Origin of the sequence: Aquimarina intermedia, from assembly GCF_008124785.1 — a bacterium.
Classification (GTDB): Bacteria; Bacteroidota; Bacteroidia; order Flavobacteriales; family Flavobacteriaceae; genus Aquimarina; species Aquimarina intermedia.
On the sequence record NZ_VNHU01000011.1, the window covers coordinates 1 to 57,671 of the forward strand.

Sequence of the window (57,671 nt, forward strand, 5' to 3'; positions counted from 1 at the left end):
ATCTTTGACTCTAAATGGAATGAGCCCGATACAATATCGAGCTCATTTCCAAAATTAAATTTTGTTTAACCGTCCAACTTTTGGGGTTCAGTCCAATAGGCCGGTTTTTCTAGTTCCAATATGTATAGTATCAAGTTAGATCACATCAGCATATAAATCAAAATCCTCAGCTTCCACAACTTTAACGCTTGCAAAATCCCCTGTTTTTAAATAAAATTTTGAGGCATCTATGAGCACTTCATTATCAACATCCGGAGAATCAAATTCTGTACGACCAATAAAATAATTTCCTTCTTTACGATCAATAATCACCTTAAATTCTTTTCCTATCTTCTGCTGATTTAACTCCCATGAAATTTGAGATTGTATCTCCATAATTTCGTTAGCTCGATCCATTTTTACATCTTCGGGGACATCGTCTTCGAGATTATAGGCATGTGTGTTCTCTTCGTGGGAATAGGTAAAACATCCCATACGCTCAAATCGCATTTCTTTAACCCAATCTCTTAAGGTCTCAAAGTCTTCCTGAGTTTCTCCTGGATATCCTACAATAAGCGTTGTTCGTATAGCCATCTCCGGTACAGCTTTTCTAAACTCTTGAAGCAACTTAGTTGTCTTAGCTTTTGTCGTACCGCGACGCATCGATTTTAGAATTGGATCAGCAATATGCTGTAAAGGAATATCTATATAATTGCAAATTTTAGGCTCATTACGCATCACCTCTAATACCTCCATTGGGAAACCTGTAGGAAAAGCATAATGAAGTCGTATCCATTCTATACCTTCTACGGCTACTAACCCTCTCAAAAGATCTGCTAGCTTTCTCTCTTTGTAAAGATCCAAACCATAATATGTAAGGTCTTGAGCAATCAGAATCAATTCTTTTACACCGTTTGCTGCTAATTTTTCTGCTTCTGTAACAAGTGATTCAATCGGAGTTGATTTATGCTTACCTCGCATGATCGGTATTGCACAAAAAGAACAGGGTCTGTCACATCCTTCAGCTATTTTAAGATAAGCATAATTTTTTGGTGTTGTCGTGAGGCGTTCTCCTATTAATTCATGCTTATAATCGGCTCCCAGAGCTTTTAGCAGTCCGGGGAGTTCGGTAGTACCAAAGTATTGATCTACATTAGGAATTTCCACTTCGAGATCAGGTTTATATCGCTCTGAAAGGCATCCTGTTACAAATACTTTATCAACCGCTCCTTCTTCCTTCTTCTGTACATACTCCAAAATCGTATTAACAGATTCTTCCTTAGCGTTTGCTATAAAACCACAAGTATTAATGACGACGATATTTCCCTCTTCCTCATGAACAACATCCTTATCATTTGCTTTTAGTTGTCCCATTAACACTTCGCTGTCGTATACATTCTTACTACATCCTAGTGTTACAACATTGATTTTATTCTTCTTTAACGTCTTCGTCCTCATAACTATCTAATAAAAGTGTGCAAAGATACAAGGAATAACTTAAGATTACCGAGAATTACGCTTACTATTCTAAAATATGATACGCACTACAGCATTAGGAGTAAAACCCAGTGCATATTTTGACGTCGGCATCGGCCGTTGATCCGAATTTAGCTCATAATACCTGTCAATTTCATTTTGGGTATTCGAAAGGTTGATCAGGGCAATTCCTGTATGTAGCTTAGTTCTTTTACCTAGCATCACATCATAGGTCGCAGATAAATCGAGTCTCAAATAGTTTTTTAGACGTTCTGCATTAGGGCTAGAAAAATCGATGCTATTATTTTCATCGACGCTATCTGAATTAATGGTAGTTGTTGGAAGTCCGGAGTTATATTTGATGCCGCCAGAAACCTTAAGCGCTTTAACACTATAAGAAGTTCCCAAGGTTACTGTATGACGTATATCGATATTGTTTGAAAAATCACCTATTTCAAAACTATCAAAATCATAGGTATTTTTGGCTAACGAATAACTCATCCAGCTACTTAACTTTCTAAACCTTTTATTTATTAAAAAATCCAAGCCATTGACTGTGTAGGCGCCCGTGGCTAAAAGGCCTTTGTATTGATTTTTGAAATTCTGACTTCTGGCTGTAATATCCGTAACTTTCTTACTATAGCCCTCTCCACTTACTAACCAACCCTTATTATCATACTGCAGACCTAAAGAAACCTGCCTACTCCTTATGATCGGTACATCTGTTTCGTTTGACAATATCCATCTTCTTTTTTCAATTCCTAAGAAATCATCCTGAAGATTGATGATCTGAGAGGTACTTTGATGTTTGAACTCTCCTAGAACTTCTAAGGTAAATTGTTTATTAAATTTATGATTGACACTTAATCTCGGTTCCACTCGGTGAAACGATAATCTCGGTATATAGGTATAGCGAGCACCTAAATTAGCTGAAGTTTTTCCGTTGCCGGAAGTATATCCAACCTGAGAATACACAGCATGATTGCGTAGCACTCTTCTTTTTTTGTCTCTATATAATGGATCATCGATGTCATTAAGGTTTGTTATTCCTGTTTCAATGAAATCGTATCCACTAGTTAATTGTAGCTTTTTAGAGATTGTTTTAACTGCTGAAATCTTAATTCCGGTCTCTGACACTACATTTTTTTGTAAAAAACGAAACCTTTGCAACAAATTAGAATTAATCGATCGTAAGTTATAATCTGTTTCATACACTTGAACCTCGGTAGTTAGATTATCGTTCCAGTTTCTTTGATACCAAACGCCTCCTGCAATACTATTTTGATCTATGCTACTTTTTCTAGAGATTGTTGTCGCATTTTCTGTGAATATTAGTTCATTGGCTATTAATAAGAAATTAGCTCGTAACCGATCCTTATCACTTATAATATAATTCCACCTCAAATTAGTGTCATAAAAATCAAAAGAAACGTCTGATGCGCGTGATTGTTGATCACTCTCTAGTTCAGTATCTTGCGCAATTCTTTGATAGTACTCTGTATAGGTGGGTGTTGTTTCTATAAATTGGCTTAAAGATTTTCGGCCGGAAATCTGAAGAGATGAACGTTGCCCCAACGGGATATCAGTAAAAACATCGGCATTAATTAGATTTAATCCTGCACTTAACCTCAACTCCTTGGTTATTTTCTCTTGACTCCTCATTAGGATAGAGCCAGAGATACCGTCGCCATGACGTGCATGCGTTCCGTTCTTGATTAATTGTGCATGATCTGTAATATTGGGATTAAAAATAGAAATCAATCCAAAAAAATGTCCGGATTGATACATTTTAATACCATCCCAAGTTATTAAATTTTGATCATGTGTTCCTCCTCTAATATTAATATTGGAAACTGTCTCATCTACACTTTGTATTCCCGGTAAGGCTTGAATAGTTTGTAATACATCAGACTCTATTTGACCGGGTACAAGCCCGAAATCAGAAAAATCCATTTCAAAACTACCATCCACTGACTTCTCGATTCCTTTGGTTAAATAATCTTGCAGGAAAATTGCTTCTAAGATTTCTTCCTTCTGATTGAGATAAAAAGTACTACATGTATTATTTTCATTGATATCAGGAGCAACGGTTAAGGTATCATATCCTAAAAAGTCTATTTTCAGAGTCTTTTGATTTTCCGGCTTTAGATATAGCTCGAAGTAACCATCTTGATTTGTTATCGTCGCTTGATTATGTATTTGGATTGTAGCGCCTTGCAAGAAACCATCGTCAGCGTAATCCTTGATAAAACCGCATAATTTTATGAGATCGTTACGCTGCTGTATTGCTATAAACGGAGGAGTTGTTTTTGAAAAACGCACTAGTGTTTGTGCCTCTAAAAATTCCAGATGCTGATCAATTGTAGAAAGTTCATTTGTTGGTACCACAAAAACTTGATCAAGAACATCATCAGCATATGTGAATTTTACCTGATAGATCTGTTCTAACTGCTCTAGAACAAGCTTAATATGTATTTTTTCTTGAGCATAAACTGAGAAACCATTTAAAAAATAAAGCACAAAAAAAAGAGCTACAGCATATAGCTTAGCGTTACTTCTTTGCGATAATGATTCTCTTTTTATCGTCAATGCTATAAGTTAGATCTAATGGCAAAGTTATAGATTTTAACCCATCTTCAAGGTCTTTATGTACAAAACCTCCGGTAAAAACTCTTTTTTTGTCAATGTTTTGTAGTATCAGCTCTACTTTATATTGCCTTTGGAACTCTTTTATAACCTCTTCAAAAGGGACACTCTTGAAACTACTAATTTTGTTTACCCAATGGGGGGAGGAATCCGGAGTAGTTTCAAAAGTAACAGTCCCGTTAATTATCCTAAGAGAATTACCAGCCGAAAGATTCTCTGTATAACCATTCTTATATTTCACCTTAACTAAGCCTTCAAAGCAGTGCACCTCAAAGAAATTCTCTCTATTCTTAACGTTGAATTTTGTACCTAAAACACTTACTGTCCCGGCATTTGTCAGCACTTCAAAATCTTTCCCTTTGGCTACTTCAAAATATGCTTCTCCTTTGAGCTCTACCTCACGATTCGTGCTCCATCCTTTTTGATCAAAAGAAACTGTCGATTTAGAATTAAGTACTACCTGTGAATGATCTGGTAGTTCAATACTCATATTTTCGCCTATATCGGTATAGATTGTGGTATCGTTTGAGAAGAAGAAAAATGAACCAACCCCTAACAAAATAACAACCATTGCAGCTATTCTAAGCCAAGAGGATTGCCAAATTGTTGTGTTTGAAGAAATGTTGTTTTGCTTTGATAACCGCTCCTGCATTTTGGCCATATCAAGTTCAGGTACTTTTTGATCATCTTTAAAAAACTTTGCGGTATCAACTATGATATTATGCGTAAGAAAATCATCAGAAGCTTCAAACTTTTTCCGTTCAGAAGACGCTAAATCGTCTGACAGCCATTTTTTTAGTAAGTCTTCTTTCTTCATAATATAATGCTTCTATCTATATAACAACTAACGCTTGGATTTCCCTTTTAAATATTTTAACTCCTCTACATTTTCTTTTAATTTTTTATATGCCATGTAAACTCTGTTCTCTACTGCCTTTTTTGTAATCCCCAATATATCAGCAATTTCTGCCTGACTTTTACCCTCTACTTTATTCATTAAAAAAGCTACACGATGATCATGAGGTAATTGCTCCAAAGCGTTCTGATATTTCTCCAAAAACTCTTGTTGCTCCATAAGGAATTCCGGAGACTCATCGGTATACCCTCTAGCTGATACAGTCTTATGGCGCAAAACAACTTTTTGATGCTTAATTTCATTTAGCATCATATTGTTAGCAACCTTATACAAAAAACCTTTCGCTTTATCTGGAGTAATCTTTTTACAATTCGCCAACAACTTAATGAATGCATCTTGCATTTTATCATTTGGGTTAAGGGCCTCTCCAAATTTATAATACAAGTAGGATTTTAGATCCTTGGAGTACTTGTTATAAATTTCTGAAAAGACAGCCTCATCACAAACATTATCAAAAAGTTTATTTGGCATGTAATAAAAATTTTCAGTAAAAGTAGAAAAAAACACGAAATCCAAAGGACTTTTGGTAAGTTAGTTGTTTTAGTAATAAACGACACCAATAAATTCATGACCGGTATGAAAATTAAAAATATAAATTTTACACTTACCTATATACTTTTAAGTGTTTTACTTATTTCTTCTTGCAGAACCGAGCTCGATGAATTTGTGGATACTCAAGAAGATAGCACTCTTAAACTTAATTCTAATGTTGCCAATCTAATTCTAAGAACCTCTATGAACGATGGTTCAGTCGATAATATTCTAGATAAATGTGACTGTTTCAGTATACAATTACCTACTACTGTTCTCTTAAAAAATGCACAAATTCTAATATCTACAAAAGATGATTATGAATTGGTTGAAGCATATTATACAGACGATACTGATGATGACATTCGAGATGAAATCTCTTTTCAATTTCCAATTCAGATTATTCTCAATGACTTTACTGTAGTTGACATAACAAGTGATAAAGAATTAAAGGATTACAAAAAAAGTTGCACAGACACTGACGAAGTGATAAACTGTACAGATTTTGAGTATCCTTTTGATTTAAAGATATACAACAAAGCTACAGAAAATTTAAGCACTCTTAAAATAGCAAATGACCAACAGCTTTTTAAATTTGTTGAAGGTCTGAATGACAATGAACTAGTAAGTATTAGTTTTCCTATCACACTGGCTCTGGCTGATGGAGAAGTATTTGTAATCAACACCTTAGAAAGTCTTGAAGATGCCTTAAATAATATAGCTATGACTTGCGAAAGCGCTATGGCTATAGGTGTTGAAGAGATAAAAGAATATATGATAAATGAAATCTTTGAAATTTCAAAATACAAAGATGATGAGTCAAATCAAACTTCTGATTTTGAAGATTATTCATTCAATTTCAACGAAAATGGTGCAGTTTTAATTACTGAAGATGATGACGACGAAGATGACGACGATGATAATGATGATGATGATGATAAATCGTCTACAAAAAGAACTTTTAATGGAGAATGGTTCGTTTTTGAAACAACCAAAGGAGAACTTGCAATTCGTTTAAATTTTGGTTCTGACAAACCACTTTCTAATTTAAACCAAACCTGGATATTGAAAAAATTAGATGAAAAGGAGATTGTGCTTAGAAAATACACATCTAATCAAAATAGTAAAAATGAACTTAACTTTAGAATAAAAAAATAACCCAACCCTTAATCCCAAATGACTTATGAAAAATGTATTTACTAATATCTTGAGCGTATTATTTATAGTATCATTATTAACTTTTATTGTATCATTATTGATTACATTTTAACCATTGTAAGAAACTGAATATATGTAGTCAATAGTGTGATCAATTTTAAATCATATTCTTTACATGAAAAAACATAAAATATTGATAAGCGGAGCTTTCGCCATCATTTATTGTTTTTTTATTATTTATTTAATTCTTAGGACTTGACAAAATTTAAAGTACACAATGGGGAAAATTGTGAATTTGGTAGAATAGATTTTAGTATGTGCTGAGTATCAAAATCTTTTCGTTTATAGCGTAATAGCTATATTTTTTAATTACATGTTTTATTTTGTAAAGGACCTTCTCTTATAGAAGGTTCTTTTGTTTTTTTATTTCCGGATTTACTTCGCAGTACTTAGTTTTAATTTGCATGTCATGTAATTTTCATAAAAGCTGAAATGTTATCAACCTAAAAGACATACAAAAGGCAGGGTATTACGCGCAATACCCTGCCTTTTAAATAAAGTATTATGTTTTGTTATTTGAAGAATGAATCTACAAACTCATACTTGTTAAAAACCTGTAAATCTTCAATCCCCTCACCAACGCCGATATATTTGACCGGCACTTTGAACTGATCACTTATACCTATCACCACTCCGCCTTTTGCCGTACCGTCTAATTTGGTAACTGCGAGAGAAGTAACTTCTGTAGCTGCTGTAAATTGCTTAGCTTGTTCAAATGCATTCTGTCCTGTAGAACCATCAAGCACTAAAAGCACATCATGAGGCGCATCTGGAATAACCTTTTGCATAACACGCTTAACCTTGGTAAGTTCATTCATTAAGTTTATCTTATTATGAAGTCTCCCGGCGGTATCAATTATAATAATATCCGCATCTTGTGAAACTGCAGATTGTAGTGTATCGTAAGCCACAGAAGCAGGATCACTTCCCATTTCTTGCTTCACAATAGGAACATCTACCCGATCTGCCCATACTTGCAATTGATCAATTGCCGCAGCTCTAAAGGTATCTGCAGCACCAAGAACAACCTTAAAACCTTTCTTTTTAAATTGATACGCTAGCTTTCCAATAGTTGTGGTTTTACCCACACCATTTACTCCAACAACCATCAAGACATAAGGTTTTTTATCTTTTGGAAGCACAAAGTCAGTAGCTTCTCCGGTATTAGTTTCTGATAGTAATGCTGCAATTTCTTCTCTTAGAATATGATTGAGTTCGTCTGTTCCTAAGTATTTATCCTTGGACACACGATTCTCAATGCGCTCAATTATCTTAATGGTCGTCTTTACGCCTACATCGCTAGTTACGAGTACTTCTTCTAAATCGTCAAGTACTTGATCATCGACTTTTGACTTCCCGGCGACTGCTTTACCTAATTTTGAAAAAAAAGTGCTTTTGGATTTCTCTAATCCTTTATCTAACGTTTCTTTTTTATCAGACGAAAAAATTTTTTTAAACAAACTCATATCAAGAGATTAACAATCAGAATAAATAAAACCTCGAATGTTCGATACTCATATTACCCATCATCACTATTAGATGCATCCAACAATCTATAAAAACAAACAAACTAAAAATGTCACTATAAAATTATACTATCCTATCGGATATAAAAAATAAAAGAGCCATTTCAATACAATTGAAATGGCCTCTTATATACGTTCTGTTCGCAATTACTTTTTGCTAAAAAAGTCATTTACAGCTTCCGGAGCCATAATAGACTCTACAAAAGTATAAGCTCCTGATTTTTCAGACTTCACCATCTTGATGGCTTTTGTTAATCGATTCGATTTTGTCTGTAACGATGCTACTGATTTCTTTGCCATTTTGTACTTATTTTATTTCTTTATGAACAGTCATTTTCTTAAGAATCGGATTAAATTTCTTAATCTCCATTCTATCAGGTGTGTTCTTTTTGTTCTTTGTAGTAATATATCTTGATGTACCTGGTTTTCCAGAAGCTTTATGCTCTGTACATTCTAAAATTACTTGGACTCTATTACCTTTCTTCGCCATGGTAGTTTCTTTTTAAAAAGGGAATTATTTAGTTAAAAAAACCTTTAGCTCTTGCTTCTTTAAGAACTGCAGAGATTCCTTTTTTATTGATATTTTTTAATGCTGCTGTAGACACCTTAAGTGTTACCCAACGATCTTCTTCTGGTATAAAAAAGCGCTTTTTGATTAAATTCGCGTTGAATTTACGCTTTGTTTTATTCATTGCGTGAGAAACGTTATTCCCCACCATCGCTTTTTTTCCTGTAAGCTCGCAAACTCTTGACATCTTTTCTTAATTTTGGTGTTATTTCAAAACAGGGTGCAAATTAACGAATTTATTACGTAACCACCAATTATAGTTTTGTTATTTTTTTTAGATTTTTTCGAAATTTTTCAATTATCTCTCAAAATGAAATTCGTCAAACTTTATAACGAATAATATCTCAAGGCTTTAAGTGCATTTCATTGAACAAATTCCCATAATTTAATTCGTCTGCAAAGATAGAATTCCAAAATAACATTAACAAATGGTTTCTAATTCTTCTTGAAAAACACAAAGAATTGCAAATTCTTTGAATGTCAGTTTCTAAAATTGTAAATTACTATACTAGTCCATTAAAACACATTTAAATAATGATTACCGCAGCTGATAAGACCTTGATACACACTTGTAATTTGGAAGTTGGTACATTTTATTTCTACAAGAATTTTGTAGTCTCAGAAATTAACGAGGGTGTAGTTTTTAATTTTGCTAAAGCAGAAAAATTATTTGAGCTTTGTAATTGCTATTACGGTAAAACTACTCCTTTTGTCTATTTGGCTCATCGAATTAATTCCTATTCGTTTGTACCCACAGATCATTTTAAATCTACAGCGCTATTCCCTAACTTAAAGGGATATGGTGTAATCGTATACAATCTAACTCAAGAACGTATAGCTGCGCTAGAAAAGTCATTTATGAATAAGCCAATGCGTGTGTTTGACAATTTTCAACAAGCAATTATTTGGGTAGATTCCCTGATCACATCAGATTAAGCATCTTTAAGCTCACTGTGCAGCATTTCAAACGCCTTACTGACAGCTTTACCAATAGTTCGTTCTCTCAAATTACCAAATACAAATTTCTGTGAATACGTTTTTTCAGGCGTTGCCATGGCTATAAAAACCGTTCCGACCGCTACATCTCCATCTCCTTTTTCAGGACCGGCATTGCCCGTGGTTGCTATCGCATAATCTGCATTAAATTTTTGCCGTGCAGCTTTTGCCATAGCTTCCGCAACTTCGGAACTCGTAACACTATAGGTCGCTATAAAATCTTCAGGGATACCTAATAGGGTTGTTTTTGAAATCGTAGCATATGTAACCACTCCGCCTTTAAAAAAACTTGAAACTCCAGCGTGAGCAGTAATTGCTTGAGCTATATGTCCCCCAGTACAGCTCTCTGCCAGTGCCAAGGTTTTGTGCTGCTTAGCTAGTAACGACCCTACTACAACTTCTATAGGTTGATCATCTTCATACCCTACAATAATATCGCCGATAAGCGCATGTAACGAGATCAATCGACGCTCTATTTCTGTTTCCAACATTGCATGCTCTTTACCTCTTGCAGATAAACGTAAACGTACTCTCCCAAGACTTGGCAGATAGGCCAACTTAACAAAAGATGGGAGTTCTTCCTCCCATGATGCAATTTTTTCTGCAATAGCACTTTCTCCAACTCCATGAGTCAATACTGTTTTATGTAGAATAAAAGGGCGTTTAAAACGTGATTTGAGCCTCGGCACCACTTCATTTTCAATCAACCCCTTCATTTCAAAAGGAACACCCGGCATTGAAATAAAGACCGTATCGTTTTCTTCAATCCACATTCCAGGCGCTGTGCCATATTTATTTTTTAATACCTGAGCTTTACTGGGCACCAGCGCTTGTTGCCGATTGATATCTGATATAGGTGTACTGATGTATTTTTCGAACAACTGCTCAACATGCAGCAGCACATCGCTATTTTCAACTAAAACATCATCAAAAAACTCACACAAGGTGTGCCTGGTAATATCATCCTTAGTAGGTCCCAACCCTCCTGTGATTAGGACAATATCTACTCGAGCCTGGGCTTCTTTAAGAGCTGCTAGGATATGCGTTCGATCATCTTGAATAGAGCTTATCTGATATACATCAACACCTATCTTATTAAGCGCCTTTCCTATAAAAGCAGAATTTGAGTCAACAATTTGTCCAATAAGAATCTCGTCCCCTATCGTAATGATTTCGGCCAGCATATTTATTGAAAATCATTCTTCAAATCCTCAATAGCAGCATTGACCGTAAGTACAATATGATCTATTGTGGGTAAAATTTCACTTTTACTTTTATTTGTTTTTGCCCAAGCTTCCACTTGCTTGATTTGCGACAGCAAATCAATATCAAATAACTGTAAATTAGGCTTCATTTTGTGTGCATATTGATACGCTAAGCCAGGATTATCGGATTTTACAGCTTCAACCATGTTTTCCAAATCCGGTGGTATCTCTTCTAAAAAAGTTTGCACTAAAACTGCAGCGAATTCCTGATCTCCTCCTGACAGTTCGTTGATATGATTAAGACTGTATCCTTTACTCATTTATTTAATTCTAATTGAAAAATTCTTTTTTTCTTCTATATACCCAACCAACTCATCATCTGCAGCCACACGTCCTACTCCTGCCGGTGTTCCTGTAAAGATAATATCTCCTATCTTTAAAGTAAAATATTTTGATACATATTCAATCAACTCATCAATTTTCCAGAGCATGAATTGTGTGTTCCCCTGCTGTACGGTTTCTCCGTTTTTTTCTAAACTAAAATTAATGTTATTTACATCTTCAAATAGTTCTTTTGACATCCATTTACCAATGACCGCCGCTCCATCAAACGATTTTGCTTTCTCCCATGGCAATCCCTTTTCCTTCAGCTTCTTTTGCAAATCTCTTGCTGTAAAATCAATACCTAAGGCAATTTGGTCGTAATATTTATGAGCAAATTTTTTATCAATATATTTCCCTAATTTATTAATTTTTATCAAGATTTCCACTTCATGATGCACATCTTCAGAAAAATCCGGAATGAAAAAAGGTTGTTTTTTTAGCAATATTGCCGTATCAGGTTTTAAAAAGACAACGGGTTCTTCAGGCTTTTCGTTTTCTAATTCGGCTATATGTTCTGTATAATTACGACCTATACATAGTATTTTCATAGCATACAATTAATCTAATTCATTAAGCATTAAGGCTATTATTTAATTTGCGTAAACGTATAGCTGTAAGAACTTTTTTGGTAAACAAAGGGAAATCTGCATTTTGAATCCATCCAAAATAGCCGGGTTCATCTTCCATAACTTGTTCCACTAATTTTCCTTTATGTTTTCCGAAAGAAAAAACTTCTTGTCCTTCTTTATTAAAAGCTATAAATCCGGCAAAATCGGCAAATTGTTTACGAGAACTAAAATCTGACAGAAAATTTATATCATTCTCTAATTCTGGATACCGATCCAATTGCGCCTTTAAAACTTCGTAGGTAGCTAAGGTATCGGCTTCTGCTGAATGTGCATTCTCCAGGTCTTGCTGACAATAAAATTGATAGGCAGCAGCTAGCGTTCTTTTTTCCATTTTATGAAAAATCGTTTGCACATCAACAGCAACCGTATTTTTCATATCAAAATCTAAGCCTACCCGTAATAATTCCTCGGCTAACAAAGGAATATCGAAGCGATTTGAGTTAAAACCGGCTAAATCACAGCCTTTTATCATATCGTTAACCTGCGCTGCCAATTGCTTAAAAGTAGGCTCATTTGCCACTTTAGCGTCATCGATGCCATGAACCGCAGTTGTCTCTGGCGGAATGGGCATTTCTGGGTTTACCAACCAGGTTTTGCTCTCTTTATTTCCATTCGGATAAACCTTGAGAATAGCAATTTCAACGATACGATCTTTTGATATATTAATCCCTGTCGTTTCAAGATCAAAAAAACAAATTGGACGTTTTAATTTAAGCTCCATAGATACATTGTGTGTTCCAAATATACTAGGTATTCGGTATAAACTGAAATGATATTATAATTTAACACCGATAAATTTAAGAAATGATTTTAACAAACACATTATCAGCAAATTTTTTGGTAACGGTTTCAACGGTGTCATCAAAACGAATACATATAGATTTGTCAAAATCACGAATTTCAACAATTTCAATGGTACTGCTCAACGCCAACCCTATCTGAGACACATATCTCAAAAACGAAACCGAGGCATCATTAACGGCAGCAAGTTTACATATATCACCCTCTTTCAAAGATGACAGTGTTACTTTAGGTGTGATATTGTAAGCCCCATCAGCATCCGGAATCATCTCTCCATGGGGATCCACCTTGGGATACTCCATAAAACGATCCAATTCATCTACTAATTTACGCGACTTTATATGCTCCAGCTGTTCTGCTACTTCATGCACCTCATCCCAACTGAAATTGAGATAATTATACAAAAAAGTTTCCCATAATCGATGTTTCCGAATAAGCCTTACCGCTATTTCTATTCCCTGGTCTGTCAATTCAAGCTTTCCGTAGCGTTCACTCACAATATAATCTTTAGCCTTAAGCTTTTTTACCATATTATTCGTAGACGCCGGAGATACATTAAGATACTCTGCTAATTGATTATTACCTATTTTGCTTTTACCCCCTTCTGTAAGTAGCTGAAATAAAGCCTTTAAATAATCCTCTTCGCTTTTTGTTAAATTAATCATATTTAATTTGTTAGTCTAGGCTAACTTATTTAGTTTTGCCTCGATTAAACAAAAATAATAAACCTAATGCAATTTAAAAGAATACTTATCACATCTATAGTTTTAACTACTTTATATTTTTCAGCGAACGCTCAAGACACCTCGTCTGCTGATAACTTAGTTACAGATCGTCCTGATCAAACAGAATCAGCACTAACAGTTCCTAAAAATCATTTGCAAATAGAAACCGGAGCAGTGTACGAGAGCAACGGTGATGATAACTTTAGAGAAAAATCATTTACTTACAACACTACCCTACTACGTTATGGTATTTTAGATAACATGGAACTACGTTTAGGCTGGGATTTCACTGAGGTGGAAACCGAAATCAATCAAAGAGAAATATCCAATGTTCTAAGTGGATTCTCACCATTATCCATCGGTGCAAAAATTGAGATTGCAGACGAGGACTCGTGGAAACCACAGATGGCAATATTAACACATCTTTATTTACCCTTTACCGCTTCCAATGATTTTAAACCGGAAACTACCGGGGTAGATCTATTCATGCTCTTTTCTCATACACTAAGCAATAAATCAAGCGTATCCTATAATCTAGGAGCCTCTTGGGGTGATGATTCTCCGGAAGCGACCTATAAATATACACTTGCTTATGGTTACGGTCTTACTGATACTATAGGTTTATATGCCGAGGTATATGGTGGACTTCCAGAAAAAAACAAGGCTAATCATTTTTGGGATGCAGGGTTAACATACCTCATTTCACCTGCTATTCAATTAGATGCCACTGTCGGAACCTCCTTTACAGAAGGTCAAAATCTTTTGCTAAGCGGAGGTATAAGCATACGCCTCCCTAATTAATAAAATAATTTAATTTCAAACATATGAAACTGCACACCTTATTTTTAGCCTTGTCTCTGGTATTTTTGAATTCTTGCAAAGAGAAAACTAATACATCCGGTGCTAAATTGAGAGTTGTTACTACAACTTCAATGATTACAGATCTGGTAAAACAAATCGGAGGAGATGCCATTCAACTAGAAGGACTTATGGGGTCTGGCGTGGATCCACATTTATATAAAGCGAGTGAAGGTGATGTGTCCAAATTAGTAGATGCTGATGTCATTTTTTACAATGGACTACACCTTGAAGGAAAATTGGTCGAAGTTTTTGAAAAAATGCAGCAACGTAACAATAAAACTATAGCTATCGGAGAAGCTATTGACAAAAAAGAGCTTATTGGATCAGAGTACTTTGCATCTAACTATGATCCGCATATTTGGTTTAGTGTGGAAAACTGGATCGAAGTAACCAAATTTGTTACCGAAAAATTAAAATCTATAGATCCTAAAAATGAAGCGATTTTTGAAACAAATTCTGCCGCGTATTTATTAAAACTTCAAGCACTTGAACAACGTCTTCTAAAAACTATCGCTACCTTACCGGTTGAACAGCGTATTCTGGTTACCGCTCATGATGCTTTTAGCTATTTTGGAAAAGCATATCAGTTTGAAGTAGTAGGTTTACAAGGATTATCCACCGCAACCGAAGCTGGGGTACAAGATGTACAAAACATTGCCAAATTTATTATTGATAAAAAGGTAAAAGCTATTTTTGTAGAAAGCTCAGTACCCAAAAGAACAATTGAAGCATTGCAAGCAGCGGTTCGCTCCAAAGGAAGTGAAGTTACTATTGGAGGTACTCTTTTTTCAGACGCCTTGGGTAACCCCGAAACAAATGAAGGAAACTACATAGGAATGTTTGAATATAATGTAAACACCATAATAGACGCTTTACGATGAAAGAGAATAACATTGCCATTAAAATAGATGATCTAACTGTTGCTTATAATTACAAACCGGTACTGTGGGATATTGACTTAGCAATTCCTGAAGGCGTTCTTATGGCAATAGTAGGTCCCAATGGTGCAGGTAAATCTACATTGATAAAGTCAATTTTAGATATTATAAAACCTATTGCCGGCAGTGTTAAAATATATGGTAAACCTTATAGAAAACAACGACATCTTGTAGCCTACGTCCCTCAAAAAGGTAGTGTTGACTGGGATTTTCCCACCACAGCCTTAGATGTTGTTATGATGGGCACCTATGGGAGTTTGGGATGGATCAAACGCCCGGGGTTAAAAGAAAAAAAAGCAGCACTCGAAGCTTTAGAAAAAGTTGGAATGCTCGGTTTTCAAACCAGACAAATCAGTCAGTTATCAGGAGGGCAGCAGCAACGAATCTTTTTAGCCAGGGCGCTCGTACAAAATGCGTCCATCTATTTTATGGATGAACCTTTTCAAGGGGTGGATGCAACTACAGAAAAAGCAATCATTAATATCCTTAAAGAATTGAGAAAAGCCGGAAAAACTGTTGTGGTAGTACACCATGACTTGCAAACAGTTCCTGAGTATTTTGACTGGGTGACATTTCTTAACGTAAAGAAGATTGCAACGGGTCCGGTAAAAGATATCTTTAATGATAATAACCTGACCAAAACGTATGGTATTAATTACAAAGTAAGCATACAGCAATAAACTATATCATGGATTTACTTGAATATATAGAACTTGTTTTTACAGATTACACTTTGCGCACCATTACCATGGGTACCGCAGTGCTTGGTGCCATATGTGGTATGTTGGGAAGTTTTGCTGTATTACGCAAGCAAAGTTTATTAGGAGATGCAATATCGCATGCGGCTTTACCCGGTATTGCCATTGCTTTTTTAATTATCGAAACTAAGAGTAATTCTATCTTTCTTCTAGGCGCTCTTATCAGCGGATTGGTAGGTACGTTTTGGATTCGTGGTATTACCCGTAAAACGCATTTAAAATCTGATACTGCTTTAGGGCTAATTTTGTCATTATTTTTTGGCTTTGGGATGCTATTACTTACCTACATACAGAAAATACCAAACGCTCATCAAGCGGGGCTTGCAAATTATCTTTTTGGTCAAGCTGCTACCTTAATGGAAGCGGATGTTTGGCTGATGACTGTTGTAACAGGCATAAGCCTGATTGTATTGCTTTTATTCTGGAAAGAGTTAAAACTTTTATTATTTGATAGTGACTATACTAAAACACTAGGCTTTAATGTCCAGTTTTTAGATATTCTAATTACCTCTTTTATTGTTATAGCAATCGTATTGGGCCTGCAAACCGTAGGCGTCGTGTTAATGAGTGCAATGCTCCTTGCTCCGGCAGCAGCGGCAAGACAATGGACAAACAGTCTGGGAATTATGGTTATACTGGCAGCAATTATTGGCGCTTCCTCAGGGATTGTTGGTACAGCAATTAGCGCCAGTCAAAATAACTTATCTACCGGACCAGTAATTGTTTTGGTCGCAGCAACCTTTGTTCTTTTTTCTTTTATTTTTTCTCCCAAACGCGGTTTACTGTTTCGTGAAATTCGGTTTAGAAAAAACAGAAATGACTTAGAGTTACATAAGACTTTGTCTTTTATGTATAACATTGCTAAAACTCACAAAAATATTTCCCATCCCCATGCTATCAAAATCTTGAACAATTTCCAAGGCTTTTCCAAACGATCTCTAAAAGAGCTTGCCGATAAGGATTATATACAATTAAAACGAAATACGTGGTCTATGACGGAAGCCGGATTCAACACTGCTTCCAATCTTTATGATCAATTAACGAATCAGAATCAATGAGCAACGCACAAATAGAAATACAACTCATTGCTATCCTAGTCGCTATCGCATGCGCCCTCCCGGGAACGTTCCTGGTATTGCGCAAAATGGCTTTGATTACTGATGCTATAAGTCACTCTATCCTGCCTGGTATAGTAGTGGGCTTCTTTATCACTCAGGATCTGTCTTCTCCATTACTCATTTTTTTAGCAGCTCTTACCGGAGTACTAACGGTAGTTTTGGTAGAGTTTATTCAAAAAACGGGATTGGTTAAAGAGGATACTGCGATAGGACTCGTTTTTCCTGCGTTATTTAGTATTGGTGTTATTATGATTGCCAAAAACGCAAATGATGTCCACCTCGATATTGATGCTGTTCTTCTGGGAGAATTAGCATTTGCCCCGTTTGACCGTTTTATTTATAATGACCTTGATTTAGGCCCTAAATCTCTTTGGGTAATCGGTATAATACTCTTGGTCACCATCACCCTATTGATCACCTTTTTTAAAGAATTAAAATTAAGCACCTTTGATGCTGGTTTAGCTGCTGCGCTTGGTTTATCTCCTGTAGTACTACATTACGGCTTAATGACCGTAGCCTCCATCACTACCGTTGGTGCTTTTGATGCTGTGGGCGCAATTTTGGTAATTGCATTAATGATCGCTCCGGCAGCAACCGCCTATCTTTTGACCAATGATTTGAAAAAAATGTTGCTACTGGCAGCAACGTTTGGTGTTGTATGTGCACTTTCGGGATATTGGATAGCTCATTGGCTGGACATCTCTATTTCCGGAGCTATGACGACAACTTTAGGCATTTTATTTTTATTGGTCTACTTATTTGCAAAAAACAAAGGCTTATTCTCTGTTCTCTATCGTCAAAAACGGCAACGTTTAGAAGTATCGCTGCTCACATTTTTGTTACACCTTCAAAACCACAAGGATGATGCTACAGAAAGACATGTAAAGCATCTAAATGAACATATTAACTGGCAAAAAGTACAATCCAAGTCAGTTCTAAGACTTGCGCTACAAAACAATATGATTCAAATAAACAATGATATTATATCCTTAACGGAAAAAGGGGAGCATTTTGCTGAAGAGGCCATAAACTATATTATGACCAATAAAAATGCAGAAATTGAAAATATGAAAAACCGATTTTTCTTGTTTAGAGGATAAGGGCATGATCCTATTATCAAAAGAAAAGCCACGAAATAGTATCTTTCGTGGCTTTTTTTGCTCTAATATTTTTAGTTTCTTAAAACTCTCTATTTGCATCAAATGCTTCTAAATATTCTTTAACACGTAAAACAAATTGTCCTCCAAGAGCACCATTAACCACACGATGATCATAGGAGTGAGATAAGAACATTCTATATCTAATTCCAATAAAATCCCCTTCAGGAGTCTCAATAACAGCTGGTACTTTACGTATCGCACCCACAGCTAAAATCCCTACTTGTGGTTGATTGATAATTGGAGTCCCCATGACACTTCCAAAAGTTCCCACATTGGTTACCGTATAGGTGCCGCCTTGTATATCATCAGGTTTTAGATTGTTAGTTCTTGCACGATTTGCTAAATCGTTTACTGCCTTTGTCATACCAACTAGATTCAGTTGATCCGCATTTTTAATTACAGGAACAATCAGATTACCATCAGGCAGTGCAGCTGCCATCCCTAAATTAATATTTTTCTTTTTGATAATCGTATCCCCCGAAACAGATATATTCATCAACGGGAAATCTTTGAGTGCCTTAGCGATTGCCTCCATAAATATAGGCGTAAACGTAATACTTTCTCCTTCTCGTTTCTGAAATTCATTCTTAACCTTCTTTCTCCAATTCCAGATATTGGTAACATCAGCTTCAATAAATGATTGTACGTGAGCAGAAGTCTGCACAGAATCAACCATGTGATGTGCGATAAGCTTACCCATTCGAGTCATCTCAATCACTTCATCCTCCCCCGAGGCAACCGGAGCTACTTTTGCAGGACTCGCCTTAGTCGGTTGTGGCGCTGTAGCAGCAGCCGAAGGTGTCGTTTTCTCTTTTTGAGCAACAACAGTCTGCTTTCCGTCTTTCCTATTTTCTAAGTACCCCAAAACATCATGCTTTGTAACACGACCATCCTTACCGGTACCTGAAATACTTTCTAATTCCTCTAAAGAAATACCTTCAGTAGCTGCAATATTTTTTACTAACGGAGAGTAAAACTGATCACTATCAGCGTAATCATTTGATTCCTCATTATGCACTGCTGCAGTACTTTCTTCTACTTGCGATTCGATTGCTTTTGCAGTTTCGGGAGCTGCCTCAAATTCTTTATTATCTGTATCATCATTTGCACTGCCTTCTCCTTCAACCTCTATAATGGCTACTGTTTGCCCTACTTTTACGACATCATCAATATCAAACAGTTTTTCGACCAGTACGCCTTCAACTTCACTTGGCACTTCACTATCCACTTTGTCGGTTGCTATCTCCAACACCGCATCATCCATCTCGATAGTATCCCCTACTTCTTTTAACCAAGTTGTAATTGTTGCCTCAGCAACACTCTCACCCATTTTAGGTAATTTCAGCTCAAATTTTGCCATATTCTTAATCGAAAGTATTTATAGGTTATATTTTTTGCGAATTTAGTTAAAAATAAGCTTAATAGTTATTTTTTCTGTACTAAAGTTTCTATAAAATGCGATTTCTGTACTCCGCCAAAACTCCTTTAACCGGAAAAATATTATTCAGAACATATTAAAGATAGCCTTAAGCCTATATACTCTTGCAAATATACTAATACTGAAGTATTTTATTCTTAAGAACTTTTTAAAGCTTGTTCTAGCGGAATTCTATTTATAATACTTCTGCCAAGTGTCACTTCATCAGCATACTCAAGTTCATCATTTACTCCAATACCACGTGCGATGGTTGAAGTTCGTATAGTAACTTCTTTTAACAATTTATATATGTAAAAATTGGTAGTATCACCTTCCATCGTAGCGCTTAATGCAAAAATAAGTTCGGATACTTCTCCTGACTTAGCTCTCTCAACTAAGGAAGCGATGGCCAGATCATGAGGACCCACTCCATCTAACGGACTTATTTTTCCGCCTAATACGTGATATAGCCCTCTATATTGACTGGTACTTTCAATGGCCATCACGTCACGAATATCCTCTACTACACATATAGTATCCTGAACTCTATTAGGATTCGAACAAATATGGCATATTTCTAAATCACTGATACTGTGACATTTTTTACAAAATTTAATATCCTTACGCAGCGTAGTAAGTGCGCTTGCCAAATTTATAGTCTGTGATTCTGGTTGCCTCAATAAATGTAACACTAATCGCAATGCAGTTCGTTTACCAATACCCGGCAGCTGAGACATTTCATACACTGCATTCTCTAAAAGTTTTGAAGAAAATTCCATAGCCCTGCAAATTTAATATTTTTAATCTGAGTCTGCACGAATTATTAAAGGATATCACAAGTAAATCCTGTAAGAAAAGTTTGTTTTTAGTATTTTTACAGCTTAAACTATAATTCCATGTTTTCATCACTTTCAGAAGAAACACAACTTGTATTAGCCATCATAGCCATTGCGTTATTATTTGGTTTGGTAGTATGGAACTCAAAAAAGAATAAAAGCAAACTCTATCACAGGGATCAACGAAACTTTAGAAAAAACTATTACAAAAAAAAGAAAAAGTGATCACACTACGCAGGGTTCCCAACACCGACAAGAATTTTATAGCACTAGTTCAAGCTCTAGACAAGGATTTAGCCATCCGTGATGGAGAAGACCATGATTTTTACAATCAGTTTAATGGTCTAGGGAATATTCATCATTGTGTGGTAGCTTACAATAATGAGGATAAGGCCGTAGGGTGCGGAGCTTTTAAGGAATACAATAAACAGGAAACGGAAATCAAACGTATGTATGTCCTGCCTGAAACCAGAGGTCAAGGAATCGCACTTATCATATTAAATCAGCTAGAGAGTTGGTCTAAATCGTTAGGGTATACACAATGCATTTTAGAAACAGGTATACAACAACCCGAAGCAATCGCACTATACAAAAAAGCCGGCTACTCAATTACTGACAACTATGGTCAATACACAGGAGTCACTAATAGTATTTGCTTTGCTAAAAAATTAAAATAAATGCTATTGTTCTGTAAAGTATACCCACTCAATAAAACATTCAAACTATCATGAAAATTTACACAAAGACTGGTGACAAAGGTACCACGGCTTTATTTGGCGGAACCAGAGTTCCTAAACATCATATAAGAATTGACAGCTACGGCACCGTTGACGAACTCAATTCACACATAGGCCTTATACGCGATCAAGACATTGATCCGAAGTACAAATCAGATCTTATTAAAATACAGGATCGATTGTTTACTATTGGCGCTATCTTGGCGACAGATCCTGAAAAAGCGGTCCTTAAGAGTGGAAAAAAAAGGTTAGCTATTCCAACAATATCTGTTGAGGATATTACATTTTTGGAAGAACAAATCGATCAAATGAATGAAGCACTGCCTCCAATGACCCATTTTGTTTTACCAGGTGGACATACAACAGTGTCATTTTGTCACATCGCTCGTTGCGTATGTCGCCGAGCAGAGCGATTGAGCACTGCTTTGTTCGAACTAGAGCCTTTTGAAGAAAATGCACTCCCTTATCTCAACAGACTTTCTGACTATCTTTTTGTGCTGGCACGAAAATTGTCCTTTGATCTGAAAGCAGAAGAAATAAAGTGGGTTCCTAGTAAGGAAAACTAGAAAGTCCGTAAAATTTAACGATAAGATTCACTCTTAAAAATACGTTCTTAAAATTATTGTGTAAATAATTGAATTTTTACTTGACTTTTTAAACTAAAAAATTATTTTTGCAAAAATTAAAACCAGTAAAAATATGTATTGGACATTAGAACTAGCATCGTATTTAAGTGATGCTCCCTGGCCGGCTACAAAAGATGAATTGATTGATTATGCAATTCGAACTGGAGCACCGTTAGAGGTTGTTGAAAATTTACAATCAATTGAAGATGAAGGAGATTCCTATGATTCTATAGAAGAAATATGGCCAGATTATCCCACGGACGAAGATTATCTTTGGAACGAAGATGAATATTAAAAAACTTTGAAATAGTGCTAAAAGTCTCGCAAGAGGCTTTTTTTTTGCGTAAATTACGCCCTATAAAACCTATTCTTTTTAGATAACTTCTTAACTGTGTGTTGTCTGAAAAAATAACTGATTGCTTTCCTTAAGAAAGAGAGCCGAACATAAAATCCAGTATGACACATGTTTTACTGTGATATACTTAAAATATATAACCATAATTATGGGAATTTTAGATTCTGTACTTAAAGTATTTGTTGGAGATAAATCCAAAAAGGACATAAAAGAAATTCAGCCAAAAGTTGAATTAATCAAAAAGGCTGAAAAAGAGATTGAAGGACTTACAAATGATGAACTGAGAGCACGCACTCAAGCGTTCAAAGCTCAAGTTAACGATGCGCGATCCGAAGTACATCTTAAAATCGAAAATCTGGTTAGGGAAGCCAACGATATCGAAGATATTGACCGCAAAGAAGATATCTATAATGAAATTGATAAGCTGAAAGATGAAGCTTATGAAATAACAGAGCAAACACTTGCTGATATATTACCTCAAGCTTTTGCAGTAGTTAAAGAAACAGCTAAACGCTTTACCAAAGAAAATACGCTAACGGTAACAGCATCAGCGTATGATCGAGAACTGTCCGGTCAAAAAACATATGTCAATCTTGATGGTGATAATGCCGTTTGGGAAACCAGTTGGGATGCAGCCGGAAAAGAGGTCAAATGGGACATGATTCATTATGATGTTCAGCTGATTGGTGGTATTGCTATGCACCAAGGAAATGTTGCAGAGATGCAGACAGGAGAAGGTAAAACATTAGTGGCTACGCTTCCTGTGTATTTAAATGCGCTGACCGGTAACGGTGTTCATCTGGTAACAGTAAATGATTACTTGGCAAGACGAGATAGTGAATGGATGGCACCAATTTTTCAGTTTCATGGACTCACTATTGATTGTATAGACAATCACCGTCCAAACTCTGCAGAACGACGCGCAGCCTACAACGCTGATATTACCTATGGTACTAACAATGAATTTGGTTTTGATTATCTGCGGGATAATATGTCACACTCACCGGATGATCTGGTACAACGTCCTCATAATTATGCGATTATTGATGAGGTGGATTCGGTTTTAATTGATGATGCCAGAACGCCATTGATCATCTCGGGACCTATTCCAAAAGGTGATGTGCATGAATTTGACGCCTTAAAACCAAAAATTGCAGATGTTGTTGCGGTACAACAAAAGTTGTTAACTACTGTATTGGCAGAAGCTAAAAAACTAATCAAAGAAGGAAACACCAAAGACGGTGGATTTAAACTGCTTCAGGTGTATCGTGGTATTCCTAAAAATAAAGCACTGATTAAGTTTTTAAGTGAAGAAGGTATAAAATTACTACTTCAGAAGACTGAGAACTTCTACATGCAGGATAACAATAGAGAAATGCATAAAATTGATGCAGACCTCTATTATGTTATCGAAGAAAAAAACAATCAAATTGATCTTACCGACAAAGGGGTGGATTATTTATCAGGAGCAGATGATCCTGACTTTTTTGTACTTCCGCAAATCGGAATGGAAATTGCAAAAATTGAAAATAAAAACTTATCTAAAGAAGAGGAAGCTGAACAAAAGGAAGAACTTTTTAGAGACTATAGTATCAAAAGTGAACGTATCCACACCTTGCGTCAATTATTAAAAGCATACTCGCTTTTTGAAAAAGATGTGGAGTACGTTGTAATGGACAACAAAGTTAAAATCGTTGATGAGCAAACGGGTCGTATCATGGATGGACGTCGTTATAGTGATGGTTTACATCAGGCGATTGAAGCTAAAGAAAATGTCAAAATTGAAGATGCCACACAAACCTTTGCTACGGTAACACTTCAGAATTACTTTAGAATGTACCGTAAGTTATCCGGTATGACAGGTACAGCAGTTACTGAAGCTGGAGAATTATGGGAAATCTACAAATTAGATGTGGTTGAGATTCCTACGAATCGCCCGATTGCTAGAAAGGATAAAGAAGACTTAGTTTACAAAACTAAGCGTGAAAAATACAATGCCGTTATTGAAGAGGTTACTGAACTTTCTCGTGCCGGCAGACCTGTGCTGATTGGTACAACTTCTGTTGAAATTTCAGAACTTTTAGGGCGTATGCTTACCATACGTAAAGTACCGCATAATGTCCTGAATGCAAAGTTGCATAAAAAAGAAGCTGATATTGTAGCCGAAGCCGGAAATCCGGGTGTTGTAACCATTGCAACAAATATGGCTGGTCGTGGAACAGATATAAAATTAACCGATGAAGTTAAAAAAGCTGGCGGTCTAGCCATTATCGGTACCGAACGTCACGATTCTCGCCGTGTGGACAGACAGTTACGTGGTCGTGCCGGTCGTCAGGGAGATCCAGGTAGCTCTCAATTTTATGTATCCTTAGAGGATAACTTAATGCGATTATTCGGATCTGAGCGTATTGCCAAAATGATGGATAGAATGGGACTCAAAGAAGGTGAAGTTATTCAACACTCCATGATCTCAAAATCTATCGAACGCGCACAGAAAAAAGTAGAAGAAAATAATTTTGGGGTACGTAAGCGTCTGTTAGAATATGATGATGTGATGAATGCTCAGCGTGAAGTGGTCTACAAGAGACGTTATCACGCACTGTACGGTGAACGTCTTAAGTTGGATATCGCCAATATGATATACGATACCGCCGAGGTAATTACCGAAGGAAATAAGGCTGCACAAGACTTTAAAAATTTCGAATTTGAATTGATTCGTTATTTCTCCATGAGTAGTCCGGTGTCTGAAGCTGAATTTGAAAAGAAAGATGCTCAAAAAATAGCCGGCGAAGTGTACAAGGCTGCTTATTCACATTATCAAGATAAGATGATGCGTAATGCTGAAGCTGCTTTCCCGGTGATCAAGCAGGTATATGAGGACCAATCTAATAATTATGAACGTATTCTTGTTCCTTTTACAGATGGAGTAAAAAGTTTGAATGTAGCGACAAACCTTCAAAAAGCTTATGAGAGTGAAGGAAAGCAGTTAATCACAGACTTCGAGAAAAATATCACTTTAGCCATTATTGATGACGCATGGAAAACACATCTGCGTAAAATGGATGAGCTAAAACAAAGTGTGCAATTAGCGGTGCATGAACAAAAAGATCCTTTGCTTATATACAAGTTTGAGGCTTTTGAATTATTCAAGGCCATGATTGAAGAAGTTAATAAAGATGTTATATCATTTTTATTTAAAGGTGAACTACCTACGGGTAACACTCAAGATATTTCTGAAGCGAAGCAGGTACGCAGAAAAGAAAGATTGGAAACCACTAAAGAAGAAATTCCTAATCTTGATGAGCGTGCTTCACAGGGTCGATCGGCCGGACAAACTCAACAGCAACAGGTTACAGAAACTATTGTTAGAGAACAACCTAAAATTGGGCGTAATGATAAAGTAACCATAAAACATGTTATGAGTGGAGAGAATAAATCCATGAAGTTTAAACAAGCGATCCCACTACTTCAAAAAGGAGAATGGGTGATTGTAGAGGATTAATACATAATATACAATAATAAAAAACGGATGATATTTCATTAATATCATCCGTTTTTTTATTCATAAGAGCAGGTCTTATGTGATTTTTAAAAGCAAATTTGGATCCGGACAGTTCTTTATAAATTTTTGAATTTGCAGCGTGTTCGATACGCCGGGATAATCGCCTTCATTACCTTCCAAATCTTTTATAATCTGAAAATGTAAATGAGGAGCATAGGTTCCATTTACAGACGAATCACCTAGTCGTGCAAATACTTCTCCTTTTCCTATCGTTTGTCCCTTATGAATGTCCTCTAAAGAATCTAAGCTCAAATGACCATAGAGCGTATAGAATGTAATTTTGTCTATAATATGTTCTAGAATAATAGTAGGACCGTAATCTCCAAAATTTGTGTTATTTTTAATACTGTGCACTCTTCCATTTAGCGGTGCTACTATTTCCGCTCCTGCTGCACACCAAATGTCTAAGCCCAAATGTATATTTCTTTCTAAATCTGGATTTTCTTGGTTAAAATATGTGCTACGCTTGTATAAATCCCTCTTTTCAAGATACCCGCCATACGCCATCGTACTGCCTTTAGAATTTAAAAAAGTATTGATGTAATTCTCAAAAGCCTCTGGTGATGTGATATCAACTTCTAGTAGCGCTGAGTTTGATGGAGATAAATCTATAGGCGAATAACGCTCTTTGTTCTGAGGATCAATGACGACTGGTGTAAATGTATCTGTAACATCTTCTATAAATTTTTTAAAAAAATTGGTGTCCATATTTTTATTTTAAACTTGTATTCGCAGTAAATTCTCTATCAAATCTACGCTTTAGCACGGGTACTTGAATACTAAAATATAAAATTAGGAAAGAAATACTATATACAGTCGTTTGATAAGGAACAAAATCCGGCAATGAAAACAAAAACATCATATTCTTAATCTTTGTCATTGATATGAAGTTGATAGTAGTTTCATTGGAGCCAACTTCTGTAATTATTGCAACCAGTATTATGAAAAAAGTAATCACCCCAATTGCAATCCATTTCTTAGCCGTCAACAAGGGTGTATAAGGCTGTATTTCATTGGTTTTTATAGCCTCCTCTTTTCTAACACTATCCATTACCTGGACTAAAAAATTTGGTGAAACCTGGGATAATCCCGCTTCTTTGGCGAGCGTCTCTAAATCATCAAATGGCTCTTTCATTGGGTATACGGTTTTCAGAAACATGATAAGATTTTAGCAAGGTATATAACTTCTTTCTGCTTCTATGTAACTTAACTTTTATATTTGACGGACTCATTCCGGTAATGCTACTTATTTCTTTTATATCTTTTTCTTCAAAGTAAAATAAAGTTATTAGCGAGGCTTCCATTTCAGAAAGTTTCAAAATTGCATTTTTTATAATCTCTTTTCGCTCTTTATCTTCCAATAACTGAAATGCGTTTTTTACATCTTCTATTATATGAGCTGTCAGATCGCTATCTATATCCACTGGTGTAGCTTGCCGTTTTTTAGCCTTAAGATAATCTAAACTTTTGCGATAGGCTATGGTGTATAGCCAGGATGAAAACTTCGATTTACCTTCAAAACCAGCTAATGATAAATATGCTTTAATAAATGTATCTTGAGCTATCTCTTCTGCTATTTCATGATTTCTGACCATTCTGATAACCAATGTATAAATAAAATTTTGATACCTCTCAATAAGTATTGCGTAAGCATCTATATCGCCTGCTAAAATAGCGTCTATATGATATTGATCTGACTGATGGTCCATTACTAATAAGACGTCAACAAATTTATCTGGTTACAAATATGGATAAATAATTTTTATTCCCATAAGTGTAACCTTAGCTATCTCTTGAGCGTCCTAGAAATAAAAAGAACATTCACTTTTAAACTTTTGATTATGCAATTTTCAGAACTTTTAATACCCTTATCATTTTTTGCATTAGTTTTTGGCATCTACTATTTATTTATTTCTGCCAGAAACAGAGAACGCATGGCTTTGATAGATAAAGGTGCCGATGCCTCAATTTTTTATAGCAGTAAGGTTACCAGAGTTACCCCTATTTGGAAAGTACTTTTACTAAACCTCTCCCTTTTATCAATGGGTATTGGTATCGGTATATTTATAGCAGGTATTTTGAATAGTATTTTAGGAGTAGCAGATGAAATTGCCTATCCAGGTACAATTTTCTTAATGGCAGGAATTGGATTATTTGCAGGCTTTACTATGACAAAAAACTTGGAGCGTTAAAAACGCTATAAATCTTTAAAACAAAAAAACCGACTTCTTAGTCGGTTTTTTTGTTTTATCTTGTAGCTTCTTATTAGAAGTTTGCCACCGCCTGCTCCTCTTCTTCCTTGTCAACCTTTTCTATAACTACCGCAAATCCTCTGTTATTTTCTATAAGATACCTCCCTGCTGATAATAATTCTAAATCAATTTTTGGAGTAGTTTTGGTAAGAATATGGACAATATTTTTAACTTCAAATAGTTTTATTTTATCACCCTCTTCAAAATTAAGAATGTTAACAATATTTCCTTTTTGACTTATTTCTAACCTACTTGTATGAGTCAAGAGCGTCTTGTACTCATCTTCGAATGTTGCTATCTCATCTACATTGGCATTATCAACTGCAACAAAGTCATTAGTTAAATAATCTTCAATCGCTAACTCATCATCGGTACGCTCCACTACTACAGATAATCCTTCATTGTTTTCTACTAAGTATCGTCCTACCGGTAAAAAGCTTAAATCTATTTGACCTCTGGTTTTGGACAAGATGTGTTCTCCTGTTTCAACTTCAAATAGTTTTATTTTATCTCCTTCTTCAAAATTGACCACATTGATGATCATTCCATCTTTTTCAATTTGAAGAACTTTTTCTCCATCGCTGTTGGCAACGATATTTTGGGTGAATAAAATTAAGCTTAATAAGAGTAGTGTTGTTTTCATAATGTTAGCCCTAAAATACGTAAGTCTGATACGTGATTACCTTACAATAGTAATTCTAATAATTTAAAAAAGAAAAGTATCTATTTGTTTTTAGATCAACTGTTTACGATTTTCGATCAACTACACAAAATTGGCTAAATATTAAGAATTAAAAAACTAATTTACTTTAAATCAGTGTTTTATAATATTTTAAAATGTTAAAAAATGGATTAAAAACACATTACCACAGACGAAACACGCTTTTTTCCCCATATTCTTACGGTAAAATCTTTGTGAAAATTGACATATATGTTTTTAAAAGTCAGTGCTTTCTTATTAAAACCTGAAACCAATTACTCTAAATCAAAGTGATAATATGCTACGTAAACAACAACCGATTACCTAAATTTTGAGAGAAATACAGACACATTTTTTATAATACTACTGAAGTCCGGAACTAAAAAATGCTGCAACCTTTATATAGTTACAACACCTTCTTATATATTTTACACTAAATTTATTGAAAAATTACATCGCTATATTTTGCATTGATAGTAATTGTCTTTTCAGTATCACGGGTATTTTGAAAGCCATTGATAAAGATATTGCCAAAGTTTTTCCTAACGTTGGTCTCTAAGGTTTTGGGTATAGAGATTCTGCTTTGCACTCCGTTATATGTGAAATTAAACGCTGCGGCAGGTAATTTTACTTTAAAATCACTATTCTCCACAACCAGATCCAAAGTAGAAAATTTATCACCCAATGAAGCTATAGTAATCGCACCAAAATTCCCGGCGATTGCCCCGTGCGTTTCTAATTCCTCTATATATATATTACTGGAATCAGCATTAACCCAAAGATCATTAGCATTCTGTATTCTGCAATTCTTAACATAACTAATCGCTAATTTACCCTGCTCCCACCGATGTACTAATATTGGAGAGTACGCTGCTTGAATAAACGTGTTCTGTCCATCTATGGTGTGTGCACTAAGCTGAGAATGCGATAAAAGTATACGTGCATCGGTAGCCCCATCACCTAAATCTAATGCTCCATGTCTAACCTTGAGCTTTAATCGTGCTTGTGCTGGAATCTTGATTTTGACAATTTTCTGAACTCCGCCTGAGTTTTTAGTTGTTGAGGGATATTTTTGATACACAGTAATGCTTGACTGAACTCTTACATTATTAATATCATTGGTAAATTGAGAGGCCCATTGTGCCATTCGCCTACCAAATTGTTCCTGCCAATACTGCAATTGCTGTTCTGAAGGGTTTCCATTAACTGTAATTTGGGTTTGAATATGCGGGACATTAACTTTACTTTCCTTCAGTTGCAATACTAAAGATTTCATTTGATTTTTGTAATCATCCCCAAACTTTTCCTGAATTTGACTTTCCCATTGTTTGATATAGCGCTCTTCATTCTGTTTATATTTCGAATAATCAAAGTTCATACTGGCCAAATTAGTTGCTAAGGCATTCGGCATAGGATTATTCTCAATGTTTTGTAGTACCGGTTTCAAGATATCACTAATAGCCGGATTAAGCTGTTGTAACTCCTTAACAGGAAGTTTACCACTTTTTGTAATTGAAGAGACACTATTTGACCAAGAAGCCGATGTCAATGAATTAATAGTGATTTCATTAGCGTCTCCTACTGCCGTCATCTCCCAGCTATCCAGTAATCGTTGCTTATCATCTTCTGATATTTCATCCCCTTGCACATAAGCACTTACTTCTACAGTATTCTTATTCCAAGGTTCAAAAATCACCTGAGTATAGCTTGCGTTCAAATTAACCACAACTTCCTTGTTTGTAGAAAACTTTTCTGTAAGCCGTACAACTTTATCCTGACTAAATCCGGATATGCTAGCTGTGCAAAATAAAAAGAGTGTAGATTTAAGCATGTATCTCGTTGTATTGTCCATCATCATCAATAGTCTCCAATTCTTTAAGTTTATCTTTAAGTCGTTTTAGCAGATCCAAGCGTAAGGTTAAATTTTCAATCATCGCTTCAACACTTTGCATATTTCCTACGGTTACCAGTTCATCATTGAGGCGTTGGTATTCTGCATCCAGATTGCTTAATCGCATCATAAAACTTTCTATCAGTTCTTTATTTGAGTCATTTTTTTCAATCTGCGAAAGCTCAAACTTTATACTCGTCAACAAATAATTTTCAACTTTTTCATATTCAGGAGATATTTTGGCTAAGGGGGAAGCCTCCTTGCTTAAAACTACCGTGGCGTTCTTGGTGATTTGATCATCCAAGGATACAATTTCATTGGTGTCTTTGTCTGACTGAAAAGGTTGATAGACGAATATTGACACAGATAATAGAATAGCAATACTTGCCGCAACATTAATCCATGTATAATACGTTCTTTTTAATTTTTTCGGAAGATTATTATCCAAGCGTTCCAAAAATCGTTCTTCATGTCCCGCACGCAAGGGCTCCAACGGCAGCTTACTATCCTGCTTCAGTAGTTCTCTAATATCCTGTGCCATCTCTCAAATGTTTTAATTTATCCTGAAGTTGTTTTTTACCTCTGTGCACCAGTGTTCTCGAAGACACCGGTGTAATATCTAAAATTTCACTTATTTCATTATGATCATAACCTTCAATAAGAAAAAGCATTACTGCATATCTATATTTTTCCGGCAACTCTTCTATAGCTTTTCTTACTTCATCAACGGTCACAGAATCTTCTACGGACCAGTCATTCTGATCTTCTACCGTAGCCATCACCTGCTCATTAATAGCCACCATATTCATTTTCTTGGCCTTGAGCATATCAATACTTTTATTAATCACGATACGCTTCAGCCAGGCGCCAAAAGTCACATCCCCGGTAAACTGATGCAACTTTGCAAACGCTTTGATAAAAGACTCTTGCATAGCTTCTTCAGCTTCAAACGGATCTTTAAGAAACCGCAGCGCAACGTAGTACATACCGGTGCTGTACTTATTGTAAAGTTTCATTTGGGCCTTTCGATCATTGGCCCGGCATAACTCTATTAGGTTATTTTTTAACAAGACTATTTCAACTTTTGGTTAGTGGTCATCCTTTACAGATGGTTGTTACGCTTATTCCTTTAAAAAGACGACAAACAGTTCTCTGTGTTGCAAAGGTCCACAATAATTTTTTTAAACTTCTTTTAAATAGCTATCAAATTCTATTCCCGAGAATTCATATTGAAAAAAAAGATCTTCAACCCCTTGATATTTAATAATATAGCATTTTGAACATTGTATTCTATCTTTTTTTACAAAAAACTAAAACCATTTACTGTTTAACTGCGTAGATATACAAAAGATAAAAAATACACTATGCAAGATAAATTAACTAGTTCAAAAAGAAGAGTAACGCTATTATCTCAAGTTGTTCTGGACTCAGAACAGATGATTGAAAAAATTGATTCATTAATTTCCTCTGCGTACACTCCGGAGTATGTCTTTACAGATCTTACAAGAGAACGTACGTTATTGGCTATTGAAACTATGAAAATCAAAAATAGAATAGCGTTATCGAACTAAGCTCTAGTTTCCAGTAAAACACAGAGATTTCCTTAACAATACTTTATAAGTTACTGTGAATTTTATACTAAAAAAGGTGTATTTAACTTGAGATTAAGAAGGTAGCATTTTCTCTACTTTTATATTGCAGCAAATATTAGGGCTTATGATTTACGATTATTCTTATTTGGATGTACTTATTACTGAAAGTGATGTCGCTACATTACATTATATTGAGGCCAGTGACAGTGTATCAAATGTAATTATCAAAAAGTTTCTAAAATCACAGAGTAACAAACGCAGTGGTTTTAGCAACCAGCTGAAAAATTCTTTAGAGCGTTTAGGATACAACTACTCTTTTCCAAAGGAATTAATGAATCCCTTAGGTTTTTTGCAAGAACTTAAAAGTTTTTTTATAAAGAAAGACGCCGATTATTATTTGAATCAATGCATCGCTCAGGATAAAAAAATCATTGAACTCGCAGAACGCATGGTTGACAAAGCCGTACTGCCATCTGATCTAATTAAACTTATTGCTAGTACCAGATCACAATTGATTGATGCCATAGGACAAGCGGTTATGTTAAAAAACACGATTAATAGCGATTCAGAAAATCCTAATATATTATTTGAGAGTACTTACAATTATATAAAACCTTTTAAGGCTAGCTCTTTGTAAACTTGCTTGTAATCTCTTTGAACTGACGAGACATATTCCATTTAATTATGGTAATTGCTGTTAAAATTCCGCTGGACATTGCGCCACCCACTCCAACTAAGGTTATATCCTGACCAGTGAGGTATAATCCCTTAATTTTTGTTCTAGGGGTAAGCTCTCTTTGAGTAAAACGCTCTGGGGCATGTGTGACTCCGTAAATCTCGCCTTCCTGATATCCACTAAATTTTTTTGTACTTAAGGGTGATGAAACTTCGGTATAAGCTATAGCATCCTCAAGGTGCGGATACAATTGCAGTAAAATTTTAAGTGCGGCGATCTCAAAGTCTTTTTTGAGGGTAGCATACCTATCTCCTCTATGCATCCATTCGGTATCCTCAAACTCTTCAAAATTTTCAAATTCAGTTTTACCGATAATTTGTATAGTTGACGTATTAGGATGCTTCTTGGACCAGGCGCTATCTTTGGATGACGGAAAGGAAATATATGCGAACGGTAGCTCGTTCTCTTTTAAGCTATGTTTCTCTAAATTCTCATCTAAATCATGACTTTTGTGCCACCAGATATTATATTTTGGCAATTCTAACTCTTTATCACTTTTATTGAGTCCGATATACAAGCAGAAATGCGCTGTGGATCTATGAAGTTTTGTATTACCACTCTTTAAACTGACCGCATGCTTCCCTTTCAATAACTTTTGAAAAGTATTATGTGCACCGGCATTACTAATTACGTTATTACAAGCGTATACACGACCATTTATTGATATTCCTGAAACTTTGTTTTTTTCAGTTATTATGTGATCTACGCGGGCTTTGATAAATACCTCAGTATTAAGTTCTTTAAGATGTTGTACGATTGTTTGTGGTATTGCATCGGCTCCACCTCGTGGATAATACCCTCCTTCCATAAAATGATTGACAACAATCGCATGTGCCGCAAAACTACTTTGTTTCGGCGGTAAACCGTAATTTCCACATTGTGCTGTTAAGGCTGCTATTAGCTCCATATTATCTGTAAATGACCGTAAAACCTCATACGTAGTTCTCTTTGCGATTGTTGCATGAAAACTTCTTAAAACCGGACCAATTATAGTACGCAATGGCGTGGGAAGCGCTTTTTGGACAAAAAACAGGAAGCTTTTCAATGTTGAGCTTTTAAGCTTTTTCAGATATGTATCTATTGCATCTTTGTCTTCGGGAAAATATTCATAGAATTTGTTTCTAAAGTTTTCTATTCCTGCGACATATTCATAACGTTTATCTCCGATATAGGCGACATCGTATGGATCTCCCATAGCGTCCCACTCCAACCGGTTATTTGATAAATAATTAAAAATCCCGCGTAACTTAGACTTTTCGCCCATATTGCCAACGTAATGTACCCCCACATCCCACTCAAAACCGTCTCTTCGTTTAAAGGTATGGGTGAACCCGCCCGGTGTATAATGCTGTTCTAAAATAACAACTTTCTTTCCGGCTTTGGCTAAAAAAACTGCTGTGGTCAATCCGCCAATACCGGATCCCACAATAATATAAGTATCTTTATCAAATGAAATATCCGGAGTAAATTTTTTGAAGTATTTTTCAGTCATATAGGTTTTGCATTGGGCTAAAAGTACATAAATTATATCACGCACTCTGACAAAAAGTTTCTTCACCTCCTAATTTTGATAGTATCATGAAAAAATCGTTGAAAATTGCAGGCATAAGTTCTATAGTGGTTATTCTAATGTTGATCACGACATTTTTTGTCCTTAAAAATCAAACTAAACAACATAGTCCCGAACAAACCGTAAATTATACTGTAAATCAATGCAATTTTACGGTCAATTATAATCGGCCCTATACCAAAGGAAGAACAATTTTTGGCGGTTTAGTACCTTTCCATCAAGTTTGGCGTACAGGTGCGAACGAGCCCACGACTCTTACCTTTGACAAAGATATTTTGGTTGATGGTTCTAAACTGCCACAAGGATCCTACTCAATTTGGACAGTACCTAAACCAAACTCATGGAAGATTATTTTTAATTCCAAGAAGTACGCCTGGGGTGTTAAATTCGATGGATCCGTTGCTCACGACCCAAACTATGATGCTTTGGTTATCGAGGTACCATCGCATCGTCTCACCTCTCCCGTAGAACAGTTTGCTATATTTTTTGATACTGTCAACGATTTTATTACACTTACATTACAATGGGAAGATACGTCGGTAGTAATTCCTATAAAAGTACTTGCATAAAAAAAGCCTTATGAAAATATAAGGCCTTTTTAGATAGTTTATTTTGAATCCTCTACTCGTCTAAAAGAAGATTGAGTGTAACATCAATATTATCACGGGTAGCACGAGAATAAGGACATATTTCATGTGCTTCATTCACTAAGGTCTCTCCGGTCTCTACATCCAACCCCGGTAAATACGAGTCCAAGACAACTGCCAGTTGAAAATCGCCTTCCTCTGTTTTTCCGAAATCCACATGTGCAGTAACGCTAAAGTTCCCTAAATCTACCTTGTGTTTTTCTGCTATCACTTGCAAGGCACTTCCATAACATGCAGAATATCCAGCTGCAAACAATTGTTCTGGATTAGTATATTTACCACCATCTCCACCCATTCCTTTGGGGACACTTAATGGAGTGTCTATAGCCTTATCATCTGTTGATACATGTCCGGTTCTTCCACCTTCTGTTGTTGCCACTGCTGTGTATAATGTCTTCATTGTATACTTTTATTTTTTATAATATGAAATGAATATAGCTGCTTAAACGGATTGTATCCAAAAATGAATTCATAAATTTGTCATAAATGTAATTTGTGGCTAAAGATACTTCTCAACATTCATCACAGGGAGATGCAAGTACACCTCCCAAAAACACTACTAACAAAGCGTTAGAGCGATTTAAGAAACAACAACCAAAAGAGCTTGATATCTCTTTATTGGTTGAACAGATTCTTTCGCACGACACTACAGCACTTAGTCAGGGGATTACATTGGTTGAAAGTACGCAAGCCAAACATGCAGAAAAAGCACAACAACTCATTAATCAATGTTTACCCCATGCCAATACTTCTATCCGCATTGGGATCACCGGAGTTCCAGGGGTAGGTAAAAGCACTTTTATTGAAGCTCTTGGAAACACGCTCATCAAAAAAGGTAAAAAAGTCGCGGTGCTGGCGGTAGATCCTAGTAGTACCATATCCGGCGGAAGTATTCTTGGTGACAAAACGCGCATGGAAACATTAGTACGATCCAAAGATGCGTTTATCAGACCCTCACCTTCGGGTAAGTCATTGGGTGGCGTAGCGCAAAAAACGCGTGAATCTATAATTCTTTGCGAAGCTGCAGGTTATGATATCATTATAATTGAAACCGTGGGTGTAGGTCAAAGCGAAACCGTGGTGCATAGCATGGTGGATTTTTTCTTGCTACTTAAGCTTGCCGGTGCCGGTGACGAGTTACAGGGTATTAAACGGGGTATTATAGAAATGGCTGATGCTATTGTGATCAATAAAGCTGATGGTGATAACCGAAAACATGCCAGAGAAGCCCGTAATCAGTTCAAAAAAGCACTTCATCTTTACCCTCAAAGTCCTAGTGGTTGGCTTCCGGAGGTTTTGATGTGCAGTGCGCTCCATAATGAAGGTGTCGAAGAGATCTGGGAACTTATTGAACGATATTTGGACATTGTTACTCAAAATCAATATTTTGAACAACATCGTGCTGAACAGAACACCTATTGGTTATTACAGACTATCGAAGAGCAATTAAAAACATCTTTCTATAATCATCCGGCAGTTAAAAAAGCTTTACAATCACAAATTGAAGCTGTACGTCAACATAAAATTACTCCTTTTGCCGCAGCACAGTTTCTCTTAGATCTTAATAAAGGATAGTCTGGTTATAAAATTTTAGCAATGAAGAGATCAAACACTTCTACTAAAATTAATATGATAATGATCCATTCTAAACGACTGCTTTCTCTATGATCCATGATATCTTTAAACAACTCAAGGTTTTCTTTAATAATCTCAATACGATCGTGGATATCACGATATCGGTCCTTCAGATCAAAGGTTTTTTTGAGATCTGAATCAAAACGGTTTAATTTTTCATCATCCCAGGTGAGATCATGGGAATCAAAAATATAGAGATTCTCGGATATTTTGTTTTTGATATTTAGAATCTTACCTATGTAACGTTTTAACTTGTTTCCACTAATATCTAAGCGTCCTTTAGTCTCCAAATACATGGTATGTGCATTGGTATCATCCAACAACTCTTCGGTAATTTCGGCATAGCGATCGAGTGCCACCGATTGTGAAGTGTTGAGCATGATGAGTCGTAAAAAATCCTTATTGAATTCTCTCAACGTAATATTATCGTAGTGAACCACAGTTTCTGAAGACTCCATATGAACATCTATCTTTTCTACCAAATGTTTCTCCAACGGATTACGACAGAAGGGTAATAATTCCTCAACAATGCTATCTATAGCTTCTTGACTCGTATTAAAAAAGCAAATAACTCCGTATTTGAAAACATACACGTATTGTTCTGATTCGTTCTCAAAAAAGAGTTCATCGCGGTCAGAAAATAAAAGATTTCCCGAAAAAGATGCTCTTACCGATTTGATCGCAATATTATCTGCGATCTGCAAGGCATACACTACTTGTTTCATGTGTATTCTGTTAATTATTTTTTTAAAAATACTTTCTAAACATCTTTAGCAATTCAATTCTTTGCTATTTGTTAAGTCAGGGAATATAAATTTAAATCTTGATCTGTGTTGATAGGTCTGCTGAAGTTTTAGCACTTACCACACATCATCAATAGGTACCATTTTTAAACCATCTCATTTTTGTCTTAAGAATGAGATGGTTTTTATGATTTACAGCAAATATTAATCATCCATATCTTCCATATCATCCATAGGCGTATTATCAACATCGGCCCCCATATCATCATCGTTATCATCATCAAATGCCTCCATAGTATCGGCTAAACGTTTACTGATTTTTACAAGATAGATGGTATCCTCTGTACGCACCTCTACGGCCTCAATGGTCTCATTATGCTGATTTTTGAAGGTGATCACATGTTCATCTCCATAGCCGTCAGGAAATTTTGCTACTAATAGTTCTAAAATACTTTGGTTAAGTTTTTTAAAGTCTACAATTACTCTCTTCATGGTGTACGCTGGTTTTTTTCGTTTACATATCAAGGATATACGCAAATAGTAAAGGGGCTACTATCGTTGCATCACTTTCAATTATAAATTTTGGGGTGTCTATGTCTAATTTACCCCACGTGATTTTTTCGTTGGGTACTGCTCCAGAATACGATCCATAACTTGTTGTGGAATCGGATATCTGACAAAAGTAGCTCCAGAAAGGCGTATCAGGTCGCTCCATATCCTGGTACAACATTGGCACTACACAGATGGGAAAATCTCCTGCGATTCCGCCACCTATCTGGAAAAATCCAATACCATTCTTAGAGTTATCTGTATACCAGTCTGCCAAGAAGGTCATATATTCTATCCCGGACTTCATGGTGCTCGCCTTTAGTTCACCTTTGAGTACGTAGGACGCAAAAATATTACCCATGGTACTATCCTCCCAACCCGGTACTACTATTGGTAGATTTTTCTCTGCCGCTGCATACATCCATGAATCTTTAATATCAATCTCATAGTATTGTTCTAAAACTCCGGACAATAACATTTTGTACATAAACTCATGCGGAAAATAGCGTTCTCCTTTATCTTCAGCATCTTTCCAGATTTTAAAAATATGTTCTTGTAAACGTCTAAAGGCTTCTTCTTCAGGAATACAGGTATCTGTGACACGGTTCAATCCTTTTTCCAATAATTCCCATTCATCTTTTGGGGTAAGATCACGATAGTTAGGAACACGCTTATAATGCGAATGTGCTACCAAGTTCATGATATCTTCTTCAAGGTTGGCACCCGTACAGGAGATAATTTGCACTTTATCCTGACGAATCATTTCAGAAAATATTTTACCTAATTCTGCAGTACTCATAGCTCCTGCCAGAGACACTAACATTTTAGCTCCGCCGGCCAACTGCTCTTCATACGCCTTGGCTGCATCTACGATCGCCGCTGCATTAAAGTGTAAATAATATTTTTCTATAAAATTAGAAATGGCACCTTTAGTCTTCATCGTCATGTAAGTTTAATTTTTTTGTTTTTGAGTCATTTGCATTGATTTGTGCGCCTTCATATTCATTACCTGCTTCTGCACCTGCAAACTTATAACTCAACATTTTGTAATATAGCTTTGCAGCTAAAAAGTCTGATGATTTATCAATCTTGTTCGGACATAACTCTACGATATCAAATCCGACAACATTTTTCTCTTTAAAAACTGTTTGTAAAAACTCTAAGGTTTCATACCAAAACAATCCGCCCGGTTCCGGTGTTCCTGTGGAAGAAAGAATTGAAGGATCCAAAGCATCCAGATCAAAGGTGATAAAAACATTATCTGTCATTTGATCCACAGCACTATCCATCCAATACTCATCGGTGGCCATTTCATGAGCAAAATAGGTCTTTTCCTCATTCATAACAGTTTTCTCCAAAACATCCATACTACGAATCCCTACCTGAATAAGGTTTGTTTTTTGACTTGCTTCATATACTGCGCAGGCGTGATTACAGGTTGATCCTTCATACTCCGGTCTCAAATCTGCATGTGCATCGATGTGTAATACTGTAAGGTTATCAAAGCATTCATCAAAGGCACGAATGGTACCTATTGAGATGGAATGTTCACCCCCGAATAGCGTAACAAATTTGTTTCGGGTAATGTACTTTTTGGTCGCTTTGTGCACCGCATCTACCATCGCTTCCGGTGAAGCATTTTCAGTAATTGGGTCTGCTAGATAAATCCCGTGCTTATACACTTCGCTGTCTGTTTCGATGTCGTAGAGCTCCATGTTTTCTGAGGCGTCCAAAAACGCTTCAGGTCCCTTGTCTGCTCCTTTTTGCCAAGTACTGGTACCGTCATAAGGAACTGGAATTAATACAACCTTCGAACTTTCTAGTTTTGCATACTGGTCAGGTATACCCGCATAGTTTTTAGTATTCACTTTCTTAAAGATTTATGTATTAGTTTTTTTAAAATTACTATTTATTACTGAATAATCAGGAGTTGTTGTATCCTAAAATTTTAAGTAGGTCTTCACTTTTTTGTTGTTCACTAAAAAGGGTCGTCACTAGCTCTCCATCTTCGTTCTTATCAATCAAAATATGTTTAGGTTGCGGAATCAAACAATGCTGTAAACCACCAAAACCTCCGATTGTTTCCTGATATGCACCGGTATTAAAGAATCCGATATACAAGGGTTTATCTTTTTTATATTTTGGAAGGTAAATCGCATTCATATGCTGCTCACTATTATAATAATCATCACTATCACAGGTGAGACCGCCTAAAAGCACACGCTCATACTCTTCATTCCATCGGTTCACTGCCAACATCACAAAACGTTTGTTAATTGCCCAGGTATCCGGTAGCGTGGTGATAAAAGACGAATTGATCATATTCCATTTTTCACGATCGTTTTGCTGCTTTTGATACAATACTTCATATATGGCTCCGCCGCTTTCTCCTACGGTAAAGCTTCCGAACTCGGTAAAAATATTAGGTACCGGAACTTTTGCTTCCGCGCAAGCGATATTAATTTGATTAATAATCTCATCAATCATATACTGATAATCATACTCAAATGCCAAGGAGTTTTTGATAGGAAAACCGCCTCCAATATTAAGACTATCCAAACTTGGACATTCCTTTTTTAATCGAATATAGGCCTTTAAACATTTCAATAATTCATTCCAGTAATAGGCCGTATCACGAATCCCGGTATTGATAAAGAAATGTAGCATCTTTAACTCTACCTGTTCATTATCTTTTACCTGACGGTTGTAAAAAGGTACAATGTTTTTATAGCCGATCCCTAAACGTGAGGTATAGAACTCAAACTTTGGCTCTTCTTCTGATGCAATACGGATTCCGATCTGGTACTTGCCGTCAATCGACTCTGACAACAATTCTAATTCTTCATAATTATCAATAATCGGAATACAGTTGTTGTGCCCTTCATTAATCAATCGCGCAATATTTTGCACATATTGCTCTCGTTTAAACCCATTACAAATTACATAGGTATCGTTAGTTATCTTTCCTTTGGCCTTTAATTTTTCAACAATGTCAATATCAAACGCCGAAGAGGTCTCGATATGCACATCATTTTTAAGTACTTCGTTCAGTACATGATTAAAGTGAGAGCTTTTAGTACAATAACAGTAATTGTAGTTGCCTTGATACTGATTCTTTTCGATAGCATTGGCAAACCATTGTTTGGCTCTATTAATATTTTCTGAAATTTTTGGCAAATAGGTGAACTTAAGCGGTCCGCCGTATTGCTCGACTAATTTCATTAAATCGATATCGTGAAAAGTTAAGGTATTGCCTTTAAGGTTGAATTCTTCTTGTGGAAAATAAAAGGATTGATCTATTAAATCTATGTATTTAGTATTCATTCGTTTACTGCGGTTTTGTTTTCAATACTACTAATTATAAGTAGCGAAAACATATATTGAGTTATAAAATAATCTTAAAATATTGTGGATAAGCCATGAATCATGAGCTACGTTGCAATCTTACATGTTGTAAAAAGGAATTGTCTTGCCCAATTAAACGCGGATACGCTTGGCAGTAGTCGGAATGAAAAAGTATTCATGCTGACTTGATAAGATACTAAGAAGTGAAGTAAGCTTTAAGTTTGGGTCGATTATCCAATAAACACTTTCTGAGAGTAACTTCCTCTCTCTCATAAGTCCCAAGGTAAAAACACTTGTCATGATGCTCAGCTTAATGCTGCTGCAATGGTAAATAAAAAAATTGATTCTCAATACCATTTAAAATTAAAAAAATAATAATTTTTATAATTGCTCAACTCCGCTGCGTATATTTAAGACTTGTAAACGCTACTCGCGTCATTATTAGAGCGCTTTATCTCTGTACTAAGGATACTTAAAACATATTTTATAACACCTTACACCGCTTAACCACATCGTATGTCCTATTCTTTAGCTAACAATAAACTACTATACCTTTCTTTAGCACTGTTACTTTTCTTTTCCTTTTTTCTCTATGCCTTTACGCTGGAAACCTATACGATCATCGAGGAGTTCTCGGTTACAGTACGAGTTTGGTTTGGTCGGTTTTATTTGTGGTTGGGACTGGGATGCGTGTTGCTGTTAGTGCTTTTAGCGATTTCCCGATGGGGAAGCAAACGTTTAGGCACTCCCGAGGAACGCCCCGAATTCTCCCGACTGGCATGGATCTCGATGTTATACAGCGCAGGGATGGGAGCCGGTATCTTACTACGTGCCGTACAAGAACCCGTATATATGAAACTGAATCCCCCGATAGCCAACGGTGCGCCGGATGCTACCGTAGCGCTTGAATATACGTTTTATCAATGGGGACTGACTGCCTGGGCCTTTTATGCGGTTTTTGCCATTGCTATTGGATATTATCTCTTTGTGCGAAATAAAAAAGCCTTACCCAGTACTGCTTTTACGGCGCTGACTGATATGATTACCACCAAGCGCGTGCAACGCGGTGTGTTGGGCAGTATTGATATATTGGCAATACTCACTACTGTTTTTGGATTGGTTGCGGCTATCGGACTTGGGACTACTCAGATTCAAGGCGGACTTAAACATTTATTGGGTTATGAATTTACTATAGGCGGAACGATCGCCATCTTATTACTTATCTCCGTACTCGGCGCTACCTCGGTATTGTTAGGGATGCAACGTGGAATTAAAGTGATCTCTACCTGGAATATTTATATCACCGTGGCTTTACTCCTCTTTGTTTTTGTACAAAGTGATATTCCTGCTATTGCTACCCGTTTTGGCAGCGCGTTTTATCACTATCTCGTCGATTTCATTCCGTTGAGTCTCGCTATGGGACCTTATAATCCCGGGGAAGCTTTTTTAACCGACTGGACCTATTACTACTGGGCCTTTTGGTTAGCATGGGCTCCGTTTACCGGTATTTTTATTGCTCGGATTTCGCGTGGTCGTACGCTACGCGAACTTATCATTGGCGTACTGCTTGTCCCCTCGCTGGGAACTTTCTTTTGGTTTACGGTGTTTGGCGAGTCTGCCTTTGATTTAATAGCCGCTGCCGGGAGTTATGACGGACAGTTTGATAATGTATTTAGTTCGATCTTTGTATTTTTTGAAAGCTATCCCTATCAAGGGCTGATCAATACCATTACCGTACTGTTACTGGTCAGTTTTTTAGTGACTTCGCTGGATTCTGCCATTTTTGTATTGAGTATGTTTACCGATAAAGGCACTCCCGAACCCTCAAAACGGCATCGTTTGTTATGGAGTATCATTCTGACTATTTTTTCTATCGGGATTTTACTACTGGGCAACGCCAAAGCCGATATCAATGTACTAATTGCCATGCAAAAGCTATTGATTATCACTTCGCTGCCTTTTGCGCTATTGATGGTGGTGATGATTGGGTTGTTTATTAGGGATTTCGCTAAAAAATAAAGATTTGTGGAAGTACTTGGGAAGGAGAATTGAAAAGACTTGAGAATATAGAGAAGAGAGATTAGACTTTTTTTAAAGTACTGTTACGTAAAAATACTATGCTGCGAAGTTAGGGGAGTTTGTAGTGCGGGGGAAATTAAATCCAGGAGTAAGCAAATTCCAAATCAATTGATGTTTCTTTCTCTATAATCCGAAAAGTCCAAATGGTTTCATAGAATTCTTCAGGTCTATATTCAGTTTTATCTGCATACCAATCATAATAATCATTCTCAAATAGTTCTTCCACAATATCTCTAACCTGAGCTGCTGAAAAGTTTTTAAAGCTTACCGTTACTATCTCCCCCATTCGTTACATTCTTGTTGATGTGCAAAAGAATGTCCTTCTTTAAACGAAATTATATAACCACAAATCACATCTTCCGTACCATTAGCAAGCATCCAATCTGGTTTTTTCAAAAAGGTGGAATCTTGAATTCTAGTGTATTTAACAGATAGATATTCCAACATTTTAATTTCGGGAGCATCAATCTCAGTCATTTCAACCAAAGTCTCTACTTTTCTGAAAGGATTCTTTACGGTGTCTTCTACTGTTACCTCTACTGTTACCTCTTTTGATTTTTTTTGACAGCTTGACAGTATTAAAGCTATAAGAATCAAGATATTTTTCATTGAGGTATTTCTTAAATTATTTCTTAACCAGACTTTGCACAAGGAATGACTATACAAGTTACTTTGTCAACTCGCCCAAATTAAAAATTTAATGAGCCCAATCAATATCAGTGTATATAAAATGCCATAAAAAATCAGCTCTTTTTTTCTATCTGATCTAGCTCGTCCTTTAATCTGCTTTTTTATTTTATTTAATTTTTTCTCTGAAACGACTTTAAAGTTTGTGTGATTCTTTGTTTCCCTTGAACTTGTTGAAGTAATTTCTCTATTGTTTCCTTTAAATTTAGTTCTGCTTGATGATCTCTGTGATCGGTTTTGTTTCATCCGATTTATCATATCTTGTACATGTCCAGCTCCAAAACTCATTCAAAATCAAATTTAGATGTAATACTATTTTAATACTTGCACGAATCGTATTTATATAAAACCAGATGCGTGTGCAAGCATCTAAGTTAGCAAATAAAAATCGAATTAGAACTTTTAAGAACTGAGCTGTAACTTTTGATAGGAGTCGTTGTTCACCTGTCACTTTTATTATTTTTTTCACCAACTCAAGCAGAAACTGTTTTCTCCATCTTCTCGGTCAATTTGTATCGAGCCTGCTTCTGCCCCATAGGTCCAATGTGCGGTAAAATTTAGTTTAATCGGATCAGTATCTTTTGTGACTTCTACACTACTTATTTTCCAAATTCTGGTTGATTCGTATCCTTTAGTGTTTCGGGTATCGGTATCCAACCTCCATTTGACGTTTCCATTTTCAACTAAAGTGAATATAGGAGAGAGAGTGTCGTTTCGATTTTCCAATATTAATGTTCCGTTATCCGATACTTCAAAGCGTTCTGTATTTGTTGTCAATTCAACTGGATCAATCAAAACAGCTTTAAATGGTCCGTCATCCATTCCACAACCGCTACCAAATGAATAGAGTACATAACCTACAAATCCAACATATCCTATTATACCGAATCCAATAACGACAAAAGTCCAGATTAATATTTGTTTAGTGATTTTCTTCATTGATAAAATATCTATTATCGGGTTTCTATAATATTAATTACTTTGCTTAAGCATCTCCCTAATTTGTTAAAAAGAATTATACAGTGTTGTTCACAGCATTTTTAGATCCATTTTCTCATTAATTCATTTAATCCTAGTAAAATCCCATCGTAGTAATTTCCATTTTTAAATTCGGGAATCATATTCTCTTCGATTACTTTTTTACAAAATTCGTCAGATAAATAAAGGTTTTTGGTTTTTTCAGTTGTTGATATCCTTACTTTTTTCAATGATTTGCTCAACGCAAGCGTAAGTCCATTTCCATTATTGTTTCTTCCAACATTCCAATTTTCCGACACTATGATTACATATTGGTCAAATTCAGTATTTATTGGAATTGAATCTATGGTTATTATAGCAATTTCACGGAATGAGGTTTTTTTATAATAAGACAGGAGTTTAGTTAGTTGAGTTTTTTCTTCTTCTGTGAAAATATTTTCAAAATCATTTACTAAACCAATTTGTTTAGGATATTCCGATACAATTAGTTCAGATTTTGGATTGTCCGTTTGGGCTTCCACTTTTGCTGTTTTGCAATAGAGGAAAGTCAAAATCAATATTAATAAAGTATTTCGGATTGTCATTTTTATTAATTGTGTCTAACGGTCTTATAAGAATAATGGTGGTTTAAGACCACAAACCTTTCAGTTTAGACCATAAATTATTTTTATCTTTTTCTTTGGGTTTAGCACTGTTCCCATCATTACTTTTATATGCCGTTGGGCTTAGTATTTTTTCCTCAGATTCTTTTATTTCGGTAGTTCCTTTTTCTGAAATTTCCGAGTCAGTTGTCAATTCCGATTTAGAGCTTTCTAATACAGTTTTTTCAAGTTCAGCTTTTTCTTCTTTTAAATCAGCAATTCTTTTTCTAATTAAGTCTTTCTTTTCTTCTGTAATGGTTTCTATCGGTTCTGTTATTTGCGTTTTCTTACTTTCCTTTATATGAATTTCGTTCTCTACAAACGAATTCCAATCGTTATCTGATTTAGATTTTTCGACTTTTTCTTCTTCTGTGAGTTCAGTTGGTTTTTCGACTTTTGTTAAACCTCTAAATTCAAAATTTATTGGTTTAGTTTTTCCCGTCTCGATAAATTCAACTTGATATTCTCCTTTTTCTTCTTTGACCTCTATTACTTTACCTAGTTTCCAAATTAAGTGATTGACCATATCGCCAACGTCAAATTTCTTCTGAATTATTTGGCGACTTGTATTAAGTTTAAGTTGTTCTTTCGCTTCATTAATGATTTCTTGACTTAATTCTCCTTTTCTCACAAAATAATTGTCGCTTATTTCAAATAGAAAACGAGAAGGATATTTATTTAAACCTGTACTAAAATTGAATCCTTCTGATTCCGTCATATAAAATGCCTTTTCAGCTCTTGTTATTGCAACGTAGGTTAAACGTCTTTCTTCTTCAAGTGCTTTTGCTCGTCTTTCTTTAATTGACATTGCGCTTGGTAAAACACCTTCTGTAAAGCCACATAGAAAAACGTAAGGGAATTCTAAACCTTTAGAAGTATGAATTGTCATTAATTTAACCCTATCATTTCCATCGTCTTCAACATCCATATCTGTATAAAGTGCAATTTCTTGCAAATATTCAGTCAGGTTTATTGGCTCTTCATCTTGCGTTTCTAACAAAATTATAGAGTTCTGAAGTTCTTTGATATTCTCTAATCTGTCTGTGTCGCCATCAATTCTATAATAAGCAGAAAGACCGCTTTCATCCATAATTTCTTTCACTAAATCTGAAATTATTAAATCAGCTTTTACTTTTTTATACTTTTCTATCAGTTCAATAAATTCTAATGCTCCTTTGCGACTTAAATCCTTTTGTGATATGTTTTCCTTTAGTGCTGAATAAAGAGAAGTGTTTTCTTTTTCAGCAATTTTGGCTACGTTTTCGATAAACTTGTTTCCTAAACCTCTGCTTGGTGTATTCACAACTCTTAGAAAAGAAAAATCATCACCAAATTCAATTAATCTTAGATAAGCCAAAACATCTTTAATCTCTTTACGTTCAAAAAATCTTATACCACCAAAAACGGAATAAGGAATGTTTTCTCTAATTAGTGATTGTTCAATGATACGTGAAATATGATTTGCTCTATATAGTATTGCAAAATCTAAATGTTTACAGTTTTCATCTGCTACAAGTCTTTTGATTTCATTTGCAACCCATAATCCTTCTTCGTAATCATTTTGTCCGTGAAAATGAACAACTTCAACTCCTTCTGGATTTTTTGTAAACATATCTTTATTTACACGGATTTTATTCTTTTTAATGATGTGATTTCCAAGACTTAAAATATTTGGTGTTGAACGATAATTTTGATTCATTATGATTGTTTTTGAATCAACAAATTGTTTATCAAAATCAACCAAGATTTCAGGTTTTGCACCTCTCCATTCATAAATGGTTTGGTCTGGGTCGCCAACAACAAATAGATTTTTATGAAATTGAGAAAGCATTTCAATTAGCATAAACTGTTTTTGTGAACTATCTTGGGTTTCATCAACTTGAATGTAGTGTAATCTCTTTTGCCATTTTTCAATAACATCAGGATTATTTACAAATATGTAAAGTACAAAATTTAGTAAATCGTCAAAGTCTAAGGCGAAATTTCTTTGTTGTTTTTCTAAATACCGAATAAAGACTTTTTCTATTTCGTTATCTGTTTCTTTTTTCTTTGATTCAAGGATGTATTGCAGATAATCCTGTGAAGTTTTTTGTTTACTGATATATCTTAAAACTTGTTTAAAAGTAAAGACTTTTGATGTTAAACCTAATTCATTATAAACTTGTCGAAGAACAGTTTTTTGATCTTCAACGTCCATTATTATAAAGTTTTTTGGACACTTAATTTTGTTTATGTCTTCTCTTAAAACTCTAACACAAAATCCGTGGTAGGTGGTTATGTAACTTAAATCTGAATTTTCTCCGACTAACCTTTTTACTCTTTTTCGCATTTCTTGTGCAGCCTTATTTGTAAAGGTTACACAAAGGATATTGGAAGAGTTAATTCCTAATGCTTCAACAATGTAGGCATATCTTTGAGTGAGAGCTTTTGTTTTTCCCGAACCTGCACCTGCAATTACTCTAACAAAACCTTCCGTTTTTGTTACAGCTTCCAACTGTTGTTCGTTTAAATTTTCTTTCAGTTTCTCAATGCCAATCATTCAAGATGAAGTTTGTTTTATATTAAGCCCAACGTTTACGTATATGATTTGGTGCGTGTTTAAGCAACTAAGTTAGCAAATAGAAACGGAATAGAAAATCCGAAAGGATTTTCGTAAGTAAGCTAGAACTAGCACTAATTATAGCTTTGTTGTGCGTTTGTGCTTATTTTTTAGTGTATTTTTTATCAAGTATTTTCCAAATATTTGAATTAAAAAAAGTTTTAACTTGAGATTTTGGATTCTTTGGGTCTAGTTTTCTATTATGTGCTAATTTTTTATCTGCTTTCACATTCCGCATTAGTGAATGAAAATCACTATTAACTTTAAAGTCAATATATCTATTATTTGCAGTAGATGTGATATTTTTATAGATCAATGGATACTTTAGTGTAATATCTTCTTCAGAAAGGCTTATTGGTATTCCATTCGCATCATATCTCATTCCGATACCCTCTAAAGTTGTATTCTTCTTGAAACTTATATCTATGCCGATTGCTACGCTAAAATCAACATCTGCTGTATCAGTTTCAGATACCTTCTTCTTCAAATAGTTCAAATAATTTGCTACTTCATCTGTTAATATGGCTGTTGACTCAATATTTGAATCAACATATGCTAAAGGCATTAGATAAAAATTGTATTGAGACAGTTTTACTTTAGGTTCCCATCTTTGAATTAGTTCCATAAAGTTTTTTATACACGCAAATCCTAATTCTTGAATTTCTTTAGATATATCAGTCGAATTATGAAAGTGAATTGCATTATCTCTTAATTCTATAAGCCCAAAAAGACTTTTCACTAAATTTAAACTAATATTTTCGCCTTTAGTTCTAAGTCTTAAAATAGATTCAGCTAAACTAATAGTCATTGGATTTCTTGACCGATTTAATTTTGGTTGAAGTACTTTTGATTTTTCTCCATTTTTTTTCTTTTTATTCTCCATCACATAAATGGAGCTCATTTTGAAATTAGACAGTTTAAGAATTCTCGCTTTGAATAACAACTCCCAAGAATTAATAGACAAGATAGAAAACGTTTCTTCTCTGTATTTAAAATCAGGCTTATTGTAAATCTCTATAGCTGAAAGCATTGAGCTTGTAGATTTATCAAGTAAGCTCTGATAGGTTTTATTTATCCTCATATTTCAATCTAACGGGATTTTAATTGGTTAATAGATTTCTTGCATAACGCACAACAATTATATATAGCTACCATCGTAACTATTTCTCTTATATATATCAATAAAAAACAACACAAGGTTACTGGGTGGGGTGGGTAGTTGGTGTTTAAGAAATACTAAGCTACAGATTTTATTTAAATATTCGGTATTCAAATGAAATGTATTCTTTTTTGCATCACCCAACCCCTCGGCTCCGCTCGGGATGACATCAATCAATCCGCCCGAAAAGTCCATCAGACGGACTGGAAAAGTCTAGTCTTAAAGAACTTTTGCTAAAAATAACGTTCAATACGCTACATGAAATTAAACAGGCTAACTAACTTAATCTCTATAACTGCTAAGTTTGTTTTGAGTACGATATCTGCTTTTTTTGGTAAACAAATTTCCTGTGGCTACTACTTTCACTTCATTTTTTTCGCTTAAATTTTTATAGGGCGTTTTTAGCTCACTTGAAATTTAGTAGTAAGTACCTACTAGATACTTTTACATATAGCATTTACGATTTTACATTTATTATTTAGTCCTTCGGCGTTCGATATTTTACATTCGGTATTCAGTATTCTGAACATCCTTTTCCCACCACCGGGAAACCTTCCTGACAAGTGCGGCAACATTTCCCACCTCTGGGAAACTCTCCTGACAAGGGCGGCAACATTTCCCACCTCTGGGAAACTCTCCTGACAAGTGCGGCACGCTTTCCCACCTTCGGGAAACGCTCCTGACAAGTGCGGCACGCTTTCCCACCACCGGGAAACCTTCCTGACAAGTGCGGCAACTTTCCAAGCAGTGGTAGCAAGGGTTTGCGAAAAAGAACCTTTTAAATAAATTTTTATTTTTCAAGAGAAGATTCTATATTTAACACATTATTAACCATTTATAGTATATTATGATAACAATTCCTATGCAACGTGCTTATAGAAACAGTGAGTTTATTCAGTTTCACGCCAACGTCCTTTCCATCGTTACAGATACAGATCCAGAAAAGTTAAAAATCGCTGATCAGGTGAAGGCTTACAAGATTCCGGTAACTGCTCTCGACGATGTTTTTAAACAACAAACCAGTAGTCCTACGACCAAAGAACTCGAAGCCTATGACGAGGCCCGGGATTTTGCCATCATTGGGATCCGTGCTGTCATCGAAGGCTATACCTATCATTATGACAAAAAGTCTCGTGAGGCTGCCCAAGCCTTATTAGAAAGTATTAATCTATATGGTACACAACTGTATAAATTAAATTATCAGGCGCAAACTACTACCCTGCGTAATTTGATCAGCGAGTGGGAACAAAATGCATCGCTCAAGAAGGCAGTAACTTTATTACAGCTTACCGATTGGGTGTCGCATATGAAAACTGTCAACACGGTTTTTAACAATAAGTTCTTAGAGCGTAATAGTGAATATGCAACTGCTACCAAAGAAAACCTCAGCTCGATGCGTGATGAGGCGGTAACGGCATATCGCGTGCTTATGGATCATATCACGGCACATGCCACCCTTAATGGCACAGCGGCTCTTACCAATTTGATTAATAAACTAAACGCGCTCACAGATAATTACAACACCTTGATCGAGAATCGTACGCGGTCAACCTCTGAGGATGAAAGCGAAAATCAGGAGAATACTGATAATCCAACGCCTCAAGATATTGCTGCAGAGTAATTGCATTTTTTAGAATATAATAAAATCCCCAAATTCGAATGAATTTGGGGGTTTTTGGTTTAAAAATGTTATTGCTTAAAATTTAAAACCTATGCCTATAGTTAGGTGATTATAAGCTACATTATCAACACCTTCATAATAAATTTCTTTATCAAAGATTTTAAGATATTGATAGTAGGTTTGTATAAAAATTACTGATGTAATATCATAACTAAGTCCTAGTTTTAAGTTAGCACCATGTGAACTATCAGTCGTCTTTTCATTCGATTGAAATGGCATGTCATTTTCGCTATAAGTAAAATCGTTCGCGGTAGATTCAAAACTATTGTACAATAAAGTATAGCCTAAACTTACATAAGGATGCAATTTTTGTATTCCAGGCAGCTTAAACTCAGAATAAAGATCTAAATGATTAAAAAATGCATTATTCTTTACTTCAAAAACATTCTGAATCTCAGCATTACGAAAATAGTCAAGGGTATATGAAGCTCCTAATGTAAGAATTGGAGATTCATAAATACTGTATTTGATATTAGCACCGACAATCCCATCAACATTGTTTGCATTATCAGATAGTGATATAGGATAGTGTACCGCTATACGTATAGGTTTGTCTTGAGCAAAGTGGATAGCGCACATCATAAGGCATGCAATAGATAGTAAAGTTACTTTCATTTATAATAGAATATACGTTAAATAGAATATGGAGTCTTTTGTAGATCCGAAGGCTATCTAAAATACTCGGCGACTAAACTAATTATTATTTTCAGAAACATATACTAAAATGTTAAATTAACACTTATTGAGGCTGTAAACCAAAATACTACTTCCACAAAAACCAGTGGCTATAAATAAGGCACATCCCTCTAAATCTCCCTTCCAAGGGAGACTTTCTATACTCCCTTCCTTTGAAGGAAGGGTTGGGGATGGATGTTTTTTTGATTTTCAGTTTAAGAATAAAAAACACCCCCTCCACCTAGGGGCAACTCCACACATTAAGGGGAGGAACGCGTATACCATTGGGTTATTGATGCTGTTTCAAATCCCATAAAAGCATCCCTCTAAATCTCCCTTCAAAGGGAGACTTTCTATACTCCCTTCCTTTGAAGGAAGGGTTGGGGATAGATGTTTTTTTGATTTTCAGTTTAAAAAATTAAAAACACCCCCTCCACCAAGGGGCAACTCCACACATTAAGGGGAGAAACGCGTATACCTTTGGATTATTGATGCTGTTTCAAATCCCATAAAAGCATCCCTCTAAACCTCTCTTCAAAGGGAGACTTTCTTTACTCCCTTCCTTTGAAGATAGCATACTAAAGGCTATGGCGAGTCGAAACCGAGGATATGGGATGGATGTGTTTTTTAGTCTAGTAACTTAAAACCAGAAACTAGTGGCTAGTGGCTAGTGGCTAGTGGCTGAAAAAAATCACCTTTAAAGTTGCTTTAACAGGATAACTCATAGAATTTTTACACCTTGCGCCTTGTAATTGTAAGGAAAACATATGCAAACGATAAAACGTTGGTTACAAAACCCGTGGATCAAATGGTCCTTGGTAGGGATTACTGGACTCTTAGTATTACTCATCGCTTTTTATATCAGTATTTATGCAGGTGCCTGGGGCACTGTGCCTACAGCAAAAACGCTGAGTACCCTTAAACAGGCAGAAGCTACCCAAGTACTCGATAAAAACGGCGAACTAATTGGTAAGTATTACATTTATGACCGTCAACCCATTACTTTCGACGATTTACCGCGGCACCTGATCGATGCGCTAATTGCGACTGAGGATGTTCGGTTCTACGAACACGAAGGGATTGATAACAAGAGTTTACTTCGCGTATTTTTTAAATCCATTCTTTTACAGGACAAATCCTCGGGAGGTGGGAGCACCATAACCTTGCAGCTAGCAAAAAACCTTTTCGGAAGAAAGGATTACGGCAAGATCAGTATTATTGTCAACAAACTGAAAGAATCCATTATCGCCAGCCGTATCGAAGCGATCTATTCTAAAAACGAAATTCTGACCCTGTATTTTAATACGGTTCCCTTTCCGGATAACACCTATGGTATTGAGAGCGCTGCTCAAAAATTCTTTAATAAAAGTACCAAAGAACTCAATTTGTCTGAAGCTGCCGTTTTAGTAGGTTCGCTTAAGGCCAATAATGGATACAATCCACGCCTCTATCCCGAGCGCAGTCAGTCGCGTCGTGACGTAGTCTTACAACAAATGGTAAAGTATGAGTATCTGGATGAAGACCGAGCTAGTAGTACCATGCAGGACACCATTGCGCTGGATTATCAACATTTTAATCACGATATGGGCGTAGCGCCTTATTTTAGAGAAGTTGTCAAAAAACAATTAGATTCCTTACTCAAAAACTATAAAAATGAGAACGGTGATCCGTATAATATCTACAGCGACGGACTCATTATCCATACCACCCTGGATTACCAAATGCAAACCTTAGCCGAGACGGCGATGCAGGAGCATATGCGAGAACTACAAGCGGCCTATGAAAAGGATCATGGTAACCGTGCACCGTGGAAAAAAGAACTGAATCTCAAGAGTAGCACGGTAAGCAGAACTAAGGCGTATAAAAAATTAAAAGCTAACGGACTTTCTGAATCGCAACTTAAAGATTCTCTAAGGGCTAAAAGAGAGATGGAATTGTTTGAGTGGGAAGGCAACGTTACTGAAAAAGCATCTACACTGGATAGTCTGCAACATTACCGAAAATTTCTCAATACCGGCATGCTATCGATTGATCCTACTACGGGTGCGGTACTTAGTTATATTGGAGGAATTGATTACCGCTATTTTAAATATGATCATGTATCCCAAAGTAAACGTCAGGTGGGTTCTACCTTCAAACCTTTTGTATACACCGCAGCAATAGATAATGGTATGAAACCATGCACATATTTTCCTGTACGCGCAGTGACTTATACCAATGTGGATGACTGGACGCCCACTAACGCATCAGAAACCGAGGATCCGTATCTTAATTACACGCTGGAGACCGCGCTTAGCAACTCAATCAACACCATAGCTGTAAAAGTGCTGAACAAAGTTGGCATTCCGAAGGTTATTGAGCTGGTCAAAAAGCTGGGAATCACAAGTGAGATTCCCGAACAGCCTTCTATTGCCTTGGGTACTGCGGGTATAACGCTAAAGGAAATGGCCGGAGCTTTTGCGAGTTATGTCAACCAGGGTAAATCAGTGACACCCTATCTCATTACCAAAATAGCTGACAAAAATGGAACGGTGCTTGCCGAATATAATCCAAAAATAGCTGAAGAAGCTGCGTATACTGAGTACACACGAGAGGTAGTACTAGAAATGATGAAAGCAACGGTAGATGAAGGAACGGCAGCCAGATTACGCACCACGTACGGTCTCAGCAATGATATCGCCGGTAAGACAGGGACAACACAAGATAATAAGGATGGTTGGTTTGTCGGTATTACTCCTAGATTAGTATCCGTCACTTGGGTAGGTAATGATGATTATGCTGTTGGTTTTAAAAGTACACGTATCGGACAGGGCGCCAATGCTGCTTTACCCATTTTTGCAAAACTATATACCAAGATGAATACTGATACAACGTTTGATCGGTATACTAAAAGTAAATTTGATGCTACCAGTCCAGAAGTACGAGATGATCTGGATTGCGAACCCGAAAAACGAGATAATTTTTTAAAGCGGCTCTTTTCCGGTAAGAAAAAGAAAAAACGTTTTAAAAAAGAAAAAAACGAATAGTGAATTCTAAATCGTAGGTACATCAAAACGCTTAAGCAGATACTGGTATATGCGATATGCAAGATACCCCATCCCGATACCGGCAGTCATACCGGCAGCTACGTCAGCGGGATAATGCACACCAACATAAATACGACTATAACTAACGATCACTGCCCAAAGTACCATAAAGACAAATATATATTTGAGGCGTGATTGTAAAGTTAAACCTGTAAAGAAGGCCAACGCCATAGAGCTGGTGGCATGACCTGAGAAAAATCCGTGTCTTCCACAACGTTCTGCTATAAAGCGTGTAAACTCTGCAACTCCCTCTGCACGACAAGGACGCGGACGCAAAAAGAATATATTTTTAAATAAATTAGCTAGCTGATCGGTAGCGGTAATCAAGGCTGCGACTAATACCAGACATATCAAAGTACCCTTAAGGCCAAAATTTTTAAAGAAAAAATACAATAGCAATAAATAAAGCGGAATTTGATAAAACTTTTCAGTCATAAATAACCAAAATCCATCCCATGTAGGAGTTCCTAAATTATTGAGATATAAAAATAAGTCTTTATCTAATTGAACTAATTCTTCTAACATAGTACAGTGTTATAAAAGTGATATTTTGATTACAAAGCTAAGGAAGCTTACTCCTCATAACGCTCAATCTCACGATCGTAAAAATCGTTTGCTGCTTTAAATAAGTTCTCGGCCTCCTCTTGCAGCTCTTTCTCATCTGAAGCATCAAACTCCTCTAACCACTCAACCTCATCATCCTCCAGATTAATAATAAATCTCGGGAATTCTGTATGAATTACAAATATTGCCTCAGGTAAATCGGTGTTGTCTCCTAAAATAAACTTCGGAAAAGCCATATATCGTCCTTAAAATTATCAAAGTGCCAAAGATACTAAGTTTTTGACGTAGTAAAGCAACATTACGCTTCCGAAAAAAATTGATAGTTACACCTGATTACTTTGGTGCTACTATCTCTACCTCCACACGATTATATGCTTCTGGATCGGCCGTTTGCATCGCATCCTCCTCCTCGGCAGTTACAATTTCGATCAAAGATTCATCAATACCTTTATCTATGAAATACTTTTTCACATTTAAAGCTCTGGTAGATGCCATAATTTCGTTTTCAAATTCAGAACCGGCATCGTTAGCAAAGCCACTAACTTTGATAGCATCTACTTTGAATAACTTTACATATTGAATATAGGTGTCTAATTCTTTCTCTACCACACTATCCGTTTCACTTTCTCCGTTCAAGAATTCAATATCCTTAAAATCTAATACCATACTGCAAACATCCTGCGGAATAAGGTTTTGAGTAACCTGCATCTCTAATAACATAACATCATCAACAAAATAGTACGCATTACCCATATCACCAGAAGCAGATTTTAAAGAACGCCCTTTAGGATTGTTTCCAAAATATCCTAAAGAAATGTAATTCTCAGTACCTTTAGCTTTATAGACTCCGCACACTTTTGTCCATCCCTGATAATCACATAGCATCTCTGTAGATTCCACATGCAGTTTCAATTTTGACGTAGGTGTTATTCGTGGTTTTCTTGAACTGAAATAAGATCCAATAGAAGAGGTACATCCTTTTGAAACACCTTCAGCCAAACTTACATACATATGATAATAATAAAATCTACCTGCTTTTAAGGGCTGATCCAGTTTAGCAACAATTCCTTCTTTGTAAATTCCGCCAGAAATATACATTCCCACTTTACCTTCTCCGGTACGTGGCTCCTGACGACCAAATTGCGGCAAAAAATTATTTGCCTTGTGTTTAAAATTTACACGAGCCGTTTCCGGATGAAATATATCGGGTGAATTAACCAAAGCAGACCAATCTTTTATTTTACCAAAATTCTGCATCTCATGCGTCAATTTGGTTACCGAAGGTTTGGTAGATTCAAATCCGGGATTTGGTATGAGGTTTTGAGCATGGGTGAAAGCAATCGTGAATACACATAACAATACAGTACAAAATACCGTATAAAAGCTAGGTTTTGGGACAGTCATTTTTCTAGGTTTAATTCAATTTGGTTGTTGAAAGATACTTAATTATTTGTTAAATGCAAATAACGTGTCTACTGTTAAAAACGTATAACACACCAGATAAATTGAAATAAAAATCATCTGCTATTATAGTAAAATATTAATTTACAGTAATTTAAATTGTAAGTATAAAATGTTATTTATCCAAAACACTGCCTGTAGCAATCATACGATCACTTAATATTTTAAAACGGATATATAATAAAATTGCAGAAACGGTGAGTCCCGCTAAGAGCCCTAACCATATACCTGAATTTGCATACTCCGTATATAATCCAAGGTAATAACTCACAGGAAAACCTACAATCCAATAAGCTATAAATGTGATTATTGTAGGTATTACAACATCTTGCAGACCTCGCAATGCACCAAGTACAACCACTTGTATACCGTCTGAAATTTGAAACAATGCAGCAATCAATAACAGCTCTGACGCTATCAATATTACTTCATT

General features: G+C 35.8%; 61 protein-coding genes (1 of these 61 running past the window's edge). 20 read left to right on the forward strand and 41 right to left on the reverse strand.

Annotated features, from left to right (window positions below; translation table 11 throughout):
- Window positions 1-135 precede the first annotated feature (135 nt).
- The 4 genes from rimO to BD809_RS13680 form a co-directional block, all read right to left on the reverse strand.
- Window positions 136-1,437 carry a 30S ribosomal protein S12 methylthiotransferase RimO gene (gene rimO, locus BD809_RS13665; RefSeq protein ID WP_148783543.1) on the reverse strand — a complete coding sequence of 434 codons (1,302 nt, stop codon included), beginning with the start codon at window positions 1,435-1,437 and terminating at the stop codon, window positions 136-138.
- Between the two features lie 69 nt (window positions 1,438-1,506).
- The gene (locus BD809_RS13670; RefSeq protein ID WP_148783544.1) at window positions 1,507-3,975 is read right to left on the reverse strand and encodes a TonB-dependent receptor; all 2,469 of its coding nucleotides are present in this window, start codon (window positions 3,973-3,975) and stop codon (window positions 1,507-1,509) included.
- A gap of 31 nt (window positions 3,976-4,006) precedes the next feature.
- On the reverse strand, window positions 4,007-4,918 hold the full coding sequence (locus BD809_RS13675; RefSeq protein ID WP_148783545.1) for a FecR family protein: 912 nt from the start codon (window positions 4,916-4,918) through the stop codon (window positions 4,007-4,009).
- 27 nt (window positions 4,919-4,945) lie between these two features.
- The gene (locus tag BD809_RS13680) at window positions 4,946-5,488 is read right to left on the reverse strand and encodes an RNA polymerase sigma factor (RefSeq protein ID WP_148783546.1); all 543 of its coding nucleotides are present in this window, start codon (window positions 5,486-5,488) and stop codon (window positions 4,946-4,948) included.
- 105 nt (window positions 5,489-5,593) lie between these two features.
- On the opposite strand from BD809_RS13680, the gene BD809_RS13685 reads away from it, so the two are divergent.
- Window positions 5,594-6,706: a hypothetical protein gene (locus BD809_RS13685; protein ID WP_148783547.1), complete on the forward strand. Its 1,113-nt coding sequence runs from the start codon at window positions 5,594-5,596 to the stop codon at window positions 6,704-6,706.
- A 572-nt stretch (window positions 6,707-7,278) separates the two neighbouring features.
- Here the strand turns inward: BD809_RS13685 and ftsY are convergent.
- From ftsY to rpmB, 4 genes are all read right to left on the reverse strand, one after another.
- Entirely contained in the window at window positions 7,279-8,232 is a 954-nt protein-coding gene (gene ftsY, locus BD809_RS13690) for a signal recognition particle-docking protein FtsY (protein ID WP_148783548.1), read from the reverse strand.
- A gap of 207 nt (window positions 8,233-8,439) precedes the next feature.
- The gene (locus tag BD809_RS13695) at window positions 8,440-8,592 is read right to left on the reverse strand and encodes a DUF4295 domain-containing protein (RefSeq protein WP_148783549.1); all 153 of its coding nucleotides are present in this window, start codon (window positions 8,590-8,592) and stop codon (window positions 8,440-8,442) included.
- Between the two features lie 7 nt (window positions 8,593-8,599).
- Window positions 8,600-8,782 (reverse strand): 50S ribosomal protein L33, encoded by a 183-nt coding sequence (gene rpmG / locus BD809_RS13700; RefSeq protein ID WP_027395522.1) that lies wholly within the window; start codon window positions 8,780-8,782, stop codon window positions 8,600-8,602.
- A gap of 28 nt (window positions 8,783-8,810) precedes the next feature.
- Complete coding sequence (gene rpmB / locus BD809_RS13705) at window positions 8,811-9,047, reverse strand: 50S ribosomal protein L28 (RefSeq protein ID WP_148783550.1); 237 nt, start codon at window positions 9,045-9,047, stop codon at window positions 8,811-8,813.
- Window positions 9,048-9,394: 347 nt separating this feature from the next.
- Here rpmB and BD809_RS13710 point away from each other — a divergent pair, with 347 nt between their 5' ends.
- Complete coding sequence (locus tag BD809_RS13710) at window positions 9,395-9,796, forward strand: hypothetical protein (protein ID WP_148783551.1); 402 nt, start codon at window positions 9,395-9,397, stop codon at window positions 9,794-9,796.
- Here the strand turns inward: BD809_RS13710 and BD809_RS13715 are convergent.
- The 5 genes from BD809_RS13715 to BD809_RS13735 form a co-directional block, all read right to left on the reverse strand.
- Complete coding sequence (locus BD809_RS13715; protein WP_148783552.1) at window positions 9,793-11,040, reverse strand: CinA family nicotinamide mononucleotide deamidase-related protein; 1,248 nt, start codon at window positions 11,038-11,040, stop codon at window positions 9,793-9,795. The two genes, BD809_RS13710 and BD809_RS13715, sit on opposite strands and share 4 nt — an antisense overlap.
- Window positions 11,041-11,042: 2 nt before the next feature.
- Window positions 11,043-11,381: an Hpt domain-containing protein gene (locus BD809_RS13720; protein WP_148783553.1), complete on the reverse strand. Its 339-nt coding sequence runs from the start codon at window positions 11,379-11,381 to the stop codon at window positions 11,043-11,045.
- Window positions 11,382-11,993 (reverse strand): fumarylacetoacetate hydrolase family protein, encoded by a 612-nt coding sequence (locus tag BD809_RS13725; RefSeq protein ID WP_148783554.1) that lies wholly within the window; start codon window positions 11,991-11,993, stop codon window positions 11,382-11,384.
- A 22-nt stretch (window positions 11,994-12,015) separates the two neighbouring features.
- Window positions 12,016-12,795: a 3'-5' exonuclease gene (locus BD809_RS13730; protein WP_148783555.1), complete on the reverse strand. Its 780-nt coding sequence runs from the start codon at window positions 12,793-12,795 to the stop codon at window positions 12,016-12,018.
- A 76-nt stretch (window positions 12,796-12,871) separates the two neighbouring features.
- Window positions 12,872-13,540, reverse strand: coding sequence for a metal-dependent transcriptional regulator (locus tag BD809_RS13735; RefSeq protein WP_148783556.1), 669 nt, complete (start codon window positions 13,538-13,540; stop codon window positions 12,872-12,874).
- Between the two features lie 66 nt (window positions 13,541-13,606).
- Between BD809_RS13735 and BD809_RS13740 the strand changes: the two genes are divergently transcribed.
- The 5 genes from BD809_RS13740 to BD809_RS13760 are packed head-to-tail and all read left to right on the forward strand — an operon-like array spanning window position 13,607 to window position 18,375.
- Entirely contained in the window at window positions 13,607-14,401 is a 795-nt protein-coding gene (locus tag BD809_RS13740) for a transporter (protein WP_148783557.1), read from the forward strand.
- Window positions 14,402-14,424: 23 nt separating this feature from the next.
- A complete protein-coding gene (locus BD809_RS13745; RefSeq protein WP_148783558.1) occupies window positions 14,425-15,342 on the forward strand; it encodes a metal ABC transporter solute-binding protein, Zn/Mn family in 918 nt (305 codons plus the stop codon).
- Window positions 15,339-16,079, forward strand: a complete 741-nt coding sequence (locus tag BD809_RS13750) for a metal ABC transporter ATP-binding protein (RefSeq protein WP_148783559.1) — start codon at window positions 15,339-15,341, stop codon at window positions 16,077-16,079. Before BD809_RS13745 ends, BD809_RS13750 begins: the two co-directional genes overlap by 4 nt.
- A gap of 8 nt (window positions 16,080-16,087) precedes the next feature.
- Window positions 16,088-17,215, forward strand: a complete 1,128-nt coding sequence (locus BD809_RS13755) for a metal ABC transporter permease (RefSeq protein ID WP_148783560.1) — start codon at window positions 16,088-16,090, stop codon at window positions 17,213-17,215.
- A complete protein-coding gene (locus BD809_RS13760) occupies window positions 17,212-18,375 on the forward strand; it encodes a metal ABC transporter permease (protein WP_148783561.1) in 1,164 nt (387 codons plus the stop codon). Before BD809_RS13755 ends, BD809_RS13760 begins: the two co-directional genes overlap by 4 nt.
- Window positions 18,376-18,454: 79 nt before the next feature.
- On the opposite strand, the gene BD809_RS13765 is transcribed toward BD809_RS13760, so the two are convergent.
- Both BD809_RS13765 and recR read right to left on the reverse strand, forming a co-directional pair.
- Window positions 18,455-19,795 (reverse strand): dihydrolipoamide acetyltransferase family protein, encoded by a 1,341-nt coding sequence (locus BD809_RS13765; protein WP_148783562.1) that lies wholly within the window; start codon window positions 19,793-19,795, stop codon window positions 18,455-18,457.
- Window positions 19,796-20,010: 215 nt separating this feature from the next.
- Window positions 20,011-20,631: a recombination mediator RecR gene (gene recR / locus BD809_RS13770; RefSeq protein WP_148783563.1), complete on the reverse strand. Its 621-nt coding sequence runs from the start codon at window positions 20,629-20,631 to the stop codon at window positions 20,011-20,013.
- Between the two features lie 117 nt (window positions 20,632-20,748).
- On the opposite strand from recR, the gene BD809_RS15655 reads away from it, so the two are divergent.
- From BD809_RS15655 to secA, 5 genes are all read left to right on the forward strand, one after another.
- Window positions 20,749-20,913, forward strand: coding sequence for a hypothetical protein (locus BD809_RS15655; protein WP_170251893.1), 165 nt, complete (start codon window positions 20,749-20,751; stop codon window positions 20,911-20,913).
- Window positions 20,910-21,365, forward strand: coding sequence for a GNAT family N-acetyltransferase (locus BD809_RS13775; RefSeq protein WP_211356725.1), 456 nt, complete (start codon window positions 20,910-20,912; stop codon window positions 21,363-21,365). Before BD809_RS15655 ends, BD809_RS13775 begins: the two co-directional genes overlap by 4 nt.
- Window positions 21,366-21,415: 50 nt before the next feature.
- Complete coding sequence (locus BD809_RS13780) at window positions 21,416-21,991, forward strand: cob(I)yrinic acid a,c-diamide adenosyltransferase (RefSeq protein ID WP_148783564.1); 576 nt, start codon at window positions 21,416-21,418, stop codon at window positions 21,989-21,991.
- Window positions 21,992-22,124: 133 nt separating this feature from the next.
- Window positions 22,125-22,346, forward strand: coding sequence for a DUF2795 domain-containing protein (locus BD809_RS13785; protein WP_006989959.1), 222 nt, complete (start codon window positions 22,125-22,127; stop codon window positions 22,344-22,346).
- A 208-nt stretch (window positions 22,347-22,554) separates the two neighbouring features.
- Window positions 22,555-25,908, forward strand: a complete 3,354-nt coding sequence (gene secA / locus BD809_RS13790) for a preprotein translocase subunit SecA (protein WP_148783565.1) — start codon at window positions 22,555-22,557, stop codon at window positions 25,906-25,908.
- Window positions 25,909-25,983: 75 nt separating this feature from the next.
- Here the strand turns inward: secA and BD809_RS13795 are convergent, their stop codons facing one another.
- Genes BD809_RS13795 through BD809_RS13805 form a run of 3 tightly spaced genes read right to left on the reverse strand, consistent with a single transcriptional unit; the run spans window position 25,984 to window position 27,677 of the window.
- On the reverse strand, window positions 25,984-26,676 hold the full coding sequence (locus BD809_RS13795; RefSeq protein ID WP_148783566.1) for a peptidoglycan DD-metalloendopeptidase family protein: 693 nt from the start codon (window positions 26,674-26,676) through the stop codon (window positions 25,984-25,986).
- A gap of 4 nt (window positions 26,677-26,680) precedes the next feature.
- Entirely contained in the window at window positions 26,681-27,103 is a 423-nt protein-coding gene (locus tag BD809_RS13800; protein ID WP_148783567.1) for a hypothetical protein, read from the reverse strand.
- Window positions 27,087-27,677, reverse strand: coding sequence for an RNA polymerase sigma factor (locus BD809_RS13805; protein WP_148783568.1), 591 nt, complete (start codon window positions 27,675-27,677; stop codon window positions 27,087-27,089). Before BD809_RS13805 ends, BD809_RS13800 begins: the two co-directional genes overlap by 17 nt.
- A gap of 132 nt (window positions 27,678-27,809) precedes the next feature.
- Between BD809_RS13805 and BD809_RS13810 the strand changes: the two genes are divergently transcribed.
- The gene (locus BD809_RS13810; protein WP_148783569.1) at window positions 27,810-28,160 is read left to right on the forward strand and encodes a DUF6249 domain-containing protein; all 351 of its coding nucleotides are present in this window, start codon (window positions 27,810-27,812) and stop codon (window positions 28,158-28,160) included.
- A gap of 73 nt (window positions 28,161-28,233) precedes the next feature.
- Here the strand turns inward: BD809_RS13810 and BD809_RS13815 are convergent, their stop codons facing one another.
- The 4 genes from BD809_RS13815 to BD809_RS13830 form a co-directional block, all read right to left on the reverse strand.
- Complete coding sequence (locus tag BD809_RS13815) at window positions 28,234-28,863, reverse strand: hypothetical protein (RefSeq protein ID WP_148783570.1); 630 nt, start codon at window positions 28,861-28,863, stop codon at window positions 28,234-28,236.
- A gap of 496 nt (window positions 28,864-29,359) precedes the next feature.
- The gene (locus BD809_RS13820) at window positions 29,360-30,751 is read right to left on the reverse strand and encodes a hypothetical protein (RefSeq protein ID WP_148783571.1); all 1,392 of its coding nucleotides are present in this window, start codon (window positions 30,749-30,751) and stop codon (window positions 29,360-29,362) included.
- Window positions 30,744-31,352 (reverse strand): hypothetical protein, encoded by a 609-nt coding sequence (locus BD809_RS13825; RefSeq protein WP_148783572.1) that lies wholly within the window; start codon window positions 31,350-31,352, stop codon window positions 30,744-30,746. Before BD809_RS13825 ends, BD809_RS13820 begins: the two co-directional genes overlap by 8 nt.
- Window positions 31,336-31,827, reverse strand: coding sequence for an RNA polymerase sigma factor (locus tag BD809_RS13830; RefSeq protein ID WP_148783573.1), 492 nt, complete (start codon window positions 31,825-31,827; stop codon window positions 31,336-31,338). The genes BD809_RS13825 and BD809_RS13830 overlap by 17 nt, the downstream gene beginning before the upstream one ends.
- 348 nt (window positions 31,828-32,175) lie before the next feature.
- Between BD809_RS13830 and BD809_RS13835 the strand changes: the two genes are divergently transcribed.
- Together BD809_RS13835 and BD809_RS13840 are read left to right on the forward strand one after the other, a co-directional pair.
- Window positions 32,176-32,382: a hypothetical protein gene (locus BD809_RS13835; protein ID WP_148783574.1), complete on the forward strand. Its 207-nt coding sequence runs from the start codon at window positions 32,176-32,178 to the stop codon at window positions 32,380-32,382.
- 145 nt (window positions 32,383-32,527) lie between these two features.
- Window positions 32,528-33,040 carry a hypothetical protein gene (locus BD809_RS13840; protein ID WP_148783575.1) on the forward strand — a complete coding sequence of 171 codons (513 nt, stop codon included), beginning with the start codon at window positions 32,528-32,530 and terminating at the stop codon, window positions 33,038-33,040.
- Here the strand turns inward: BD809_RS13840 and BD809_RS13845 are convergent.
- Window positions 33,027-34,631: a phytoene desaturase family protein gene (locus BD809_RS13845; RefSeq protein WP_148783576.1), complete on the reverse strand. Its 1,605-nt coding sequence runs from the start codon at window positions 34,629-34,631 to the stop codon at window positions 33,027-33,029. The genes BD809_RS13840 and BD809_RS13845 overlap by 14 nt on opposite strands.
- 86 nt (window positions 34,632-34,717) lie before the next feature.
- Here BD809_RS13845 and BD809_RS13850 point away from each other — a divergent pair, with 86 nt between their 5' ends.
- On the forward strand, window positions 34,718-35,278 hold the full coding sequence (locus BD809_RS13850) for a DUF2911 domain-containing protein (RefSeq protein WP_148783577.1): 561 nt from the start codon (window positions 34,718-34,720) through the stop codon (window positions 35,276-35,278).
- A 52-nt stretch (window positions 35,279-35,330) separates the two neighbouring features.
- Here the strand turns inward: BD809_RS13850 and BD809_RS13855 are convergent, their stop codons facing one another.
- Entirely contained in the window at window positions 35,331-35,756 is a 426-nt protein-coding gene (locus tag BD809_RS13855; protein ID WP_148783578.1) for an organic hydroperoxide resistance protein, read from the reverse strand.
- Window positions 35,757-35,851: 95 nt separating this feature from the next.
- On the opposite strand from BD809_RS13855, the gene meaB reads away from it, so the two are divergent.
- Window positions 35,852-36,931, forward strand: a complete 1,080-nt coding sequence (gene meaB / locus BD809_RS13860; RefSeq protein ID WP_148783579.1) for a methylmalonyl Co-A mutase-associated GTPase MeaB — start codon at window positions 35,852-35,854, stop codon at window positions 36,929-36,931.
- A 5-nt stretch (window positions 36,932-36,936) separates the two neighbouring features.
- On the opposite strand, the gene BD809_RS13865 is transcribed toward meaB, so the two are convergent.
- From BD809_RS13865 to BD809_RS13885, 5 genes are all read right to left on the reverse strand, one after another.
- On the reverse strand, window positions 36,937-37,716 hold the full coding sequence (locus tag BD809_RS13865) for an RMD1 family protein (RefSeq protein ID WP_148783580.1): 780 nt from the start codon (window positions 37,714-37,716) through the stop codon (window positions 36,937-36,939).
- 222 nt (window positions 37,717-37,938) lie between these two features.
- The gene (locus tag BD809_RS13870; protein ID WP_148783581.1) at window positions 37,939-38,226 is read right to left on the reverse strand and encodes a hypothetical protein; all 288 of its coding nucleotides are present in this window, start codon (window positions 38,224-38,226) and stop codon (window positions 37,939-37,941) included.
- Window positions 38,227-38,248: 22 nt separating this feature from the next.
- Window positions 38,249-39,223 carry a deoxyhypusine synthase family protein gene (locus tag BD809_RS13875; protein WP_148783582.1) on the reverse strand — a complete coding sequence of 325 codons (975 nt, stop codon included), beginning with the start codon at window positions 39,221-39,223 and terminating at the stop codon, window positions 38,249-38,251.
- On the reverse strand, window positions 39,213-40,151 hold the full coding sequence (speB, locus tag BD809_RS13880) for an agmatinase (RefSeq protein WP_148783583.1): 939 nt from the start codon (window positions 40,149-40,151) through the stop codon (window positions 39,213-39,215). Before speB ends, BD809_RS13875 begins: the two co-directional genes overlap by 11 nt.
- A 55-nt stretch (window positions 40,152-40,206) precedes the next feature.
- Entirely contained in the window at window positions 40,207-41,607 is a 1,401-nt protein-coding gene (locus tag BD809_RS13885) for an arginine decarboxylase (protein ID WP_148783584.1), read from the reverse strand.
- A gap of 537 nt (window positions 41,608-42,144) precedes the next feature.
- Between BD809_RS13885 and BD809_RS13890 the strand changes: the two genes are divergently transcribed.
- Window positions 42,145-43,647, forward strand: a complete 1,503-nt coding sequence (locus BD809_RS13890; protein WP_148783585.1) for a BCCT family transporter — start codon at window positions 42,145-42,147, stop codon at window positions 43,645-43,647.
- 136 nt (window positions 43,648-43,783) lie between these two features.
- Here BD809_RS13890 and BD809_RS13895 read toward each other — a convergent pair whose 3' ends face one another.
- The 7 genes from BD809_RS13895 to BD809_RS13925 form a co-directional block, all read right to left on the reverse strand.
- Entirely contained in the window at window positions 43,784-43,993 is a 210-nt protein-coding gene (locus BD809_RS13895) for a hypothetical protein (protein ID WP_148783586.1), read from the reverse strand.
- Window positions 43,981-44,316, reverse strand: a complete 336-nt coding sequence (locus BD809_RS13900; RefSeq protein ID WP_148783587.1) for a hypothetical protein — start codon at window positions 44,314-44,316, stop codon at window positions 43,981-43,983. The genes BD809_RS13895 and BD809_RS13900 overlap by 13 nt, the downstream gene beginning before the upstream one ends.
- A gap of 66 nt (window positions 44,317-44,382) precedes the next feature.
- A complete protein-coding gene (locus tag BD809_RS13905) occupies window positions 44,383-44,682 on the reverse strand; it encodes a hypothetical protein (protein ID WP_148783588.1) in 300 nt (99 codons plus the stop codon).
- A 177-nt stretch (window positions 44,683-44,859) separates the two neighbouring features.
- Complete coding sequence (locus BD809_RS13910) at window positions 44,860-45,333, reverse strand: hypothetical protein (protein WP_148783589.1); 474 nt, start codon at window positions 45,331-45,333, stop codon at window positions 44,860-44,862.
- Window positions 45,334-45,434: 101 nt separating this feature from the next.
- Complete coding sequence (locus BD809_RS13915) at window positions 45,435-45,893, reverse strand: TPM domain-containing protein (RefSeq protein ID WP_170251895.1); 459 nt, start codon at window positions 45,891-45,893, stop codon at window positions 45,435-45,437.
- Between the two features lie 106 nt (window positions 45,894-45,999).
- Entirely contained in the window at window positions 46,000-48,552 is a 2,553-nt protein-coding gene (locus BD809_RS13920) for an ATP-dependent helicase (protein ID WP_211356726.1), read from the reverse strand.
- 163 nt (window positions 48,553-48,715) lie between these two features.
- Window positions 48,716-49,693 (reverse strand): DUF3644 domain-containing protein, encoded by a 978-nt coding sequence (locus BD809_RS13925; protein WP_148783591.1) that lies wholly within the window; start codon window positions 49,691-49,693, stop codon window positions 48,716-48,718.
- 925 nt (window positions 49,694-50,618) lie between these two features.
- Here BD809_RS13925 and BD809_RS13930 point away from each other — a divergent pair.
- On the forward strand, window positions 50,619-51,392 hold the full coding sequence (locus BD809_RS13930) for a DUF6261 family protein (protein ID WP_148783592.1): 774 nt from the start codon (window positions 50,619-50,621) through the stop codon (window positions 51,390-51,392).
- Window positions 51,393-51,467: 75 nt separating this feature from the next.
- Here BD809_RS13930 and BD809_RS13935 read toward each other — a convergent pair whose 3' ends face one another.
- Entirely contained in the window at window positions 51,468-52,067 is a 600-nt protein-coding gene (locus BD809_RS13935; protein ID WP_148783593.1) for an outer membrane beta-barrel protein, read from the reverse strand.
- A gap of 827 nt (window positions 52,068-52,894) precedes the next feature.
- On the opposite strand from BD809_RS13935, the gene BD809_RS13940 reads away from it, so the two are divergent.
- A complete protein-coding gene (locus BD809_RS13940; protein ID WP_148783594.1) occupies window positions 52,895-55,153 on the forward strand; it encodes a penicillin-binding protein 1A in 2,259 nt (752 codons plus the stop codon).
- A gap of 6 nt (window positions 55,154-55,159) precedes the next feature.
- Here the strand turns inward: BD809_RS13940 and BD809_RS13945 are convergent, their stop codons facing one another.
- From BD809_RS13945 to BD809_RS13960, 4 genes are all read right to left on the reverse strand, one after another.
- A complete protein-coding gene (locus BD809_RS13945) occupies window positions 55,160-55,738 on the reverse strand; it encodes a phosphatase PAP2 family protein (RefSeq protein WP_148783595.1) in 579 nt (192 codons plus the stop codon).
- A 47-nt stretch (window positions 55,739-55,785) separates the two neighbouring features.
- The gene (locus BD809_RS13950) at window positions 55,786-56,013 is read right to left on the reverse strand and encodes a hypothetical protein (protein ID WP_148783596.1); all 228 of its coding nucleotides are present in this window, start codon (window positions 56,011-56,013) and stop codon (window positions 55,786-55,788) included.
- Between the two features lie 97 nt (window positions 56,014-56,110).
- The gene (locus BD809_RS13955; RefSeq protein ID WP_148783597.1) at window positions 56,111-57,181 is read right to left on the reverse strand and encodes an OmpA family protein; all 1,071 of its coding nucleotides are present in this window, start codon (window positions 57,179-57,181) and stop codon (window positions 56,111-56,113) included.
- Between the two features lie 172 nt (window positions 57,182-57,353).
- Window positions 57,354-57,671, reverse strand: partial view of an MATE family efflux transporter gene (locus BD809_RS13960; RefSeq protein ID WP_148783598.1) — the 3' portion only. Its footprint extends 1,068 nt past the window's final position; the window shows 318 of its 1,386 coding nt (coding positions 1,069-1,386); the start codon falls outside the window, past its right edge — the gene reads right to left on this strand; its stop codon occupies window positions 57,354-57,356.

Excerpts from the sequence above, each read along its gene's own strand:
- BD809_RS13925 (WP_148783591.1), bottom strand. The coding sequence starts at position 49,693 with ATGAGGATAAATAAAACCTATCAGAGCTTACTTGATAAATCTACAAGC.
- BD809_RS13720 (WP_148783553.1), bottom strand. The coding sequence starts at position 11,381 with ATGAGTAAAGGATACAGTCTTAATCATATCAACGAACTGTCAGGAGGA.
- BD809_RS13715 (WP_148783552.1), bottom strand. The coding sequence starts at position 11,040 with ATGCTGGCCGAAATCATTACGATAGGGGACGAGATTCTTATTGGACAA.
- BD809_RS13745 (WP_148783558.1), top strand. The coding sequence starts at position 14,425 with ATGAAACTGCACACCTTATTTTTAGCCTTGTCTCTGGTATTTTTGAAT.
- BD809_RS13710 (WP_148783551.1), top strand. The coding sequence starts at position 9,395 with ATGATTACCGCAGCTGATAAGACCTTGATACACACTTGTAATTTGGAA.
- BD809_RS13830 (WP_148783573.1), bottom strand. The coding sequence starts at position 31,827 with ATGAAACTTTACAATAAGTACAGCACCGGTATGTACTACGTTGCGCTG.
- BD809_RS13910 (WP_148783589.1), bottom strand. The coding sequence starts at position 45,333 with ATGAAGAAAATCACTAAACAAATATTAATCTGGACTTTTGTCGTTATT.
- BD809_RS13805 (WP_148783568.1), bottom strand. The coding sequence starts at position 27,677 with ATGGACCATCAGTCAGATCAATATCATATAGACGCTATTTTAGCAGGC.
- BD809_RS13835 (WP_148783574.1), top strand. The coding sequence starts at position 32,176 with ATGCAAGATAAATTAACTAGTTCAAAAAGAAGAGTAACGCTATTATCT.
- BD809_RS13820 (WP_148783571.1), bottom strand. The coding sequence starts at position 30,751 with ATGCTTAAATCTACACTCTTTTTATTTTGCACAGCTAGCATATCCGGA.
- BD809_RS13865 (WP_148783580.1), bottom strand. The coding sequence starts at position 37,716 with ATGAAACAAGTAGTGTATGCCTTGCAGATCGCAGATAATATTGCGATC.
- BD809_RS13800 (WP_148783567.1), bottom strand. The coding sequence starts at position 27,103 with ATGAAAGAGCCATTTGATGATTTAGAGACGCTCGCCAAAGAAGCGGGA.
- BD809_RS13780 (WP_148783564.1), top strand. The coding sequence starts at position 21,416 with ATGAAAATTTACACAAAGACTGGTGACAAAGGTACCACGGCTTTATTT.
- BD809_RS13795 (WP_148783566.1), bottom strand. The coding sequence starts at position 26,676 with ATGGACACCAATTTTTTTAAAAAATTTATAGAAGATGTTACAGATACA.
- BD809_RS13945 (WP_148783595.1), bottom strand. The coding sequence starts at position 55,738 with ATGTTAGAAGAATTAGTTCAATTAGATAAAGACTTATTTTTATATCTC.
- BD809_RS13810 (WP_148783569.1), top strand. The coding sequence starts at position 27,810 with ATGCAATTTTCAGAACTTTTAATACCCTTATCATTTTTTGCATTAGTT.
- BD809_RS13850 (WP_148783577.1), top strand. The coding sequence starts at position 34,718 with ATGAAAAAATCGTTGAAAATTGCAGGCATAAGTTCTATAGTGGTTATT.
- BD809_RS13950 (WP_148783596.1), bottom strand. The coding sequence starts at position 56,013 with ATGGCTTTTCCGAAGTTTATTTTAGGAGACAACACCGATTTACCTGAG.
- BD809_RS13760 (WP_148783561.1), top strand. The coding sequence starts at position 17,212 with ATGAGCAACGCACAAATAGAAATACAACTCATTGCTATCCTAGTCGCT.
- BD809_RS13825 (WP_148783572.1), bottom strand. The coding sequence starts at position 31,352 with ATGGCACAGGATATTAGAGAACTACTGAAGCAGGATAGTAAGCTGCCG.
- BD809_RS13750 (WP_148783559.1), top strand. The coding sequence starts at position 15,339 with ATGAAAGAGAATAACATTGCCATTAAAATAGATGATCTAACTGTTGCT.
- BD809_RS15655 (WP_170251893.1), top strand. The coding sequence starts at position 20,749 with ATGTTTTCATCACTTTCAGAAGAAACACAACTTGTATTAGCCATCATA.
- rpmB (WP_148783550.1), bottom strand. The coding sequence starts at position 9,047 with ATGTCAAGAGTTTGCGAGCTTACAGGAAAAAAAGCGATGGTGGGGAAT.
- BD809_RS13935 (WP_148783593.1), bottom strand. The coding sequence starts at position 52,067 with ATGAAAGTAACTTTACTATCTATTGCATGCCTTATGATGTGCGCTATC.
- BD809_RS13890 (WP_148783585.1), top strand. The coding sequence starts at position 42,145 with ATGTCCTATTCTTTAGCTAACAATAAACTACTATACCTTTCTTTAGCA.
- BD809_RS13955 (WP_148783597.1), bottom strand. The coding sequence starts at position 57,181 with ATGACTGTCCCAAAACCTAGCTTTTATACGGTATTTTGTACTGTATTG.
- BD809_RS13870 (WP_148783581.1), bottom strand. The coding sequence starts at position 38,226 with ATGAAGAGAGTAATTGTAGACTTTAAAAAACTTAACCAAAGTATTTTA.
- recR (WP_148783563.1), bottom strand. The coding sequence starts at position 20,631 with ATGGAATTTTCTTCAAAACTTTTAGAGAATGCAGTGTATGAAATGTCT.
- BD809_RS13730 (WP_148783555.1), bottom strand. The coding sequence starts at position 12,795 with ATGGAGCTTAAATTAAAACGTCCAATTTGTTTTTTTGATCTTGAAACG.
- BD809_RS13785 (WP_006989959.1), top strand. The coding sequence starts at position 22,125 with ATGTATTGGACATTAGAACTAGCATCGTATTTAAGTGATGCTCCCTGG.
- BD809_RS13920 (WP_211356726.1), bottom strand. The coding sequence starts at position 48,552 with ATGATTGGCATTGAGAAACTGAAAGAAAATTTAAACGAACAACAGTTG.
- BD809_RS13885 (WP_148783584.1), bottom strand. The coding sequence starts at position 41,607 with ATGAATACTAAATACATAGATTTAATAGATCAATCCTTTTATTTTCCA.
- rimO (WP_148783543.1), bottom strand. The coding sequence starts at position 1,437 with ATGAGGACGAAGACGTTAAAGAAGAATAAAATCAATGTTGTAACACTA.
- BD809_RS13725 (WP_148783554.1), bottom strand. The coding sequence starts at position 11,993 with ATGAAAATACTATGTATAGGTCGTAATTATACAGAACATATAGCCGAA.
- BD809_RS13930 (WP_148783592.1), top strand. The coding sequence starts at position 50,619 with ATGATAACAATTCCTATGCAACGTGCTTATAGAAACAGTGAGTTTATT.
- BD809_RS13895 (WP_148783586.1), bottom strand. The coding sequence starts at position 43,993 with ATGGGGGAGATAGTAACGGTAAGCTTTAAAAACTTTTCAGCAGCTCAG.
- BD809_RS13735 (WP_148783556.1), bottom strand. The coding sequence starts at position 13,540 with ATGATTAATTTAACAAAAAGCGAAGAGGATTATTTAAAGGCTTTATTT.
- BD809_RS13905 (WP_148783588.1), bottom strand. The coding sequence starts at position 44,682 with ATGAGTTTTGGAGCTGGACATGTACAAGATATGATAAATCGGATGAAA.
- BD809_RS13685 (WP_148783547.1), top strand. The coding sequence starts at position 5,594 with ATGAAAATTAAAAATATAAATTTTACACTTACCTATATACTTTTAAGT.
- BD809_RS13765 (WP_148783562.1), bottom strand. The coding sequence starts at position 19,795 with ATGGCAAAATTTGAGCTGAAATTACCTAAAATGGGTGAGAGTGTTGCT.
- BD809_RS13755 (WP_148783560.1), top strand. The coding sequence starts at position 16,088 with ATGGATTTACTTGAATATATAGAACTTGTTTTTACAGATTACACTTTG.
- BD809_RS13855 (WP_148783578.1), bottom strand. The coding sequence starts at position 35,756 with ATGAAGACATTATACACAGCAGTGGCAACAACAGAAGGTGGAAGAACC.
- BD809_RS13840 (WP_148783575.1), top strand. The coding sequence starts at position 32,528 with ATGATTTACGATTATTCTTATTTGGATGTACTTATTACTGAAAGTGAT.
- BD809_RS13695 (WP_148783549.1), bottom strand. The coding sequence starts at position 8,592 with ATGGCAAAGAAATCAGTAGCATCGTTACAGACAAAATCGAATCGATTA.
- BD809_RS13900 (WP_148783587.1), bottom strand. The coding sequence starts at position 44,316 with ATGAAAAATATCTTGATTCTTATAGCTTTAATACTGTCAAGCTGTCAA.
- BD809_RS13740 (WP_148783557.1), top strand. The coding sequence starts at position 13,607 with ATGCAATTTAAAAGAATACTTATCACATCTATAGTTTTAACTACTTTA.
- BD809_RS13940 (WP_148783594.1), top strand. The coding sequence starts at position 52,895 with ATGCAAACGATAAAACGTTGGTTACAAAACCCGTGGATCAAATGGTCC.
- BD809_RS13875 (WP_148783582.1), bottom strand. The coding sequence starts at position 39,223 with ATGAAGACTAAAGGTGCCATTTCTAATTTTATAGAAAAATATTATTTA.
- BD809_RS13680 (WP_148783546.1), bottom strand. The coding sequence starts at position 5,488 with ATGCCAAATAAACTTTTTGATAATGTTTGTGATGAGGCTGTCTTTTCA.
- BD809_RS13675 (WP_148783545.1), bottom strand. The coding sequence starts at position 4,918 with ATGAAGAAAGAAGACTTACTAAAAAAATGGCTGTCAGACGATTTAGCG.
- secA (WP_148783565.1), top strand. The coding sequence starts at position 22,555 with ATGGGAATTTTAGATTCTGTACTTAAAGTATTTGTTGGAGATAAATCC.
- BD809_RS13845 (WP_148783576.1), bottom strand. The coding sequence starts at position 34,631 with ATGACTGAAAAATACTTCAAAAAATTTACTCCGGATATTTCATTTGAT.
- rpmG (WP_027395522.1), bottom strand. The coding sequence starts at position 8,782 with ATGGCGAAGAAAGGTAATAGAGTCCAAGTAATTTTAGAATGTACAGAG.
- ftsY (WP_148783548.1), bottom strand. The coding sequence starts at position 8,232 with ATGAGTTTGTTTAAAAAAATTTTTTCGTCTGATAAAAAAGAAACGTTA.
- BD809_RS13815 (WP_148783570.1), bottom strand. The coding sequence starts at position 28,863 with ATGAAAACAACACTACTCTTATTAAGCTTAATTTTATTCACCCAAAAT.